The sequence below is a fragment of the Gramella sp. AN32 genome (assembly GCF_023718305.1).
Taxonomy (GTDB): domain Bacteria; phylum Bacteroidota; class Bacteroidia; order Flavobacteriales; family Flavobacteriaceae; genus Christiangramia; species Christiangramia antarctica.
The window spans coordinates 1-57,671 of record NZ_QEYO01000022.1; the positions used below are offsets into that span (position 1 = coordinate 1).

Annotated in this window: 59 protein-coding genes (1 of these 59 running past the window's edge); 25 read left to right on the forward strand and 34 right to left on the reverse strand. The window is 38.1% G+C overall.

The window, feature by feature from the left end; all coding sequences use genetic code 11:
• Positions 1-234 (forward strand): hypothetical protein (locus DHD80_RS17605; RefSeq protein WP_251742779.1); only part of this gene is annotated, 234 nt, incomplete at its 5' end.
• Between the two features lie 166 nt (positions 235-400).
• Here DHD80_RS17605 and prfA read toward each other — a convergent pair.
• Both prfA and DHD80_RS17615 read right to left on the reverse strand, forming a co-directional pair.
• Positions 401-1,477 carry a peptide chain release factor 1 gene (prfA, locus tag DHD80_RS17610; protein WP_251742780.1) on the reverse strand — a complete coding sequence of 359 codons (1,077 nt, stop codon included), beginning with the start codon at positions 1,475-1,477 and terminating at the stop codon, positions 401-403.
• Between the two features lie 246 nt (positions 1,478-1,723).
• A complete protein-coding gene (locus tag DHD80_RS17615; protein WP_251742781.1) occupies positions 1,724-2,425 on the reverse strand; it encodes a hypothetical protein in 702 nt (233 codons plus the stop codon).
• A gap of 345 nt (positions 2,426-2,770) precedes the next feature.
• Here DHD80_RS17615 and DHD80_RS17620 point away from each other — a divergent pair, with 345 nt between their 5' ends.
• The gene (locus DHD80_RS17620) at positions 2,771-3,415 is read left to right on the forward strand and encodes an ATP-binding cassette domain-containing protein (protein ID WP_251742782.1); all 645 of its coding nucleotides are present in this window, start codon (positions 2,771-2,773) and stop codon (positions 3,413-3,415) included.
• On the opposite strand, the gene DHD80_RS17625 is transcribed toward DHD80_RS17620, so the two are convergent.
• The 3 genes from DHD80_RS17625 to DHD80_RS17635 all read right to left on the reverse strand — a co-directional run bounded on the left by DHD80_RS17625 (position 3,412) and on the right by DHD80_RS17635 (position 8,275).
• Positions 3,412-4,590, reverse strand: a complete 1,179-nt coding sequence (locus DHD80_RS17625; protein WP_251742783.1) for an AIR synthase related protein — start codon at positions 4,588-4,590, stop codon at positions 3,412-3,414. The two genes, DHD80_RS17620 and DHD80_RS17625, sit on opposite strands and share 4 nt — an antisense overlap.
• A gap of 117 nt (positions 4,591-4,707) precedes the next feature.
• Entirely contained in the window at positions 4,708-6,894 is a 2,187-nt protein-coding gene (locus tag DHD80_RS17630; protein ID WP_251742784.1) for a glutamine synthetase III, read from the reverse strand.
• Between the two features lie 433 nt (positions 6,895-7,327).
• Positions 7,328-8,275: a calcium/sodium antiporter gene (locus tag DHD80_RS17635; protein ID WP_251742785.1), complete on the reverse strand. Its 948-nt coding sequence runs from the start codon at positions 8,273-8,275 to the stop codon at positions 7,328-7,330.
• A gap of 126 nt (positions 8,276-8,401) precedes the next feature.
• Here DHD80_RS17635 and DHD80_RS17640 point away from each other — a divergent pair, with 126 nt between their 5' ends.
• The 3 genes from DHD80_RS17640 to DHD80_RS17650 all read left to right on the forward strand — a co-directional run bounded on the left by DHD80_RS17640 (position 8,402) and on the right by DHD80_RS17650 (position 10,880).
• A complete protein-coding gene (locus tag DHD80_RS17640) occupies positions 8,402-8,764 on the forward strand; it encodes a BlaI/MecI/CopY family transcriptional regulator (protein ID WP_251742786.1) in 363 nt (120 codons plus the stop codon).
• Positions 8,761-10,638, forward strand: a complete 1,878-nt coding sequence (locus DHD80_RS17645) for a M56 family metallopeptidase (RefSeq protein ID WP_251742787.1) — start codon at positions 8,761-8,763, stop codon at positions 10,636-10,638. Before DHD80_RS17640 ends, DHD80_RS17645 begins: the two co-directional genes overlap by 4 nt.
• Positions 10,639-10,724: 86 nt before the next feature.
• Positions 10,725-10,880 (forward strand): SsrA-binding protein, encoded by a 156-nt coding sequence (locus DHD80_RS17650; protein WP_251742788.1) that lies wholly within the window; start codon positions 10,725-10,727, stop codon positions 10,878-10,880.
• Here the strand turns inward: DHD80_RS17650 and DHD80_RS17655 are convergent.
• Positions 10,877-11,389: an adenine phosphoribosyltransferase gene (locus DHD80_RS17655; protein WP_251742789.1), complete on the reverse strand. Its 513-nt coding sequence runs from the start codon at positions 11,387-11,389 to the stop codon at positions 10,877-10,879. The two genes, DHD80_RS17650 and DHD80_RS17655, sit on opposite strands and share 4 nt — an antisense overlap.
• A gap of 2 nt (positions 11,390-11,391) precedes the next feature.
• On the reverse strand, positions 11,392-12,045 hold the full coding sequence (locus DHD80_RS17660; RefSeq protein ID WP_251742790.1) for a DUF2461 domain-containing protein: 654 nt from the start codon (positions 12,043-12,045) through the stop codon (positions 11,392-11,394).
• A gap of 210 nt (positions 12,046-12,255) precedes the next feature.
• On the opposite strand from DHD80_RS17660, the gene DHD80_RS17665 reads away from it, so the two are divergent.
• Positions 12,256-12,603 (forward strand): hypothetical protein, encoded by a 348-nt coding sequence (locus tag DHD80_RS17665; protein WP_251742791.1) that lies wholly within the window; start codon positions 12,256-12,258, stop codon positions 12,601-12,603.
• An 8-nt stretch (positions 12,604-12,611) separates the two neighbouring features.
• Here the strand turns inward: DHD80_RS17665 and DHD80_RS17670 are convergent, their stop codons facing one another.
• From DHD80_RS17670 to DHD80_RS17735, 14 genes are all read right to left on the reverse strand, one after another.
• Positions 12,612-16,190 (reverse strand): VCBS repeat-containing protein, encoded by a 3,579-nt coding sequence (locus tag DHD80_RS17670; protein ID WP_251742792.1) that lies wholly within the window; start codon positions 16,188-16,190, stop codon positions 12,612-12,614.
• A 132-nt stretch (positions 16,191-16,322) separates the two neighbouring features.
• Positions 16,323-17,030, reverse strand: coding sequence for a sulfite exporter TauE/SafE family protein (locus DHD80_RS17675; RefSeq protein ID WP_251742793.1), 708 nt, complete (start codon positions 17,028-17,030; stop codon positions 16,323-16,325).
• A gap of 3 nt (positions 17,031-17,033) precedes the next feature.
• The gene (locus tag DHD80_RS17680) at positions 17,034-17,483 is read right to left on the reverse strand and encodes a FixH family protein (protein ID WP_251742794.1); all 450 of its coding nucleotides are present in this window, start codon (positions 17,481-17,483) and stop codon (positions 17,034-17,036) included.
• A gap of 171 nt (positions 17,484-17,654) precedes the next feature.
• Positions 17,655-19,073: a cytochrome c oxidase accessory protein CcoG gene (gene ccoG, locus DHD80_RS17685; RefSeq protein ID WP_251742795.1), complete on the reverse strand. Its 1,419-nt coding sequence runs from the start codon at positions 19,071-19,073 to the stop codon at positions 17,655-17,657.
• A 115-nt stretch (positions 19,074-19,188) separates the two neighbouring features.
• Positions 19,189-20,145: a cbb3-type cytochrome c oxidase N-terminal domain-containing protein gene (locus DHD80_RS17690; RefSeq protein WP_251742796.1), complete on the reverse strand. Its 957-nt coding sequence runs from the start codon at positions 20,143-20,145 to the stop codon at positions 19,189-19,191.
• A complete protein-coding gene (locus tag DHD80_RS17695) occupies positions 20,142-20,354 on the reverse strand; it encodes a CcoQ/FixQ family Cbb3-type cytochrome c oxidase assembly chaperone (protein WP_251742797.1) in 213 nt (70 codons plus the stop codon). Before DHD80_RS17695 ends, DHD80_RS17690 begins: the two co-directional genes overlap by 4 nt.
• A gap of 10 nt (positions 20,355-20,364) precedes the next feature.
• The gene (ccoN, locus tag DHD80_RS17700; RefSeq protein ID WP_251742798.1) at positions 20,365-22,560 is read right to left on the reverse strand and encodes a cytochrome-c oxidase, cbb3-type subunit I; all 2,196 of its coding nucleotides are present in this window, start codon (positions 22,558-22,560) and stop codon (positions 20,365-20,367) included.
• A gap of 2 nt (positions 22,561-22,562) precedes the next feature.
• The gene (gene ccoS / locus DHD80_RS17705; RefSeq protein ID WP_251742799.1) at positions 22,563-22,754 is read right to left on the reverse strand and encodes a cbb3-type cytochrome oxidase assembly protein CcoS; all 192 of its coding nucleotides are present in this window, start codon (positions 22,752-22,754) and stop codon (positions 22,563-22,565) included.
• A gap of 78 nt (positions 22,755-22,832) precedes the next feature.
• Positions 22,833-25,238 carry a heavy metal translocating P-type ATPase metal-binding domain-containing protein gene (locus DHD80_RS17710; RefSeq protein WP_251742800.1) on the reverse strand — a complete coding sequence of 802 codons (2,406 nt, stop codon included), beginning with the start codon at positions 25,236-25,238 and terminating at the stop codon, positions 22,833-22,835.
• A 274-nt stretch (positions 25,239-25,512) separates the two neighbouring features.
• The gene (locus DHD80_RS17715) at positions 25,513-25,695 is read right to left on the reverse strand and encodes a hypothetical protein (protein ID WP_251742801.1); all 183 of its coding nucleotides are present in this window, start codon (positions 25,693-25,695) and stop codon (positions 25,513-25,515) included.
• 26 nt (positions 25,696-25,721) lie between these two features.
• Complete coding sequence (locus tag DHD80_RS17720; protein ID WP_251742802.1) at positions 25,722-26,489, reverse strand: universal stress protein; 768 nt, start codon at positions 26,487-26,489, stop codon at positions 25,722-25,724.
• Positions 26,490-26,579: 90 nt separating this feature from the next.
• Entirely contained in the window at positions 26,580-27,623 is a 1,044-nt protein-coding gene (locus DHD80_RS17725; RefSeq protein WP_251742803.1) for a response regulator, read from the reverse strand.
• A gap of 26 nt (positions 27,624-27,649) precedes the next feature.
• Positions 27,650-28,900 (reverse strand): PAS domain-containing sensor histidine kinase, encoded by a 1,251-nt coding sequence (locus DHD80_RS17730; RefSeq protein WP_251742804.1) that lies wholly within the window; start codon positions 28,898-28,900, stop codon positions 27,650-27,652.
• Between the two features lie 68 nt (positions 28,901-28,968).
• Positions 28,969-29,193 (reverse strand): hypothetical protein, encoded by a 225-nt coding sequence (locus DHD80_RS17735; protein WP_251742805.1) that lies wholly within the window; start codon positions 29,191-29,193, stop codon positions 28,969-28,971.
• 142 nt (positions 29,194-29,335) lie between these two features.
• Between DHD80_RS17735 and DHD80_RS17740 the strand changes: the two genes are divergently transcribed.
• Entirely contained in the window at positions 29,336-30,169 is an 834-nt protein-coding gene (locus DHD80_RS17740) for a universal stress protein (RefSeq protein ID WP_251742806.1), read from the forward strand.
• A 91-nt stretch (positions 30,170-30,260) separates the two neighbouring features.
• On the opposite strand, the gene hemN is transcribed toward DHD80_RS17740, so the two are convergent.
• Complete coding sequence (gene hemN, locus DHD80_RS17745) at positions 30,261-31,625, reverse strand: oxygen-independent coproporphyrinogen III oxidase (RefSeq protein WP_251742807.1); 1,365 nt, start codon at positions 31,623-31,625, stop codon at positions 30,261-30,263.
• 315 nt (positions 31,626-31,940) lie between these two features.
• On the opposite strand from hemN, the gene DHD80_RS17750 reads away from it, so the two are divergent.
• From DHD80_RS17750 to DHD80_RS17795, 10 genes are all read left to right on the forward strand, one after another.
• Complete coding sequence (locus DHD80_RS17750; RefSeq protein WP_251742808.1) at positions 31,941-32,441, forward strand: cytochrome c; 501 nt, start codon at positions 31,941-31,943, stop codon at positions 32,439-32,441.
• 23 nt (positions 32,442-32,464) lie between these two features.
• Positions 32,465-33,043 carry a fasciclin domain-containing protein gene (locus DHD80_RS17755; RefSeq protein WP_251742809.1) on the forward strand — a complete coding sequence of 193 codons (579 nt, stop codon included), beginning with the start codon at positions 32,465-32,467 and terminating at the stop codon, positions 33,041-33,043.
• A gap of 22 nt (positions 33,044-33,065) precedes the next feature.
• Entirely contained in the window at positions 33,066-35,030 is a 1,965-nt protein-coding gene (nosZ, locus tag DHD80_RS17760) for a Sec-dependent nitrous-oxide reductase (protein WP_251742810.1), read from the forward strand.
• Between the two features lie 115 nt (positions 35,031-35,145).
• Positions 35,146-35,769, forward strand: coding sequence for a hypothetical protein (locus DHD80_RS17765; RefSeq protein WP_251742811.1), 624 nt, complete (start codon positions 35,146-35,148; stop codon positions 35,767-35,769).
• Entirely contained in the window at positions 35,766-36,221 is a 456-nt protein-coding gene (locus tag DHD80_RS17770; RefSeq protein WP_251742812.1) for a nitrous oxide reductase accessory protein NosL, read from the forward strand. Before DHD80_RS17765 ends, DHD80_RS17770 begins: the two co-directional genes overlap by 4 nt.
• A gap of 103 nt (positions 36,222-36,324) precedes the next feature.
• Positions 36,325-36,795: a pyridoxamine 5'-phosphate oxidase family protein gene (locus DHD80_RS17775; protein WP_251742813.1), complete on the forward strand. Its 471-nt coding sequence runs from the start codon at positions 36,325-36,327 to the stop codon at positions 36,793-36,795.
• 58 nt (positions 36,796-36,853) lie between these two features.
• Entirely contained in the window at positions 36,854-37,147 is a 294-nt protein-coding gene (locus DHD80_RS17780) for a hypothetical protein (protein WP_251742814.1), read from the forward strand.
• Between the two features lie 133 nt (positions 37,148-37,280).
• Positions 37,281-38,531: a nitrous oxide reductase family maturation protein NosD gene (locus DHD80_RS17785; RefSeq protein ID WP_251742815.1), complete on the forward strand. Its 1,251-nt coding sequence runs from the start codon at positions 37,281-37,283 to the stop codon at positions 38,529-38,531.
• Positions 38,518-39,228: an ABC transporter ATP-binding protein gene (locus tag DHD80_RS17790; RefSeq protein ID WP_251742816.1), complete on the forward strand. Its 711-nt coding sequence runs from the start codon at positions 38,518-38,520 to the stop codon at positions 39,226-39,228. The genes DHD80_RS17785 and DHD80_RS17790 overlap by 14 nt, the downstream gene beginning before the upstream one ends.
• Positions 39,221-40,003: an ABC transporter permease gene (locus DHD80_RS17795; RefSeq protein ID WP_251742817.1), complete on the forward strand. Its 783-nt coding sequence runs from the start codon at positions 39,221-39,223 to the stop codon at positions 40,001-40,003. The genes DHD80_RS17790 and DHD80_RS17795 overlap by 8 nt, the downstream gene beginning before the upstream one ends.
• Before the next feature lie 401 nt (positions 40,004-40,404).
• On the opposite strand, the gene recN is transcribed toward DHD80_RS17795, so the two are convergent.
• The 6 genes from recN to dapA form a co-directional block, all read right to left on the reverse strand.
• Positions 40,405-42,057 carry a DNA repair protein RecN gene (recN, locus tag DHD80_RS17800; protein ID WP_251742818.1) on the reverse strand — a complete coding sequence of 551 codons (1,653 nt, stop codon included), beginning with the start codon at positions 42,055-42,057 and terminating at the stop codon, positions 40,405-40,407.
• Between the two features lie 57 nt (positions 42,058-42,114).
• Positions 42,115-43,002 (reverse strand): DUF4835 family protein, encoded by an 888-nt coding sequence (locus DHD80_RS17805; RefSeq protein WP_251742819.1) that lies wholly within the window; start codon positions 43,000-43,002, stop codon positions 42,115-42,117.
• Complete coding sequence (gene coaBC / locus DHD80_RS17810; RefSeq protein ID WP_251742820.1) at positions 42,995-44,203, reverse strand: bifunctional phosphopantothenoylcysteine decarboxylase/phosphopantothenate--cysteine ligase CoaBC; 1,209 nt, start codon at positions 44,201-44,203, stop codon at positions 42,995-42,997. The genes DHD80_RS17805 and coaBC overlap by 8 nt, the downstream gene beginning before the upstream one ends.
• Before the next feature lie 8 nt (positions 44,204-44,211).
• Positions 44,212-44,538, reverse strand: coding sequence for a DNA-directed RNA polymerase subunit omega (locus tag DHD80_RS17815; RefSeq protein WP_251742857.1), 327 nt, complete (start codon positions 44,536-44,538; stop codon positions 44,212-44,214).
• Positions 44,539-44,549: 11 nt separating this feature from the next.
• Positions 44,550-45,359 carry an outer membrane protein assembly factor BamD gene (gene bamD / locus DHD80_RS17820; RefSeq protein ID WP_251742821.1) on the reverse strand — a complete coding sequence of 270 codons (810 nt, stop codon included), beginning with the start codon at positions 45,357-45,359 and terminating at the stop codon, positions 44,550-44,552.
• A gap of 136 nt (positions 45,360-45,495) precedes the next feature.
• Positions 45,496-46,371, reverse strand: coding sequence for a 4-hydroxy-tetrahydrodipicolinate synthase (gene dapA / locus DHD80_RS17825; RefSeq protein ID WP_251742822.1), 876 nt, complete (start codon positions 46,369-46,371; stop codon positions 45,496-45,498).
• A 266-nt stretch (positions 46,372-46,637) separates the two neighbouring features.
• Here dapA and DHD80_RS17830 point away from each other — a divergent pair, with 266 nt between their 5' ends.
• The 7 genes from DHD80_RS17830 (at position 46,638) to DHD80_RS17860 (ending at position 51,511) form a co-directional block, all read left to right on the forward strand.
• On the forward strand, positions 46,638-47,396 hold the full coding sequence (locus DHD80_RS17830) for a 5'-nucleotidase C-terminal domain-containing protein (RefSeq protein ID WP_251742823.1): 759 nt from the start codon (positions 46,638-46,640) through the stop codon (positions 47,394-47,396).
• 3 nt (positions 47,397-47,399) lie between these two features.
• Entirely contained in the window at positions 47,400-48,311 is a 912-nt protein-coding gene (locus DHD80_RS17835; RefSeq protein ID WP_251742824.1) for a metallophosphatase, read from the forward strand.
• Between the two features lie 172 nt (positions 48,312-48,483).
• Positions 48,484-48,939, forward strand: a complete 456-nt coding sequence (locus DHD80_RS17840) for a hypothetical protein (protein WP_251742825.1) — start codon at positions 48,484-48,486, stop codon at positions 48,937-48,939.
• 40 nt (positions 48,940-48,979) lie between these two features.
• Positions 48,980-49,528, forward strand: coding sequence for a hypothetical protein (locus DHD80_RS17845; RefSeq protein WP_251742826.1), 549 nt, complete (start codon positions 48,980-48,982; stop codon positions 49,526-49,528).
• Positions 49,529-49,882: 354 nt separating this feature from the next.
• Positions 49,883-50,098 carry a hypothetical protein gene (locus tag DHD80_RS17850; protein ID WP_251742827.1) on the forward strand — a complete coding sequence of 72 codons (216 nt, stop codon included), beginning with the start codon at positions 49,883-49,885 and terminating at the stop codon, positions 50,096-50,098.
• Positions 50,061-50,690, forward strand: a complete 630-nt coding sequence (locus DHD80_RS17855) for a hypothetical protein (protein WP_251742828.1) — start codon at positions 50,061-50,063, stop codon at positions 50,688-50,690. Before DHD80_RS17850 ends, DHD80_RS17855 begins: the two co-directional genes overlap by 38 nt.
• Before the next feature lie 200 nt (positions 50,691-50,890).
• The gene (locus DHD80_RS17860; protein WP_251742829.1) at positions 50,891-51,511 is read left to right on the forward strand and encodes a hypothetical protein; all 621 of its coding nucleotides are present in this window, start codon (positions 50,891-50,893) and stop codon (positions 51,509-51,511) included.
• 77 nt (positions 51,512-51,588) lie between these two features.
• Here DHD80_RS17860 and DHD80_RS17865 read toward each other — a convergent pair whose 3' ends face one another.
• From DHD80_RS17865 to DHD80_RS17890, 6 genes are all read right to left on the reverse strand, one after another.
• On the reverse strand, positions 51,589-52,260 hold the full coding sequence (locus tag DHD80_RS17865; protein WP_251742830.1) for a M15 family metallopeptidase: 672 nt from the start codon (positions 52,258-52,260) through the stop codon (positions 51,589-51,591).
• The gene (gene ligA / locus DHD80_RS17870; RefSeq protein WP_251742831.1) at positions 52,257-54,254 is read right to left on the reverse strand and encodes an NAD-dependent DNA ligase LigA; all 1,998 of its coding nucleotides are present in this window, start codon (positions 54,252-54,254) and stop codon (positions 52,257-52,259) included. Before ligA ends, DHD80_RS17865 begins: the two co-directional genes overlap by 4 nt.
• Positions 54,255-54,260: 6 nt before the next feature.
• The gene (locus DHD80_RS17875) at positions 54,261-54,932 is read right to left on the reverse strand and encodes a VOC family protein (RefSeq protein WP_251742832.1); all 672 of its coding nucleotides are present in this window, start codon (positions 54,930-54,932) and stop codon (positions 54,261-54,263) included.
• Between the two features lie 2 nt (positions 54,933-54,934).
• Entirely contained in the window at positions 54,935-55,525 is a 591-nt protein-coding gene (locus DHD80_RS17880; RefSeq protein WP_251742833.1) for a TIGR00730 family Rossman fold protein, read from the reverse strand.
• Positions 55,512-56,393 carry a peptide chain release factor N(5)-glutamine methyltransferase gene (gene prmC, locus DHD80_RS17885; RefSeq protein ID WP_251742834.1) on the reverse strand — a complete coding sequence of 294 codons (882 nt, stop codon included), beginning with the start codon at positions 56,391-56,393 and terminating at the stop codon, positions 55,512-55,514. Before prmC ends, DHD80_RS17880 begins: the two co-directional genes overlap by 14 nt.
• Before the next feature lie 163 nt (positions 56,394-56,556).
• On the reverse strand, positions 56,557-57,042 hold the full coding sequence (locus DHD80_RS17890; RefSeq protein WP_251742835.1) for a GNAT family N-acetyltransferase: 486 nt from the start codon (positions 57,040-57,042) through the stop codon (positions 56,557-56,559).
• Positions 57,043-57,070: 28 nt separating this feature from the next.
• Between DHD80_RS17890 and ribD the strand changes: the two genes are divergently transcribed.
• A protein-coding gene (ribD, locus tag DHD80_RS17895; protein WP_251742836.1) for a bifunctional diaminohydroxyphosphoribosylaminopyrimidine deaminase/5-amino-6-(5-phosphoribosylamino)uracil reductase RibD crosses the window boundary here: on the forward strand, positions 57,071-57,671 show its 5' portion. The gene runs 443 nt beyond the window's last position; only the first 601 of its 1,044 coding nucleotides appear in the window; the start codon lies at positions 57,071-57,073; the stop codon falls past the right edge of the window.

Genomic DNA, 57,671 nt, shown 5'->3' on the forward strand with positions numbered 1-57,671 from the left:
ATCAGTTATCAGTTATCAGTTATCAGTTATCAGTTATCAGTTATCAGTTATCAGTTATCAGTTATCAGTTATCAGTTATCAGTTATCAGTTATCAGTTATCAGTTATCAGTTATCAGTTATCAGAAAATAAAAATTTAAAAAATACCCTACAAAGATTTTTGAATACTTTTCAACTTAAAACTTTCAACTCTGAATTTGGAATTTTGAACCTTGAATCCAGTACGTCATTGTGAGCGAAGCGAAGCAATCTCTTCTTCCCTTCAATCATGAGACTGCTTCAGTCGCTATGCTCCTTCGCAGTGACGTATGATTTAACTTTTTCACTCCAGCCTCCAGCCTCCAGCCTCCAGCAACTTCCAACTTCCAACTTCCAACTTCCAACTTCAACTTCTCATGAGTTTAAAGAATATCTGAATTCTCCTTCAGTTTTTCAGTGTTTTCAGCTAATTGGAGTTCATCGATAATCTTCTGAATATCCCCATTGATAATATTGGAAAGATCGTAAAGGGTCAAATTGATTCGGTGATCTGTCACCCGGCTCTGCGCATAATTGTAGGTTCTAATCTTCGCGCTACGGTCTCCACTGGAAACCATGGAATTTCGCTTGGCGGCATCTGCTTCCATCTTTTTGGCAAGTTCCTGTTCGTACAATCTTGAACGTAACACGCGAAACGCTTTTTCTTTATTCTTATGCTGCGATTTTTGATCCTGACACTGAGCTACCAAACCCGTAGGCACATGCGTTAAACGTACAGCAGAATAGGTGGTATTCACCGACTGGCCTCCAGGACCCGACGAACAGAAATAATCGATACGTACGTCTTTTGGATCGATTTCCACATCAAACTCTTCCGCTTCCGGTAAAACCATCACCGTTGCTGCGGAAGTATGCACCCGTCCCTGAGTTTCTGTTTGGGGTACCCGCTGCACACGGTGAACTCCTGCTTCAAATTTCATTGTGCCATAAACATCTTCTCCGGAAACTTCAAAAATCATCTCTTTGAAACCTCCACTGGTTCCCTCACTAAAATCTACGATGTTATGCTTCCAACCTCTGCCTTCCACATATTTAGTATACATTCGATAAAGGTCCCCGGCAAATATACTGGCTTCATCGCCACCGGTTCCCGCACGAATTTCCATCACCACGTTTTTAGCATCTTCAGGATCTTTTGGAATAAGCATCACCCTAATTTTTTCTTCCAGTTCAGGAATTTGTGACTTAGCTTCGTCCAGTTGCATCTTGGCCATTTCGGTCATTTCAGGATCACTTCCATCTGCAATAATTTCTTCAGCTTCATGCATATTTTCCGTAAGCTGAATATATTTCTCGCGCTCATTCATTAAAGCCCGTAAATCTTTGTATTCTTTATTTAACTCAATATATCTTTTCTGATCTGAAATCACATCCGGCTGGATGATCAAATCGTTCACCTCATCAAAACGCTGTTTAATGATATTAAGCCTGTCTATCATATATAATTGCTGAATTTAGGATAGCAAATTTACGATAATTTGTTAGAAATTCAGGAGAAACCTTTAAAGCGACTCCATTTCTGGGACAGCTTGATGGTCCCTGGTTGAGGAAGCAAATACTACCAAGGCGGAAAGGGCTAAAATATAGAAAACCTAGCAGTATAATAAAACTCGATGAAATTAAGGTAATAGGCAATAAAGGAGGTGATATAAGAAAAAACCAGAAAGAGTACAGTATATATAGGATTATTTTATAAAGGCGAAAGTTTGATTTTCAGTATGTTCATTTCCTTTTTTGATAGATAAAAATAAAACCAGGCACATCATCCCGATAATATTAAAAAATCTATCAGCATAACTGAAAAATTCGAATTGCAGGTAGTATGAAATGTAGTAGAGCAAATCTGAGAATATCAATCCTAAGCTCGCACATAAATAATAAAATGATTTAAGATTTAAATATCTGCTGTGATAAGAAAGAGCAACTATCGCCAGGATAAAAATCATCAATACGTAGGCATAGAATAAAATAGTAAAGAAAAGATATTCCGTGGCCTCCGGAACCATTTCCACAAGATGGGCAACCATATAAAGATTTATTGCAATTACCAGGGTGGTGGTGATCACCTGGAATTTTCCAAATTTTATCTTTTTAAGTTCACTTCCAACATGCCTCATCAAGACTCCATAGGCGAAAATCCTTGAAATATAAGCCAGGGTTTTAAATAATGGATCTTCGTAAAATATGAGCGCAAGGTCACAAATAAGCAATAACGAAAAGACCAGCACCGGTCTAGTTTTCGGTTTAATATTAATTGTATAAATTAGGAAGAATATTAAAGTAGATGCAAATCTGGCGAACCTGCTCATAGATTCGTCAAAAAAATACATCAGGACAAAATTGAGCAGCACCAGAAATATTCCTAAAACCAGTAAGGAATTTTTCATGTAAGTAGGTAATAATTAGATTTAAGGGATCGAAATATATGTACTTCTTTTGAGATTTATACGAATTAACAGCAGACTCGGATTTCTTTTCTATAGAAAATTAGGGCTCACTTCCGTGCTCCTCTCCATTTTTCTTTCATTTTTACATTATCCCCTCGAAGCTATAGTGTTCATTAAACTCATTCTGCTAGCGCTGTATTTTGCCTATTTATTATTTATGGTAAAAGATGATTACTTTCTTTTCTATAGAAATTTCCGCCTAAGCCCGCGTAAACTATTTTTTCTGGTTTTTTTTATAGATCTACTCGTTAGCATTATAATTTTTAAACTATTCAAACAGTTTATATGAAATTTGAACTGGACAACGTAGAACTTTACTTTGGGCAAAAACAGGTTCTTTACAGCATTTATTTTAAAGCTGAAACAGGTAAAATCACCGGGTTACTAGGACCGAATGGTAGCGGGAAATCCAGTTTAATGCGTGTTTTTTTCGGAAATTTAAACTGTCATAATAAATTGGTAAGAATTAATGATCAGGGTACACTGAAGCCATTGTACAAGAAACATCGGGTTAAGCTATTACCTCAACATGACTTTCTTCCCAATAATATCAATTTCAAGAAAATATTTAATTTTTTCGAGGTGGAGTGGAGTTATTTTGTTCAGACTTTTCCAAGTTTCGAAAAATACAGTTCAGAAAAAATCGGGAAACTTTCAGGAGGAGAAAAAAGGTTAATTTCGGTATGGCTCATTTTAAAATCACCTGCGGAATTGGTCCTTCTTGACGAACCTTTTACGCACCTTTCCCCACTTTATATTGAAATTATTAAAAAAGAAATGACTGCGGAAAAAGAAAATAAAGGGATCGTTATCTCAGATCATATGTATCACGATATTGTTGAAATCTCAGATGATCTCTATTTTCTAAAAAACGGAAATATCAAAAAGATTGCCGATAAAGAAGCATTAAAGGGTTTAGGTTATTGCTAATACTCGAAGATACCGTACTCGCTCTTGATGGTGAGTTTCTTTTCTTCTGAAGCCTCAACTTTGCCAACAATTTGGGCATCAATATTAAAATCTTTCGCAATAACAATAATCTTTTCGGCTATTTCTGGGGCGACATAAAACTCCATACGATGGCCCATATTAAAAACCTGGTACATTTCTTTCCAATCTGTTTTACTTTCCTCCTGAATTAATTTAAAGAGTGGCGGAGTTTCAAATAAATTATCCTTTATAATATGAAGGTTATCAATGAAATGGAGAATTTTAGTTTGGGCACCACCGCTGCAGTGCACCATACCATTTATATTTTTATTCCCAATTTCATCCAACACCTTTTTCACGACTGGCGCATAGGTTCTGGTGGGAGATAACACCAGTTTTCCTGCGTCCAGCGGGCTGCCTTCGACTTTATCAGTTAATTTTTTGGTCCCTGAATAAACAAGAGCATCAGGTATGGAAGCATCGAAGCTTTCCGGAAATTTATCCGCTAAAATTTTTGAAAAAACATCGTGACGAGCAGAGGTCAACCCATTACTCCCCATCCCTCCGTTATACTCTTTTTCATAAGTAGCCTGGCCGAAAGAAGCCAAACCCACGATTACATTTCCAGGTTGGATATTGGCATTATCAATCACTTTGGCTTTTTCCATCCGGGCAGTAACCGTGGAATCCACAATAATCGTCCTTACAAGGTCTCCAACATCTGCGGTTTCTCCACCGGTAGAATGGATTTCTACACCAAAATCTTTCAGCTCTGCAATTAATTCTTCGGTTCCATTAATAATTGCTGAAATTACTTCTCCCGGGATTAGATTTTTATTCCTGCCAATGGTGGAAGAAAGTAAAATAGTATCGGTCGCGCCCACACAAAGCAGGTCATCGATATTCATGATCAAAGCATCCTGGGCAATTCCTTTCCAAACTGAAATATCCCCGGTTTCTTTCCAGTACATATAGGCAAGGGAAGATTTGGTGCCCGCCCCATCAGCATGCATGACCAGGCAATGATCTTCACTCCCGGTTAAATGATCAGGAACTATTTTGCAAAATGCTTTCGGGAACAAACCTTTGTCCACATTTTTGATCGCTTTGTGAACGTCTTCTTTCCCGGCAGATACTCCGCGACCGGCATATCTTTTACTTATTTCCTGGCTCATCTGAATTATTTAGAATTTTCAAAGATAAATAGTTTAAATAGTTCTATTCAATTATTGCTGGATTTTAAACAAAAAAGCCGCGCTTTTGGGCGCGGCTTTCCTTCAGAGTTTAGAAAATTATTTCGTAAACAATAACTCTCTATATTTTGTTAAAGGCCAAAGTTCATCATCTACTAATAATTCCAGTTTATCACAGTGATAACGTATTTCTTCAAAATAAGGTTTTACCTCATCACAGTACGAAATCGCATGCTTCTCTACATCTTCTATCTTATTGGCTTTTTTACGGGCCTCGATCATAGCATTCACTTTGCTATTAATGGTAGCGATATGTTCAGAAATACTTTCAATAATTTCCATTTGTTCTTTCGCCTGTTTCTTGAAATCCTTTCCGTAGATCTCTTTAAGTCCGGTGACGTTCCTTATAAGAATGTTCTGGTACCTAACCGCTGTTGGGATTACATGATTCCTGGCAATATCCCCCAGGATCCTACCTTCTATCTGAATTCTTTTAGAATATTCTTCCAGTTCAATTTCATGACGGGCTTCAATCTCCACTTTATTCATCACATCCAATTCCTCAAAAAGTGCAATTGTTCTTTTGGACACTCTATCCCTTAAAGCCAGCGGGGTAGTTTTATTATTGCTTAAACCACGTTTTTTTGCTTCTTTTTCCCAGGCTTCACCATAACCGTCACCTTCAAAACGAACTTTCTTGGATTTCTTGATGTATTCCCTCAGGACATTAAAGATGGCATCATCTTTCTTCATTTTCTTGTCCTTGATAAGCTTATCTACCTCAACTTTGAAATCTTTCAGTTGTTTTGCGACAATACTGTTTAGTACGGTCATGGCATTGGCACAATTCGCAATAGATCCAACCGCACGGAACTCAAATTTGTTTCCGGTAAAGGCAAAGGGAGAAGTCCTGTTCCTATCTGTATTATCCAATAGGATTTCAGGAATTTTTCCCACTACGTTCAGTTTAAGGTCTGTTTTTTCCTGTGGCGAAAGTTTGCCATTGGTCACTTTTTCAAGCTCGTCCAGTACGGCAGTGAGTTGTGTACCTATAAATACTGAAATAATTGCCGGAGGCGCTTCATTGGCACCAAGACGGTGGTCATTGGAAGCACTGGCAATAGAAGCTCGCATTAATTCCTCATAATCATAAACCGCCTTTATCGTATTGATAAAAAAGGTTAAGAACTGAAGGTTCTTCATTGGTGTAGAACCTGGAGAAAGTAAATTTACTCCCGTATCTGTCGCCAAAGACCAGTTATTATGTTTTCCACTACCGTTAATTCCGGCAAATGGTTTTTCATGCATTAATACTGAAAGATGATGTCTCTCCCCCACTTTTTTCATCACATCCATAATTAGGGAGTTGTGATCTACTGCCAGGTTTGCCTCTTCGAAAATAGGGGCAAGTTCAAACTGGTTTGGAGCTACCTCATTATGTCGTGTTTTAACCGGAATACCCAGTCTCATACATTCTATTTCCAAATCCATCATAAAAGCGATGGCCCTTGAAGGAATAGAACCAAAATAATGATCATCCAATTGCTGGCCTTTTGGCGGGGAATGGCCAAGTAAGGTTCTTCCAGTCAATAAAATATCAGGCCTTGATGCCACTAAAGACGAATCGATAAGGAAATATTCCTGTTCCCATCCCAGGGTAGCATTTACCTTTTTTACATTTTTATCAAAATATTTTACTACCGCAGTGGCCGACTGATCTATAGCCTGCAATGCCCGTAATAAAGGGGTTTTGTTATCTAGTGCTTCACCTGTATATGAAACAAATACCGTAGGGATACAAAGGGTAGTCCCCCATATAAAAGCGGGGGATGTTGGATCCCATGCCGTATAGCCCCTTGCTTCAAATGTATTTCTTATCCCTCCATTTGGAAAACTGGAAGCATCTGGTTCTTGTTGTACCAGGGCTCCCCCCCCAAACTTTTCAATAGCATTTCCCTGGCTTGTAGGCTCAAAAAAAGCATCATGCTTTTCGGCAGTAGCACCAGTCAAAGGCTGAAACCAGTGGGTATAGTGTGTCGCCCCTTTAGAGATTGCCCATTCTTTCATTCCAGATGAAATATGTTCAGCTACATTGCGATCTATTTTCTTTCCCGTAAGCATGGCCTCCATAACACTTTTTTGCGCCTCTTTGGTAAGGAACTGTTGCATTATAGATTCGTTGAAAACATGTGAAGAGAAAATTTCAGATCTTCTTCCAGGCTCAATCACCTTTACAGGTTCCCTGTTTAAAGCTTCTTTTAAGGCTTGAAATCTAAGTGTTGACATTTTTTGTTTCTATTGGTTATTAAAAATGAACTTCAAAATTATATATTTTTTATTAGACGCCTAATATATAATGTTAAATGTTTTATGCCCATTAAATTTAGGGGTGTATTATTTAAAATTTTGATGGAATTTTATTTAGACCCCTTATTCTGAAAGGGGATGCTTGAAATATTCATTTTTTGAAAATTATATAATTTAATACGGTTTTATTTAAAATATGAAAATAAAAAGCCCGGAAGAATCTATTATATGTAATTAGAAGTTTCCCTTCTCCATAAAAAAATTAAAAGGAATTAAAATAAACGTATTAAAAAAAAAATTGTTTAAAATTCACGTTTTTCGGCGTAATGAAGGATATTATTAGATTTTTTTTACTAAAATTAGTGGAATGCAGGGCGGAATAAATGAAATGTAGGAGAAATCAGGCATTTTTTTAGTTCATAAAGGCAAGACTTACAAAAATACAATACCCTGCAACCAGTATAAAACCTTTATATCTGCTAATTTCATATCGCTTCGGAATAAAAGCCAGGGGCAGGATTATAAATGACACACCCAGCATCCATAGAATATCATTGGTTAAGAGCTTTTCTGAATCTACAATAATTGGTTGGATTAAAGAGGTGAGTCCTAAAACTGAAGCGATATTGAAGATATTTGAACCTATCAAATTCCCAAGTGAAATTGCCTTTTCTTTTTTAATGGCAGCGATCAAAGAGGCGGCTAATTCGGGTACGCTTGTTCCCACAGCGATCATCGTTACTGAAATTACCCTTTCACTTACACCCATTTGTGTCGCAAGATTTACGGCACCGGTCACCAGTAATTCTGAGCCAAAATAAAGTGCCAACATTCCTATAATCAACCAGACGATCATTTTAAAATTCGATACGACGGCCAGCGAATCATCGACTTCTTCAGTTGAAATGATATTATCTCTTCTGGATCGTCTAATTAAAAAGAATAGATATAAGCCCAGGCCCACCAATAAAATAATACCTTCAAGCCGGGTTAGAACTCTGTCATTATTTAAAAAGTAATAGAGCAATATGGAAAAAACCATCATTACCGGCCAGTTGATCTTATAAAAATCACGATCTATTAACAGCGGACTTACCATTGCCGTTATTCCTAATACTAAGGCGATATTAGCAATATTTGAACCTATGACATTTCCCAAAGAGATATCTGAAAATCCTGTAAGCGCCGCCTGTAGACTTACCAAAAGTTCCGGAGCCGAAGTAGCAAAAGAAACCACAGTTAACCCGATTACCATTTTGGAAATATTTAATTTGAGTGATAAGGCCACCGATGATCTAACTAGAAACTCTCCTCCTACTACCAATAAAATAAATCCTAAAATCAGGTAAACAACACTCATAGTCTAAATTTTCACGAAGATAAATTAATAGATTTGGAAAGAAGAAAAAAGAAAATAACTATAATTATAGTTTTACAACTATTTTCTTCGTTATATTTGAAATAATTAATTGCTTATAAATTCAAGATGGAAAAACTAACAAATAAAGAAGAAGAGATCTTACGGGTTTTATGGGATCTAAAAAAAGCTTTTGTAAAGGAAATCCTTGAAAAAGTGAAAGATCAAAACCTGCATTATAATACAGTTTCCACCATGGTGCGAAATCTTGAAGAAAAGGGGTATGTTGCCTATAAGGCCTTTGGAAAAACCCACCAATACTATCCACTAGTTTCTAAGGAAGAATACAGGAAACAATTTATGAATCTGGCGACCAAAAAATTCTTTGATAATTCATTTAAAAGTGTTGTTTCCTATTTTGCAAAGGAGGAAAAGGTAAGTGCTAAAGAGCTTCGGGAAATTTTGGAAATCATTGAAAAAAAGAAAAAATGATGGAAAGTTTTTTGATCTATATCGCGAAAAGCGCCGCTGTGATTCCGCTTTTTTATATTGGGTATATCGTATTACTCAGGCGGGATAATAACTTTTATCTAAACCGAAAATTTCTCTTATCCGGAATTTTCACATCAGCCATACTTCCGGCTATATACTTTACCAGAAAAGTGATCGTGGAAATTCCTGTAATCATTTCTCCTTCTGCTCCATTAAATATGACCGAAACACCTGTTCATACTGAAGATCCAGTCAACTGGTTAACAATTTTTGGATATGCTTTTTTGGTGGTTTCAGCAGTATTTCTATTTAGATTCTTACTGCAGCTTCAATCGGTATTTAAAATGATCTTGCGGAATAAAGTGGAGAAAACCGATGGTCTCTCCTACATTAATTTAAAAGGGGATAATTTACCCTTTTCATTCTTTAAGTTTATTGCTTTCAATCCTGAAAATCATTCAGAAAAAGATCTTCAACTTATCATTCAGCATGAGAAAATTCACGCCCGGCAATACCATTCCGTAGATATTTTACTGGCCAATTTCGCTACTTGTCTGCTCTGGTGGAACCCTTTTATATGGCTTTATAAAAAGGAAATAGAACACAATCTGGAATTTATCGCCGATAGTGAAGCGGTAAAAGATATTTCTAAAATTGAAGATTATCAGCGAGCGCTGGTAAAAGTTTCCGTCGCCGATCTAAGGCCCGCACTTACCAATCATTTTTATCAATCATTTATTAAAAAACGAATCATTATGCTGAACACAAAAAACAAAAGAAAAAACACATCCTGGAAGATCATACTACTGGCACCCTGTATTTTAGCTTTTATGCTGATGTTTAATGTAAAAACAGAAGCACAGGTAAAAAGTCAAACTTTAGAAAATTCGCCGGAAGTTACTGGTCAGGTCCCCACCACTTCTATCACTGTCACCTCGCAAACTTCTGAAAAATCTTTAAAAAGGTTATCAAAACTCATTCTTAATGATGGGGTGGATTTGAATTTTAAAGATGTTGTTTATGAAAATGGTAAAATTATAGCAATCAAATCGAATTTCGCAGATCCAGTAAGGGGTGTTACCGGTAGCTATAACCAGGCAAACGATAACGGCATACAATCTTTTAAATTTTACAAAGATGAAAATGGACAAATGGGATATAAAACTTTAGATGAGGCTAAATTAAAAACCACGGGCACTGGGCACACTTCCACGAAACAGGGCGATCAAAACTCGAAAAGTTCCACGACCCAAGAAAACAGTGTTACCACAAGTAGCATGACTTTTTCCACAAATGAAAAGGACGAAATACAGAAAACCCTTTCCGAAGAAAAGATTTTTGAAAATCTGGGGAATATCAATGCCAGCCAAAATGATTCTTTGGTAAGAGTAGGACCACATAAGGACAATCCAGAACCTTTATTTGTGATTGATGGTGAAATCCAGAAAGATAAACCAGATATGGATAAAATAAATGAAGATAATATTGCGCGAATCAATGTTAAAAAAGGAGAAGAAGCGCTGGAAAAATATGGAGAAAAAGGCAGAAATGGCGTGGTAGAAATTTACACCAAAGAATATAGCGGCGAACTGGAACCCTTGGGCAAACCTCAGTTTATTGTATGGAGCCTGCGTACGGCGAAATCTGAAAAAGATCTGCATGAGTTTAAAACAAAAGTTGAAAATGAGCTGGGAGTAAAATTGCAATTTTCCGAAATTAAAAATAATGCGGCGGGCAATATTTCACAGATCAAAGTTACCGCTTCTAAAGGCAAGACCAGTGCGACCTCAACCTTTAGCAATGACCAAGGCTTAAGTACCATTGGAGTTAGTGTGGACGCTGAAGGAAAAATCTCTATTATGAACAAAAGCTAACCAGCAAAACTTCTGGTCCAACACAGCCGAATATGAAATTCCATGTTCGGCTGTATTTTTTTATATTTGAGGTATAAGGAGCTATCATGAAAAAGAAGTTTTTTAAAACCCTGGCCAGTCTCAACAAGAAAATACTGCCCAGTTATTCTAAGCAAGAAGATTTCGATCTGGCAAAAGCAAATAAACTTCAAATGGCGCTTATTGGGTGGAAGATTTGGGTGACCAAAAATTCTTTGGATTAATAATGTAATAAAGAATTAACCTGATAATTTTTTAAATTCTCTTCTCCCTTCAGAAAATCCAGCCCCACCAGGAAATTACACTGGACTATTATTCCGCCGCACTTTTCGATAAGTTTACAGGTCGCTGCAGCAGTTCCCCCGGTTGCCAGGACATCATCGTGCAGAAGCACCCGCTCTCCTTCCCTAATTGCATCTTCATGAATTTCCAGTTCATCTTCTCCATATTCCAAACTGTAAATTTCATTAAAAGTTCTATAAGGAAGTTTTCCTTTTTTTCTAACCGGAACAAAACCGGCATTGAGTTTTTGAGCCAAAAGGGTTGCAAAGAAAAAACCTCTGGATTCGATACCAACAACTTTTTGAATATTTTGGTCTGGCAACTGTTTCAGAAATAAATTTACTGCGGTTTGCATTGCTTCTGCATTGGCCAATAAAGGCGTTATGTCTTTGTACATTATTCCTTTGCTGGGAAAATCTGGAATATCCCGGATAAAATCTTTCAGCTCCATATTTATACGCTTACGGCGTTATTTAAATACCTTCTAAAAGGTAACATTTCCCTGTAGACTCTCAGGACAGTATCATCAAATTCGCTACTTACGACTTCTTTTTGGGCTAGCTTATGTGATACCGCAAAACTCTTATTTACTAAAAGGTCTATATGTTTATGATCTATAGAATAGCCTTTGGGCGAAGTTTTTAATTTTTCATCTTCCATAAGTGCACCAAACATTTCTTTAAAAGAAGGCTTATCAACGATCTTTTTAAATTCTTCACCATTATAATCTATAGCCGCGCGAATGCTATCCAGGTATTTTTTTTGTGGTTTATAAAATCCTCCGGCAAGAAAACACTCATTGATTCCCAGATGTACATAAAAATCTCCTGTAGCTTTTTCGATATCCAATCCGGCGCCAAAATGATCTTTATAAATGGGTTTATTAGGGTGATAGAGTAGATTATTATTTATCCTGTTGATAGATTTACGTCCCGGGTTGGGCGAATATTCCGAATCAATCTGGGAAAGCCTGATGTTCATTTCATCCAGCCAGGCGATAAAATTATCCCTAACCGAGAAATACCATTTCCGGTTCTCATCCATCCATTCCTTATGATTATTCTTATTTAATTCGGTGAGAAAATCGAACAGCTCCCTAAAATTCATTTTTTGTTTTAAAGTTAGGAACTATGCATCAGGTAGAAAATTTTTAGTGGGATTTTCCGTTTTATCATCATAGAATGGAAATTTTCTGAATAATACAATTTATTATGCTTGCTGATAATCAATTATTTAAGTTCAAAATAAATCGAAAAACATTATAATTTTAATTTTCAATCGTCTATATTTAAAGTCCTACCAAACATTTCATTTAAGATGAATTATCAAAAGATCGGGGAAATTATCCATTTTCCCAAAAGCAAAGGAAAGCCTTTGCAAGGGAAAAGAGGGATTCGGTTTAATTACTACTTGTCCAGTAAAAACCTGGGTAGCTTTGTAGATCTGGATGTGACCACGAAGTTATTCTATCAGGAGAAAATTTATGTTCGCAATGCGGTTTACCGCGTACGCTTAGGTGAAATTGAAAAGTGTGTAAGGGAAAATATCCTGAAACATATGAAATCTTTGGGAATGGATGAAAATAATATTCCGGCGTCACTTCTCCACTTTTCAATGTCCAGTGATCATATTAGTTATTCGCCTTCAAGGAAGCTGCAGGCATAAAATATTTATTAATCTCTATTATCAACCAGTCCGGAATTTTCGTGGTTAATTATTCTGGATTGGTTTTTTGTATTGTAGATTTCAATAGATATAAATTCCTGCGGCAAAATCATTTTTCTGAAATCCTGGGTTAGATACCCGGAACCATAATAGAATTCCACTTTATAGGATTTTTCCGAAGTAGTAATAATCGCATAATTTTCATCATCAAAAATTTCAATATAATCTTCTTCTTTTTCTAAACTAAATTTTTGCATTCGCCCATCGTTGTTCGCTGCTAAAATATTTAGTTTATTGCCTATCTTAATTTTAGCAATCCCCCGCGCATCACCGGGAATTGAAATTCCAGATTTAATCATATCAGCACAATTAAACCTGCCTGCTCCATCCCCAATTAAGGTCACCCCAAAAGAACCATCCATAAAACCTCCCAACACCTCAGAATCCCTTCTGTTTCCGGCTAATACAACATCCAGGATATCGTCACCATTCACATCTAAAGTAGTAATTCCATAAACCGGCGCCACCTGAGTGCAAACCGGGAATGCATGAAATTTAAATTTGCCTTTCCCCTGATTTTCAATCCAGCCAGAACTTAATTCGGTTACATTTAATTTTAAGGCTCCTTTTTTTTCTTCAGGAGTTAGTACATCTTTAAATTCAGCTTTTGCATAATCTTTATACAAATAAAAACGCTTTTTCATATTCGGAATCTGATTTATCAGCGCGTCTCTGGTCGCTAAAGGATAACTTTTTCCGTTGAGGTAATACCCAATAAGCGGATCTATTTGACCGTTATCATCAAAATCTTTAGCCATCATCGTTAAAGGCTCTTGAGCTGAAACATCAAAAGAAACATTCCTACCCATATTGCCGGCGAGATAATCTATATCCCCGTCGCGGTCCACATCCATTCCCTGCAAACTATTCCAAAATCCGGTGATCTTTTGCATTCCCGAAGTAGCCGTGATATTTTCGAATTTCCCTCCGGTATTCTTCAGGAAATTTATTTCCATCCATTCCCCGGTCACTATAAGATCCATTTTTTGATCATTATCAAAATCTGTCCATAATGCTGAAGTTATCATCCCGCTTTGCAATAAGAATGGCGCTACTTTTTGGGTAACATCGGTGAAAATTCCGTTAGTGTTCTGAAGGATGTAACTTCTCTCACTTAGCGGATAGGTGTTCGGTTTGATCCTCGTTCCCACAAAAAGATCAAGGTCACCGTCATTATCATAATCGGCAGCGGTGACGGCAGCTGTACTGGTTAGTACGGGCGGTTGATTTTCAGCTAATTCAAAATCCCCATTTTCGGTTTGAAAATAAAGGAGGTCCCGGTAAACCTCCTGCCCTAAAAATTTATTATTTCCACCGGTAGCAATATAGATATCCTTCTTACCGTCCCCATTAAAATCTGCAATTAGGGCACCCAGATTTTCAGTATTAAATGAAGAAGGCAAAGCTTTGCTTTTTTTAAAGCTTCCATTTCTATTTTGATAATAAATATAAGTGGAGTCGGCAATTGCTGAAGTCATTAAAAAATCATCAAGACCATCACCATCAACATCTGAAACTGCGATCGCCGGGCCTTCCCTTGAAAGCATTTTCAGTAAAAGGGGTTCTCCGCGATAATCAACAAAAAGGTCTTCTTTATGCTGAATCCCCTTTAGATCTACTGTGGTTTCAGTAAAAAAAGTAGCTTCAGCTTTTAATGAATTTTCAGAATATTCCAGGGCATTTTTATAATCGAAGCTAATCTTCTGGTTGGCAGCAACTTTAGTTTTAAAATCTACTTTCCCATCAGGCCATTCAATTGAAATACTATCAATTGTTTTCGTTTTTCCAAGTCCTGCATGTAACACATAATCTACGGAAGAAATATATCCTCTCACCGGGAATTGTTCCAGTCTTTGAAACTGATCCTTGGTGAAAATGCTAATTTTCGAACCAATTCCATTCTTATTTTTTTCGGGTCCGGATAATTCAATTTTTATATAATTAGCGTTGTCTGGAAATTTATCTGAAGTTAGGTTTTGGTACAGAAAGGCTACGCCATTCGTATTATTTGTGACCAAATCCAAATCTCCATCATTATCCAGATCACTATAAATAGCACCGTTTGAAATACTCGCGGGCTCATTGTTCCAGATTTTAGTAGCATCAGAAAAAATGAGGCCCCCTTCATTCTTGTAGAAGTAATTAGGCAGTTTAATTTCGGGAAGATCAGACATTAGTTCAAAAGCCTGTTTTTCCCTGTTTTTGTTGTCTCCGGGAGCTGCACTGGTAATATTTGTATTTACGGTATAATCCAGATCTGTGATATCGCGGCCATAACCATTGGTGATAAAGAGGTCTTTCAAGCCATCATTATCAAAATCGGCCATTAAAGGGGCCCAGCTCCAATCGGTTTTTTCAATTCCAGCCAAACGGCCAACCTCAGCAAAACTCCCTTGCCCCGTTCTCACCTGTAAACTATTTCGAACATATTGAGGAAAATAATCGAGCTGAAAACGCATTAACTGATTGTTGTAATTCGCCGCTGGAGTCATTTTTTTGTTATGCTCGTTATCTTCCGGCAACATATCCATTTCTACAAGGTCCAATAGCCCGTCATTATTAAAGTCGGCAATATCAATCCCCATCCCGTTGTGTGAAGTTTGGGTGAAATATGTGGCAAGGCTTTCTGTAAATGTCCCGTCACCATTATTCACCCAAAGCAAATCATTGGTAATAAAATCGTTGGAGCAATAAATATCTGGCCAGCCATCATTATTTACATCCATAATCCCAATTCCCAATCCGTAACCTTCAATAGTAATCCCGGCTTCTTCAGAAACATTGGTAAAACCTTTGTCCCCATCATTTCGGTAAAGTTTATCGGTACTTATCCCGTTCCCTTTTAATTTTCGCTTGCGTATCGAATTATGGGTGAAATTTTCAATCCCATTCGTGAGCACATAAAGATCAAGGTCCCCATCTTTGTCATAATCGAAAAATTCACCCTGAGTGGAATAACCTGTATCGGCAATGCCAAATTCCTTTGCCTTCTCCACAAACGTATTATCTCCCTGATTGATAAATAAGAGATTTGCCCCTTTTTCCGTATAATTTTTATCGGCTACGGAAACATAAATATCCAGGTATCCATCATTATTAATATCTACCATACTCACGCCTGTGGCCCATCTGGAAGTGGTAACCCCCGCACTTTCAGTGATATTTTCAAACTTAAGATCGCCTTTATTTAAATATAATTGCGAGGAAACATTATTACCGGCAAAGAAAAGGTCGGGAAGCCCGTCATTATTGATGTCACCAACCCCAACCCCGGCGCCGTTATACATATAAATACTATTGACGGGATTAAATTCCATCGTTTCCTCCAGTTTGTTATTAAAACTAATCCCGGTAGAATCTGGGGGTAAAATTTGGAACCTGTAATCCTGCGCTTGCTTTTCTGAAATTTTAGTATCCTCCTTTTGCTTACAAGAAGAAACTGCAAACAAAAACAATAGGGCAATTATATTGAGGCGGAAATAATTAGGAAAGGATGGAATTTCGCAACCAAATTGGAAATTTAGCATGTTCAATTAATTAAATCTTTAAGTGATAAATCTGCATTGAAATGTACAAAAATTAATGAATTTTTAACAATTGAATCAGTGAAGGTTTTTATGAATTTTATTTGGAAGTAGCAGTGTACAATATTCTGTCCTTCACTCTACGTGACATTCAATTTTAGAAGAGACCTTCTCAGATTGCTGTTTTGGTGATATATAAGGAATACCCAGCCCCAAGCCGCGTAGAATAAACAATACCGCTATGATGCCTAAAAATACAGGTATCGTTTTTCTTATATGCTGCCTGATTTTCCCGGATAAAAAATTCCCGAACCAGATGGCAGCGGTCATTAAAGGAATGGTGCCCAGACCAAAAATAAGCATATATAAACCTCCGTAAAGAGTCGCACCCCCTGCGATTGCCCCCATTATCGCCATATAAACCAGGCCACAAGGCAAGAAACCATTGAGGAACCCAACGGTTAAAAAGACATCTGGGCTTTTCTTTTTCAGCTCATTTCCAAGACCTCTTTTTACCTTTGAAATAATTTTAAAAACCGGTTTTGAGAAATTATATTTATTGAAAGTTTTCACGGGCAGAAATAGGATCAACAACATCAAAATTCCTATAAAAATGGAGAGTTGTTGCTGAAAACCAAAAAGAGAAAAACTTTTTCCCAACAATCCGAACGCAAGGCCTATAATACTATATGCGGAAAGCCTTCCGAAGTGATAAAGAAAAATTTGAAGGCTTTTCCTGAAATTATTCTCCCGATCCACCGGTAATAAAAATGCGATTGGCCCGCACATTCCCACACAATGAAAACTACCCAAAAGTCCGAATATGAAGGCTGATAATAACATTTTTTAGTGTAGGATCTCTTTTTTGAATAAGTATTCCTTCCCTCTAATTTTCCAGTTCACACTCAAATTCCAACGGCCATCAATCATTTTTTCATTGGGAAGTATAATTTCGTGCGAGGTTAAATCCTTCAGCGGGATTTCAAAATCCAGCATTTTGTTGGAAGGCCGGTATAAATTAATGTTACCCACAATCTCCGCTAGATTGATAGATTCTGGCAGCACTACGATCCAGTTTCCACGTTGGTTCAAAACCGAAACATTCTCTTTCATAGCAAGCGCATTTTCTTCCGCATCTATATCCTGCTGGTAGTGCAACTCGGCTTTGTAATAATCTTCCACTACGAGGTCGTGGTCGTACTCTTTTGAGGTCATCATCGTCACTACAAAATACATGATGAAGCTGATGAAAGCTGCCATTCCTATTACAATTCCTGTTCCCCAGTTAATTTTCATGTTTTTTCAAGTTTAAAAGGTTAAAGGTTAGAAAGTGGAGAGTTAATTTTATAGTTCTCTGTTTTTCCTATTTTCCTATTCTCTGTTTTCTGTTTTCTGTTTTCTGTTTTCTAATTTCACTTCCCACTTTGAACTTTGAACCTGGAACTTTCCAACCTCGATCCTCTCACTTCAATTATAGCTATGCGGTCCTATGAAATTGGTATGGACAGTTTCAATTAATACATCACCACTGTAGACCTCAATTTCAAGTTTATCTTTTTCATCTTTGAGGGCACTGCCGTTAATTTCTACAAATAGGGTTCCTTCGGCCAGGCCGCGTGCGGGAACTTTAATATCTCCTTTAACCGTTTCAATACTTCCTTTATGGGAAACTAATTCAAAATGCACATTTTCATAATCTTTAGAAGTTTTATTGAGCAATTTATAGGTGTATACATTGCTAATAATATTTCCATCCTTATGTTCGTACAACTGCCCCGGCAATCTCAATATATTGGCTTCAATATCACTTCTTAAAAACAACATCCCAGTTAGTATTCCGGTTAAAATAAAAAGCACGGCTGTATAGCCTTTTAGACGTGCGGTAAATTTGAACCTGGTCTTTTTCTCTATATTTTCCTCACTTGCATAGCGAATCAATCCTTTGGGCAGATCTACTGCCTCCATGATATCGTTGCAAGCATCAATACATGCTGTACAGTTGACGCACTCCAACTGGGTTCCATTCCTAATATCTATTCCGGTAGGACAAACATTTACGCACTGAAAACAATCAATACAATCACCTTTCCCGCTAGCTGCGCGATCTTCGTTTTTTTTAAATTTTCCACGACCCTTTTCTTTTTCCCCCCGCTTATAATCATAAGCCACCACAATAGATTTATTATCCAGCAATACACCCTGCAGCCTTCCGTAAGGACATGCTATAATGCACACCTGTTCCCGGAACCAGGCGAATACAAAGTAAAAAACTCCGGTAAAAATCAGTAAGGAGATGAGCGTGCTAAAATGGGCCATGGGACCGTCCTGTATATAAAGAACTAAGCGGTCGCTACCAATAAGGTAAGCCAGGAATACATTGGCGATTAAAAAGGAAACAACAAAGAAAATAGCCCATTTCGTGCCCTTTTTCCTGATTTTTTCTGCGTTCCATGCCTGTTTGCTTAACCTGATCTGTTTTCCCCGGTCTCCTTCAATCCAATATTCTATCCTTCTAAAAACCATTTCCATAAAAATAGTCTGAGGGCAAATCCAACCGCAGAAAATCCGACCAAAAGCCACCGTAAAAAGGGCGATAAAAATAACCCCGATCAGCATAATAATCACGAAAAGGTAGAAATCCTGTGGCCAGAACGGAAAACTAAAAATATTAAAACGGCGCTCCAGCACGTTAAACATTAAAAACTGGTTACCGTTAATTTTAATAAATGGCGCGAACACCAGAAAGGCAAGTAACAGATAACTTACATATTTTCGGTATTTATATAAGGGTCCTGAAGGTTTCTTGGGATACACCCAGGAACGTTTTCCCTCCTCGGTTACCGTACCAATACTGTCCCTAAACCTTTCGTTCCCCTGCTTTTCCAAACTAAATAATTTCTAACTAATATTATTTTAAAATTTCTTTCCCTTACCTCCCCTCCGGGGAGGTCGGAACTGCTTTTCAGCAGTTCCGGGTGGGGCTTCAGTTCTGGGGGGCTTATTATTCCTCTTCATACCCCATATTAATTTCCACGGAAGTGGAATCTTTCATTTCCACCTCTACATTCTCCACCTTTGCATCAGGATCTACATACAGCTCGCCTTCAGGATCTTTAGGATCTGCTGGTGTTGTGCCATGAAGGCTCAACACATAACTTGCCACCTGAGCGATTTCATCTGGTTTCAGATCGGTTTTCCAGGCGACCATCCCTTTGCCGGGACGTCCCCCTTCCGTAATAGTATTAAACACATTCTTGATGCCGCCTCCCAAAATCCAGTACGAATCGGTAAGGTTGGGGCCAATCCCCCCACCGGCATCGGCTTTATGGCAGGCCACGCAATTCGCTGTAAAAACTGCTTTCCCTGCTTCAATATCGGCCTCCCCTGTTAGAAGTTCTACCGTATTTGCAGTAAGCAGGCCTTTAGCGTTCTTTTTGTATTCTTCCACAGCTTCTTTAGCTTCAGCAACTTCCATCAAATATTCTTCCTTCTGGCTGGTACCATCAAATACATGGTATTTTAGCATATACCCAAAAGCGAAAATTATACTGGCATAAAAACCGTACAGCCACCATGGCGGAAGGTTATTGTCCAATTCCCTAATCCCGTCATAATTATGATCCAGGATAATTTCATCTTCAGCTTCAATGGGTTTTTTATCCAGTAATTTTTTATACTTCTTTTTCCACCAGTGAAATTGTTTTTGCTTTTTAATCGCTACCGCATTGTCATAACGTGCCTGGGCATCGGGAGTGAGCGATTTATAAAGAACACGCTGAAGGGAGTGTACCGAAACTTCTATCGCCACCGCAATTACTAAAATGATAGCAATAATAAGCCAAAGAACAGGGTAAGCTAAAAATGCCGATTCTTCTCCTGTTTCCAAAGTTACTTCTGCCAGGATCACCGCCAGGGCAACTAGTCCTAATATTCTTAATATGGAAAATACCTTTTTCATGATTCGCTGGTTTTTTGGTCTGAAAAATTATCTTCACCTTCTTCAATTTCCAGCGGAAGATTGCTCACTTTATTGATATAATCTTTTTTCGCGGTAAATACCCACCAAAATAAGGCGGTAAAAAAAATGAAAAATATTAGCAGCGAGATAATTGGATAAATAGATACCCCCTCGATACTTTCCAATGGTCCTTTTACAAATTTCAACATGGTTTTTTATTTAATTGGTGGATACTTCCTGTAAATCTTTCGCTTTAATATCAGTACCTAGACGTTGCAGGTAAGCGATGAGGGCAACAATTTCACGTTCGCGCATTTGAGTGAATTCGAGATTGTTTTCTTCTGCGTATTTTTTATCGGCTTCATAAGTGGTAGCGAAATCTGGATCGGCATATAGGTTTTTCTCAATTTTTATCCCCTGTTCCAGCATTAATTTTTCGGCATTGGAGATTTCCTCATCGGTATATGGCACCCCCAGTGTTTGCATCGCCCTCATTTTATCTTTGGTGTCGCTTTTGTCCAGTTCATCCTGAATCAGCCATTTATAAGATGGCATGATAGAACCTGAAGAGGTGCTTTGCGGATCATACATATGGTTTAAATGCCAGTTATCTGAATATTTCTGCCCAACCCTATGTAGATCTGGACCGGTACGCTTACTTCCCCAGAGGAATGGATAATCGTATACATATTCACCTGCTTTGGAATATTCGCCGTAACGTTCTACCTCGCTCCTAAAAGGCCTAACCATCTGCGAATGACAGGAAACACAACCTTCACGTATATAAATATCCCGACCTTCCAATTCCAGCGGGGTATAAGGCTTTACACTGGAAATTACAGGAATATATTCATCTACCATTAAAGAAGGGATAATTTGAACCGCACCTCCAATTAAAATGGCTATGGTGGCGAAAATGGTCAATTTTACAGGCCTTCTTTCTAACCAACTGTGATAAGCTTCCCCACGGGTGCGTTTTTTGGTAAGGGGGGCAAGTGCTGCCGCTTCTGCCAGTTCATCTTCTACCTTGCTGCCCTGCCTGGCGGTTTTAACGATATTATATAACATTACAATTGCACCGGCGATATAAATACTACCCCCAATAGCCCGCATCCAGTACATGGGAATAATTTCAGTAACCGTTTCCAGGAAGTTTCCGTAAGTAAGGGTGCCATCGGGATTGAATTGTTTCCACATGGATGCCTGCACAAAACCAGCCACATACATAGGTAAAGCATACATAATAATCCCTAAAGTGCCCATCCAAAAATGCACATTCGCGAGCTTCACAGACCATAATTGTGTTTTAAACAATCTCGGCACCAGCCAGTACACCATTCCGAAGGTTAGAAACCCGTTCCAGGCGAGGGCTCCCACATGAACATGGGCAATGATCCAGTCACTGAAGTGCGCGATGGCGTTGACATTTTTTAGTGAAAGCATAGGGCCTTCGAAGGTTGCCATACCATATCCGGTGATCGCAACCACCATAAATTTTAACACAGGATCTACACGCACTTTGTCCCAGGCGCCACGAAGCGTCAACAATCCGTTGATCATCCCACCCCAGGATGGAAACAACAGCATTACCGAAAAGGCTACCCCAAGGTTTTGTGCCCAGTCTGGCAAGGAAGTATATAATAAATGATGGGGACCTGCCCAGATATAGATAAAAATAAGCGACCAAAAATGTACAATGGAAAGCCGGTAAGAATACACCGGTCTGTTCGCGGCTTTGGGCACAAAATAATACATTAGGCCCAGGAACGGAGTAGTAAGGAAAAATGCTACCGCATTGTGGCCGTACCACCATTGTACCAGTGCATCCTGAACCCCTGAATACACCGAGTAGCTTTTAAATGCACTCACCGGAATTTCAATATTATTGAAAATATGTAACACGGCTACCGTAACAAAAGTGGCCAGATAAAACCAGATTGCCACATACAAATGACGTTGCCGCCTTTTGATCATCGTGCCAATTAAATTTACCCCGAAGGCGACCCATACCAGCGCGATAGCAATATCTATAGGCCATTCCAGTTCGGCGTATTCTTTAGAAGAAGTAAAACCAAGAGGTAATGTAATGGCCGCAGCTACAATAATTACCTGCCAGCCCCAAAAGTTGAAATTACTAAGTGCATCGCTCCACATCCTCGCTTTCAGCAGCCGCTGTGTAGAATAATAAACCCCGGCGAAAATCGCATTCCCTACAAATGCAAAAATCACCGCATTGGTATGCAATGGCCTGAGTCTTCCGAAACTAAGCCACGATATACCTTCGGTTAAGCCGGGGAATATAAATAGTAAGGCGAGCAGTAACCCAACGCTCATGCCTATAATGCCCCAAAACATTGTAGCGTTAATAAACTTCTTTACGATCTTGTTATCGTAATAAAATTGCTGTACTTCCATAGTCAGTGAGATTTCTCTTTAGAATCAGATTTTTCTTTTGAATCGGGTTTTACAAGTTCATCATCAAACAGCATTCTTACCGAAGGTGTGTACATATCATCATATTGGCCCTTTTTTACTGAAATTATAAAAGCGATAAAAAAGATGATCGCTACAACAACACTAATAGCCAGTAACATGTAGATAATGCTCATTTTCTTTTAAATATGGGTGTAAAAATATTCCGAGAGCCTCTGCTAAAAAATGACAATTATCAGGTTTGGGAGCTTCTTTTAATTTTTGAGTTTTTTTGAGAGTAATTGTGTGGCAAATGTGGTAAAGAGCACAATGCTAATAGAACTTAAAGGCATAAGGATCGCTGCCACTACAGGCATTAGATTTCCCGAAACGGCAAAAGCAAGTCCTATTACATTATAGCATAGGGATAATAGAAAACTGAGTTTAATAATTTTAATGGCCCCTCGTGAAAGATCAAAAAACTTTCCAAGATCCTTAAATCTTTTGGCGTCCAGAATACCATCACAGGCAGGGGAAAAAACATTGATATCTTCAGAAATTACAATGCCTACATCACTTTGTGCCAGGGCTCCGGCATCATTCAAGCCATCACCAACCATCATTACTTTATGCTTCTGCTTTTGCAGATCTTTAATAAACTGAAGCTTGTTCCCCGGTTTTTGATTAAAATACATTTTTGTCCCTTCGGGAATTATTCGACTTAACCTTGATCGTTCCCCGTCATTGTCACCTGAAAGTATGATCAATTGCTTATCTTTTGAAAGTTCCCGGAATAATTCAGAAAGCCCCTCCCTATAAGAATTATGAAAACTGAAACATCCTTTATACTGGTTATTGGAACTAATATGTACTGAGGTTTTTTCAGCTTTTTTATCTGATTGAATTTCCTGAACTAAATTTTCAGATTGATTTACAAAGGTTGCAGACCCAATCATGAGTTTAAGTTCCTTATAGGCGGTTTCTAACCCAAGCCCGGTACGCTCGGTAAAATGATCGGGAGTTGAAATATTGTTTTTATCAAGAATATTATAAAGCGACCTGCTTAACGGATGGTTAGAGGCGCGAAGGCTCCCGCCTAACAATTGCTTCTCATTTTCGTTAAGCTCCACACCTTCATATTCAATACGGCTTCGATCATTTGCGGTAATGGTCCCGGTTTTATCGAAAACTACCGTATCTATGTGAGCGGTTTGTTCTATAATATTGACATTCTTTAGATAAAGTTGATTTTTACCAAATATCCGTAGCATGTTTCCCAGGGTAAACGGTGCCGCGAGGGCAATTGCACAGGGGCACGCGATGATAAGAACAGCGGTAAACACATTCCCGGCCCTCGAAGGATCATAGAACATCCAGAATATTGCGGAAAGGATTGCGATACTTAAAACAGCATACGTAAAACGTCTACTTATTTGATTGGTAAGCGTCTGAAAAACCGAGTTTTTATCTTTACTAAAAACCTCATCACTCCACAATTGGGTGAGGTAACTTTGCTTTACAGGTTTTAAAGCCTCGATTTCAATAATCCCACCCTGCTGTCTCCCCCCGGCGAAAAGCTTATCACCACTAATTTTAGAAACAGGTTCTGCTTCCCCGGTAACAAAACTGTAATCGATGCTGGCATTTCCTTTAATAAGGATGGCATCCATCGGAATTAATTCTTCATTCCTAATGATGATCCTCTCCCCTTTTTGGATCTTATATACCTGGATTTGTTCTTCCCTGGGCTTTCCTTCTTCGGGAAAAATTCGGGTTACAGCTATGGGAAAATAGGATTTATAATCCCTTTCAAACGAAAGGAACGAATAGGTTTTCTGCTGAAAAAATTTACCCAGTAACAGGAAAAAAATGAGCCCGCTAAGGCTGTCAAAAAATCCTGTGCCCAGATCCAGGACAATTTCCGCAGTACTTCTTAAAAAAAGTACAGTTATTCCCAGCGCAATAGGCACATCGATATTTAGGATTCCGGAACGCAGCCCTTTATAGGCAGAAATGAAATAATCTTTACCCGAATAAAATACCACGGGCAGCGAAAAACTGAACATTAGCCAGCGGAATACATGTTTGAATTGCTCCAGCCAGAATTCATTGATCTCGAAATATTCAGGAAAAGAAAGGAACATGATATTGCCAAACGCGAATCCGGCCACCCCGAGTTTGTAAATAAGGCTCCGGTCTTCATGAACTTCTTTTTCCTCATAGTTATCCAGGGAAATATTTGGCTCATAACCAATCCGTGCTAATAGCAGCACCAGGTTCTTTAGGTTTATTTCTTCCGAAGAAAAACTTAATCTGATCTTTTTTTTCGGAAAATCTACCTGGGAACTTTTTATTCCTTTATGAATTTTATGAAGGTTTTCAAGGATCCAAATACAGGAACTACAATGGATAGAAGGAATGGTAAAAGATACAATTTGAGTATTCCCATGATCAAACTCGAGCAGTTTCCCTAAGATCTCGGTATTTTCTAAATAATCATATTTCCCTTCATTAATCTTAGGTGAAATCCCGGGTGCTTTCTCCAGGTCGTAATAATAAGAAAGATCATTACTATCTAATATTTCAAAAACGGTTTTACAACCTGTACAGCAAAAGGTCTTTTCTTTATATTGTATGATCTCGTCCAGACAATCTTCGCCGCAATGATAGCAATGTTCCATTTCTTATAATAAATGTTCAGGTTGCAAAACTGGAAAATTGATGGGTCTGGAAATATGACGGTAGTCAGGGAATGCTTTTTTTCTAAACTAGCAAGTTTTTCGATACTTCAGAAATTTTGAAAATTTTCTAAATCTTGATTTTATTATTACTTGTTCGTAAAGTGTCCTAAAGGAATAAAAGACGTCATCCCGAGCGAAGCGGGATCACATACTAGTAAGACCTTAAACTATGATGTTTTATGATTCTGAATAAAATTACGATCATTGTTAAGTCCTAACTCCATTTCTTGATGTGATTTCTCCTACCGTCGAAATGACCTAAAAACATCAACCAGCTATCTTCTTCGCTGCTTGAAGTCCCCGAATTGGAACCTAATGCTATCCCGAAGAACCACGAATCATTTTGAAAGTACAGGTGAAGAAAACGAACGTCGATCAGGTTAAAATGACTAATCATCTTATTTTTCTGAATTACGAAGGGGACTAGCCATGGTATACAAAGATGGGGATCTCTATGTTCATATGGGCAGTAAAGCCATATTCGGTATGGAGCAGCCGGTCGCAGATACTAAGGTTTTTCCCGATTATGAAAATAATATCAAATTGCTTCTGGATGTCCCGAAACAAGGCTTTGGTAAATAAGACAGGGGTTTTAGAAGGCTTGTTATCACTTGTTAAATTTGGATATTCCACCGCGCCATTCTTTATTTCTAAAAGGGTGAAATCTGAAGAATTTAAGTAATTCAAATTATCAAGTACCCGCTCCTTTTCCTCCGTAGACAAGATCGCGTGATCTATAGGAAAAATTACTTTTTGAAGATTTTTATAAGTACACCCGCCGGGAACCGCGATAATATTGCATTTTATCTTTCTTACCACATCATAAGCATGGTCACCTAAAATTGGGTGCGAACGCGTATCCTGGCTTACAGCTCCAATAAATATCAGGTCTATTTTTTTCTCTACCAGCGTATTCCTCACAGCCCTGATAAGACTTTCAGAAGAAAGTATCGTACGGAATATATGCTGTTTATTGCCTGTGTAGTCACGAAGTGTTTTTACGGCCGTTTGAAGTTCATCTAATGTAGCTACCAATTCATTTTCAAGAAGATTGCTGGCTGATTTATGAAAATTGAAATTATGGATATTTAGTAAATAGAAATTTACTGCATTTTCCTGAAGAAAATCAATTGCATATTTTCCTGCATTCACAGAAGTTTCTGAAAAATCGGTCAGAATTAAAACATTCATGGATTATCACTTAATACAGCGAAATTAGATGAAGTCTCCAACCCAAAAAATGATCAATATCAGTTCTGCCTAATTAATCGAACTTCAATGTTACTTAATTTGCTTCAATGCTTGAGAATCGAGCAATTTTATATTACGCCCTTCAATTTCTATAAGTCCCTCTTTTTTAAAATCTGACAATGTTCTTATAAGACTTTCAGGTGCCATTCCGGCCACGCCCGCAAGATCTGCCCGTGATATCCTTATGCTTTTTAACGGATGCTTTTTGATCCTTTCCGCAAATAACAAGATGGTATTGGCTGTTTTCTTTCTTACCGATCCATAAGCCATATCCATTAACTGCTGTTTCAATTCTGAAAGGTTATTATCAAGGACCTCTACCAGCTGCATGGTGATCTTCGGGTTTCCGTTAAGGATCTTATGAAATTCTTCCCTGGAAACCGCAAATAACTGGGTGTCTTCCAATGCGGTAGCATAATCTTCATAAGCCGATTGCGGATCATGGGCGTGATTGCCAAAAAAATCATCCTCCTTATATAGCTCGGTAATAAGTTCCTTGCCCTGGTTATCTATTCTATGAACCTTTACCACGCCCCTTTTTATGAGATAAAAATAATTGGCGTGCTTATCTTTTTCATAAATCGTATCCCCCTTTTTAAAAAGCTGAAGCTCCTGTTTGCCAAATATCGCTCTAAGATCTTCGAGGTCTTTTAACTTTTCTTCTTCTGGTAAGGAAGGTTCTTCTTTTTTATAGGAATTAAGAATTGCCACCCGGGCCAGCCTGCTTTCAATGGCACTTAATAACTCGTCTTCTTCAAAAGGTTTGGTTAAATAATCATCGGCTCCAAGATCCATTCCTTTACGAATGTCCTTATGTTCAGTCTTTGCTGAAAGAAAAATAAAAGGGATATTAAGGGTCTCCGGATTTTTACTCAAGGCTTCCAAAACACCATAGCCGTCAACTTCAGGCATCATGATATCGCAAACAATGATATCAGGAACCTCCTGTTTGGCCTTTTCTATGCCCAATTTACCGTTAGAAGCGGTGAGCACCTCATAATTGGAAAGTTCAAGTAATTCTGCAGTATTCTCTCTTACTGTTACATCATCTTCAATGAGCAATAATTTCTTCATAAGGCTGCTTAAAATACGTTTTCTATTTATGATTTCTTTGTAGGGATCCTTATCTTAAAGGTGGTTCCTTTATTTTCTATACTTTCAAATTCAATCGTTCCGCCAAGATTTTCAAGGTGTGTTTTCGCGATATTTAATCCAATGCCGGTTCCCTGATCCAGCAAGGCATTTTCTGCCCTAAAATATCTTTCGAAAATATGTTTCTGATCATTTTCAGGAATTCCCCTTCCCTGGTCCCGTACTTCAAATGCCATAAAATCTTCTTCAAAATCAATCTCGAAATTGATCAAGGTATTTTCAGGAGAATATTTTATGGCATTCCCAAGTAAATTGGAAAGGATCAATTCAAGGATCTTTTCATCCATATAAAGCTCAACGTCCTCAATATCCCTAGGGTAAGATATTTCCTGACCATCTTTAAGGGTGATATTCGCGTTATAAATAACTTCATTTATTAGCCGCTTCAAACTGAAATTTGAAAATTTATACTGTCCTTTTCCACTATCAAGACGTTCTATAGAAAGGAAATCATTTAAAATATTGTTCAGGTAATGAACCTTGTTCCTTATGGTTATAAGGTGTTTTTCCCTTTTCTCCTGCTGCGCTTCTTTAGTATATTTTTCAGCCAAGGTCGCTGAAGTTAATATACCGCTTAAAGGGGTTTTAAATTCATGGGAAACAAGGGATAAAAACTTTGTTTTTAGGTCGCTGAGCTCTTTCTCTTTCTGCAGCGCATCTTTTATTTTCTTCTCTGCTTCTTTTCTCTTTTTTATTTCCTCTTCAAGGTCCAGGTTGAGGTTCTGTAATTTTTCCACACTCTCCTGCAACTCCTGCGTCCTTACCTCTATCTTACCTTCCAGCTGGGTATTGAGTTCTTTGATTTGCCTTTGGGTCTCTTTCCTAACGCTAATATCTATCACCAGGGACATCACGTAATCCTCCCCATTCATCTGAAACGGATTTAAACCTGCCTCGACTGGAAATAGTATACCGTCCTTTTTAACGCCATAAAGGTCCCGGCCATGACCCATTTGCCTTTTTTCACTGGTATCGAGAAAGTTATTGAAATGACGGTGGTGACGGTGGTGGTAATCCTTTGGAATGAGAATATCCAGGTGCTTATTTACGAGTTGTCCCTGTTGGTAACCAAACATTTCTTCGGCTGCAGCATTCGCCATTACAATGATCTGTTTGGAATTTACCACGATAATCCCTTCAGAAGCCGCCTGAAATAATAGGTTAAAAACATCTTTATTATCAAGAAAAGTGTCCTGCAAACTTAGTTTTTGTTTATAATCAATAAAGGTAAAATCTTTTTTACAAACTGCCTTATTATAACAGGATTTTACTCTTCAGAACCAATTGAATGATCCTCATAAAAATCATTAAAGGTTTTAGTTGTGGTGTAATTATCGGTAAGAATTTTATAGACCGTAAAAATCAGAAGTAGCTGCCCAATACACATAAGATAAAACAGAAAACCAAATGGAAATCCAAGTGCTGATAAAACAGTTAACAGTACCAAAATCAAGGTTGTTAATGCCAGAAGAATAAAACCTAAGCTTTTCATTTTTACTTTTAAAATACTGTTTTTCAAATAGATTACCTCATAAATAATCGCCAAATAAAACTTTCTGAAAATTAATATTTCTGACTCTAGTCATGTTTTTTGACCTAAAGAATAGATAAATTTGATTATAAATATCTATATCATGAAAACTATTCTTGTTCCCGTAGATTTTTCAAACCATTCGGAATATGCCCTGGAAGTTGCTGCCAGCATTGCAAAAAAACAGAATGCTGAAATCGTGGTAGTTCATATGATGGGTTTACCGGACTCTTTTCTAACCAAGAATGAGAAGCAGGAAGTGTTTAATGCCATCTATTTTATGAAACTTACCCAACAGCGCTTTGAAAAATTCCTGAAAAAGGATTATCTGGAAGGGATAGACGTACTCCAGGCGGTGAAAACCCACAAAGTTTTTTCCGAAATAAACGAGGTTGCAAGTGAATATGGAGCTGATCTTATTGTAATGGGATCACACGGGACCACTGGAGTAGAAGAAGTTTTTTTGGGCTCGAATACTGAAAAAGTAATTCGCACAGCAGATATTCCGGTATTGGTTATTAAAAAAAGAACTAAAAATTTTAATATTACTAAAGCAGTTTTTGTGACCGATTTCAGCCTGGAAACGCTCCATCCCTATAAAAGTGCAAGAAATTTCTTTCGCCTTTTTAATATTCAACCACAGATACTGTTCATCAATATCCCCGAAAAATTCATGAGTACTCAGGAAATGACAATGAAAGCCAGCAATTTCCTCATCGATATAGGAATGGGTGATAAAAAAATTAAAGATAATATTGTTTTCTATACAGATTATACTGCTGAAAATGGAATATTAAATTATTGTAAGGAAGCTCAAATTGATGCCATTGCAATTCCCACTCATGGACGAAAAGGTTTTAATCATTTCTTTTACGGAAGCATGGGAGAAGATATCGCGAACCACGCGCATATTCCTGTGGTAACTTTTAAAATCTAAACCGACTATTTCAAATCAAAAGAAACTTTATTCCCCTTTCCCAGTGAACCTGAGATGGGAAGTATAGACTATCAAATTAATGGTAGCCTGGCTAAATTGTCATGGAGAATAATTGAGTTTCAGGCTTATTTCTCTGTAAGCGCATGTCAAAAGCCATGCATATATTTCGCACGAAAGGTCTTCCTTTTTCAGTAATCTTAAGAAAATTAGTGTTTATTTCCACAAGGCCGTCATTCTGCATTTCTTTTAAACTGATGAGAACATCCGGTAAATTCTTGAAAAATTGATTGCCGGTGTACCAGGAAGTTTTCAAACTGCACATTAGGTTGAGGATATGTTTTCGAATGACAAGATCTTCTTCATTTAAAATATGGCCGCGATATACCGGCAAAATTTCATTTTGGATTAAATTCTGATATTCTTCCACATTCTTCACATTCTGGGCAAAACCATACCAGCTATCACTGATGGCCGAAACACCCAACCCAATCATGGCTTGAGTTTTTGAAGCGGTGTAGCCCATGAAATTACGATGTAATGTCCTGTCTTCAAGGGCTTCGTAAAGGCTATCTGTTTTAAGGGCGAAATGGTCCATCCCAATTTCCACATAACCGGCCTCCAACAACATTTTTTTTCCAGTTTCATATTGCACGTGTTTTTCATCAGCGGTGGGAAGATCTCCCTCTTTAAAGCCCCGCTGGCCATTCCCTTTGATCCAGGGCACATGGGCATAACTGTAAAAAGCAATACGATCTGGCATCAATTCTTTGGTACGCTCAATAGTATGCATAATATGCTCTTTGGTTTGAAATGGTAAGCCGAAAATAATATCGTGCCCCACAGAAGTGAATCCATTTTCCCGGGCGCCTTCGGTAACATTTTTCACATTCTCAAAAGGCTGTACACGATGTATAGCTTTCTGTACTTTTTCGTTATAATCCTGAACCCCATAGCTCACCCTGGTAAATCCAAATGAAGAAAAGAGGCGTAAGTGTTCCAAACTGGTATTATTGGGATGGCCTTCGAAACTTAATTCCGCGTTTTCAGCTTTAATGGCATTTTTAAAAATACCATTAAGCAATAATTTTAAATTTTCAGCGGAAAAAAATGTGGGTGTACCTCCTCCTAAATGGAGCTCCTTTATTACAGGTTTTTCTTCAAAAAGCCTACAATATATTTCCCATTCCTTTAGAACAGAATTAAGGTAGGGAACCTCCACTGAATGGTTTTTAGTGATACGCTTATTACAACCGCAAAAAGTACACAAACTCTCACAAAAAGGCAGGTGAATATAAATACTGATCCCTTCGGAATGATTGCTTTCCTTAAAACTTCTTTGCAGGCTGCTTTTCCATTCATCCCCAGTAAATCTGGCTTCGTCCCAGTAAGGCACGGTAGGATAACTGGTATAGCGCGGCCCGGCCACATTATATTTAGAAATTAAATTTTGTTCCATCCTTAATGACTTTTTGAACATCAAAAATAAAGGCTTGAATAAGTTCAAAATATGATGCCGGTCAGTTTAATTGAATTTTCAATTAAGACCGTCAGGGAATTATATGAAACCAGGCCCACGCCTCCCCTTTTTAAAATTTAAATACTTTCTATAAAAAATAAGAGGTTCAATAAATTCCCTGATTTGTATGAAGTGTTTTAGAAATATAAAAATTCTACCTATTCAAAAAGGACAATTTTATCCGCAATATGATTATCGTCATATTTTGTCCGCTTGTTTACTTCTAATTTTGAGTCATAACTAATCTTTATTACTATGAAATATATATTTAAAAGTCTCTTTTTCCTCGGATTGGCTCTATTGGTGAGTTGTGGCGGGAAAGAAGACAAAAAGGAAAAAGAAGAAATCCAATTGGGCAATTACCAAAAAAATGAGGTAAAAGAGCCAGACGCCAGTCCTCCCCAAGCCAGCCTTATTGATATGTCCAATAAAGGTATTGGCCCTGTTAAGAATTTGGAACTTCCTGAAAATATAGACCAGGGAATGGTAACCAAAGGAAAAGCAATTTTTGATTCCAAATGCCTTGCCTGTCATAAACCCCATAAAAAATTTATTGGTCCAGCTCCAGCCGGTGTTTTGGATAGAAGATCTCCGGAGTGGGTGATGAATATGATGTTAAATCCCAATGAAATGATCCTTAAAGATCCTATAGCCCAACAATTGCTCATTGAGCATAACGGTTCGCCCATGGCCAACCAAAATTTAAGCGAGGAAGAAGCACGCCAAATTTTGGAATACTTCAGGACACTAAAATAATGTTCAACTAAACGTAACCAATTATGAAAACTACATTCCAAACATTATTTCTTCTGGCCGCGATCATAATCGTTGCCGGTTGTCGGGAAACTCGGGAAAACAATGTGGATGACGATGTTTCAAATTCTGAAGTATCTCCTTCCAATTCCTCAGATAGGCAGGGCCAGGCTTTTATTAAAGATGATGAAGCCAAGCCTACGGCGTTGGACATAGCCATTAACAGCGAAGATCATACTACCCTGGTAGCCGCTGTAAAAGCCGCCCAATTGGAAAACGTATTGGTAAATCCCGGCCCGCTCACGGTATTTGCACCCACAAACGCCGCTTTTAACGAACTTCCCGAGGGTACAGTAGAAGATTTGCTCAAGCCTGAAAACAAACAGAAACTCGCATTTATCCTTAAGCACCATGTAACCCCGGGCAATTATGATAAAGAATTCCTGAAAAAGTTTAAAAAACTGGGCCAGGCCAGTGACCAAAGTATTCCTGTGGAAGTAAAAGACGATGAAGTATACGTGGGCGGTGCAAAAATACTGGCAAGTGTGCCCGCGGGAAATGGGATTGTACACGTAGTAGATAAAGTAATCCTACCCGAAAATTAAAAATCAACCAAACTTTAATATCATGAAAAAATCAATAAAAATTATAGCATCGCTGCTGCTGGCAACTGGTTTGTTTAGTTGTAACAACAGCGAACAAAAAAATGAAGGCAATCGAGGGGCTTTGGCTTCCAACGCAGCTGAGAAAGTCTATGTGGCACCCGGCGAACATGATGAATTTTACGCCTTTCTTTCGGGCGGGTACAGCGGTAACCTTACGGTATATGGCTTGCCTTCGGGAAGGATGTTCAAAGAAATCCCTGTTTTTTCACAATTTCCAACCAGTGGATATGGCTATTCTGAAGAAACAAAACCCATGCTCAATACTTCCCACGGGTTTATCCCCTGGGATGACCTCCACCATCCGGATATTTCCCAAACCAATGGGAAACTGGATGGAAGATGGATTTTTGTAAACGGGAACAATACCCCACGAATTGCAAAAATTGACCTTAAAACTTTTGAAACCACCGAAATTATTGAAGTGCCAAATTCAGCGGGAAACCATAGTTCCTCCTTTGTCACCGAAAATACCGAATATGTAGTGGCGGGAACAAGGTTCTCTGTACCCATCCCACAGGAAGACATTGCAATTAAGGAATACAAAGGAAAATTTAAAGGCAGTTTATCTTTTATAAGTGTAGATCCTGAAGAAGGGCATATGGAGATTAAATTCCAGTTAATAATGCCAGGTTTCGATTATGACCTCTCCCACCCCGGCCGCGGAAAATCCCATGGGTGGTTCTTTTTTACTACTTATAATACCGAAGAGGCCAATAGTCTTTTGGAAGTAAACGCTTCCCAAAATGACAAGGACTTTATTGCCGCGGTAAACTGGAAAAAGATTGAAGAATATGTGAACAACGGCGGTGGAAAAAAAATGCCTGCCAACTATGCGCACAATATATATGACGATAAAACCCATACCGCGACTTCTACCATGAAAAAAGAAGTGCTCGTGGTAGATCCACTCGAAGTTCCGGGAGCGGTATTTTTCCTTCCAACCCCAAAATCACCTCATGGTGTAGATGTGAACCCCAGCGGGGATTATATTATTGGGAATGGAAAACTTTCCGCCGACCTCACCGTACATTCTTTTGATAAAATGATCGATGCGATTGAAAATAAAAAGTATGATGGTGAAGCCTACGGAATACCCATTCTAAATTTTGAGGATATTCTCGCCGGCACGGTGAAACAAGCCGGTTTAGGGCCATTACACACAGAATTTGATGATAATGGAAATGGGTACACCACCTTCTTTATTTCTTCGGAACTGGTAAAATGGAATGTAGAAACCCGCGAAGTAATAGACCGTCAACCCAACTATTATTCTGTAGGCCATGTGATGATCCCTGGTGGAAACTCAAGGGAACCTTTTGGAAAATATGCCATTGCCCTGAACAAGATCACCAAAGACCGTTATTTACCCACCGGACCGGAATTGGAACACTCGGCACAGCTATTTGACATTTCAGGAGAAAAGATGGAGCTTTTACTGGATTTCCCTACCCACGGTGAACCTCACTATGCCGCCGGGATCCCCGCGGAAATTATCAAAGAAAACTCCCAAAAGATCTATAAGCTGGCAGAGAACGAGAATGAGTACGCGACCCTTTCCCCTGCTGACGCCAGGGTAGAGCGCGATGGCAACAAAGTACATATTTACATGACCACGATCCGTAGCCACTTTACCCCAGATAATATCGAAGGGATTAAAGTAGGTGATAAAGTCTATTTCCACGTGACCAACCACGAGCAGGATTTTGATGTACCACACGGTTTCGCCATGATTGGCGCTAACAATGCGGAACTGCTTATTATGCCCGGGCAGACCAAAACCTTGCTCTGGGAACCCAAACAAGTGGGGGTATGGCCATTTTACTGTACAGATTTCTGTTCGGCATTGCACCAGGAAATGCAGGGATATATAAGGGTATCCCCACAAAGCTCCAATATTGAGCTTAGCTGGTCGCTGGGTGAAGATTGATTTTAGTTAGTTGAAAGACATATTTCTGTTATGCAGAAGTGTCTATTAAGAGACGGGAGTTGGTTTGTCTCTCCCGTCTTTTCTATACCTACACCAATATTAAATTATTGTAACCATGAAAAAAGCTGGATTAATAATGATCATTGGTTCTTTACTGTTATTGGGCCTCTTTAAATTTCCCCTTTGGAATATTATGCTGGGAGCCCCCCAGTACCCCGATCCTATGGGAATGAATATTTACATCACCGGAATCCAGGGTGTACAGGAATTTGATATTCAAAATATCGACGGGCTCAACCATTATATCGGGATGCAGAAAATCCCAAAACCTGAAGCCATGTGGGAATTTGAAGTTTTTCCACTTGTAATTGGCGGCATGGCTGCACTAGGGGTTCTTTTAGGAATTTTAGGTTTCTTCGGAAAATTAAATTACTGGTGGTTCCTTAGCTGGGTACTATTGATGACACTGCTTGGTATTATGGGAATGTACGATTTTAATGCCTGGCTCACCGATTATGGCACCAATCTGGATCCCAAGGCGATCATGAAAATGACCAATCTCGATGGTTCGCCCATGACCTATAAACCGCCATTGTTTGGCCACCAGAAAATGCTGAATTTTGATGTGGATTCTTATCCGGCTTTAGGCGCCTATCTTATGTTTGCGGGAATGCTGCTTACCCTATTGGCATTTTTTGTTGGAAAAAACGAATGGATAAAAAAATACAAATACTTATGAAAGCCCTGATTTTTTCCGCAATTATCACGCTACTTTTTATTTCGTGTGAAGTAAGCCCGCAGCCCATAAATTATGGAAAGGAAGCCTGTGAATATTGTAAAATGACCGTTGTTGATAAACATCATGCAAGCCAACTGGTAAATACAAAGGGTAAGGCTTATAATTTTGACGCGATAGAATGCATGATAAATTATTCTGAAGAAAATAAAGAAACAGTTTATCAACTCTATATGATCAATGATTTTAAAAAACCGGGCACCCTAATAAACGCTAAAACCGCTACCTATTTAATCAGTCCTGAAATATCAAGCCCCATGGGGGCAAACCTATCAGCTTTTAAAAGCTTGAAAACTGCTGAAAATGCTCAAAAGGAATTTCAGGGAGCACTATTTTCCTGGGAGAGCCTTTTAAACTATATGTTGGTCACGGAAATTAACAGTGGAATTAATTAAGCTTTTCTGTAATACCATGACTAGCGTTTGCAATCGTGGCTTGGAGATAGGGCTTGATGGCAATTAATAATTTAAGGTTTGTAAATCGTAAATAATTAAAATTATGGAAGCAAAAAAAAATTCATCCATCATAAAAGATCTGGCACATAAGGAATGTATGGATCTTCTTAGTAGCAATTATATTGGTCATTTGGCATTTATTTCAGGGCAAAACCCTTATACGGTCCCCATTACCTATTACTATGATCAGGCTGCAAAAAGCATTATTAGTTATTCAGACGAAGGACATAAAATAGAAGCTCTCAGACAAAACCCCACGGTTTCATTAGGTGTGTATAAAATAAAATCGATAGAAAATTGGAATTCAGTATTGGTACATGGCACCTTTCAGGAGCTTCATGCTAGTACGGCCAAACAAGCCCTGCACCAGTTCACTGAAGGGGTCAGAAAAGTGATTGGGCACAAAGCCCGCAACTTTATTGAAAATTTTTCAAGTAAAAATTACTCAGGGGGGATGGCTATAGTTTATAAAATCAACATTCTAAGCATCCAAGGAAAACACAGAGGCCACTAATTGGTCCAACGCTTCAAAAGAAACTATACTATTCAAGCATTTTTAAAACACATCGGGCATGTACAAAGTTGAAAACCTCATTAAGGATCAATCATTCAATAAACTAAAAGTTGAAAAAATTAAAACTAGCGAAGCTTTAGATATTTTATCCATCAGTCTGGAAAAAGGTATGGTTTTTCCCGAACACAATGCCCCCAGGGACGCTCACTTAATCATGTTGGAAGGAAAAATACGCTTTCATATCATGCACGAAGTATATACCTTATCCAGATACCAGCATTTTAATTTCGAAAAAGATCAACCGCATTGGGTAGAGGCTATTGAAAATTCCAAGTTTTTGATCGTCCGGTAACTTTATCGTTTCATAGACCTCACAGGTCTTTGAGACCTGTGAGGTCTTAAAAATCCTTCCAATTTATAAAGTATCAAAACCTGTCGGTCGTCATAGGTTGAAAATATAGCAGCTTGTAATTTCGTCCTGTATAATGAAAAACCTGTTTTACATAGCATTTATTTTTCTGCAGCTTTCGCTTTCGCCATCCTTCGCACAAAACCTGGAGGTATGCGCCTCCTGTGAATTTACTTCCATCACAGGAGCCGTAGAAATAGCAAAGGATTTTGATACTATTTTGGTAAAAAAAGGCACTTATAAGGAATATAATATCGGGATCACCAAACCCATAACTATTATTGCCGAGGGCAATCCAGTGATAGACGGAGAAAATAAAGGGGAGATCATCACCATCCAGGCTGATAATGTGACTATAGATGGGCTACACATTATAAACGTAGGAACTAGCTATACCACAGATTTTGCCGCGGTACGCGTGGTTAAAAGTGAAAATTTCCTGCTTCAGAATTTAACACTGGAGCGGCTCTTCTTCGGGATTTATTTGGAAAAAGCCAATAACGGCAAAATCCTAAACAATACAATAATTGGGGATGCGGTGGAAGAATTCAGTTCTGGAAATGGGATTCAGCTTTGGCACTGCAAGAATGTGGAAGTTCGGGGAAATAAAGTTAAAAAAGTAAGGGACGGGATATATTTAGAATTTTCAGATGAAATCACTATCAGCAATAATATTAGTTCAAACAACCTCCGCTATGGCCTGCATTTTATGTTTTCAAACCATGACACCTATGTAAACAACCTTTTTGAAAACAATGGTGCGGGCGTGGCAGTGATGTTTTCTAAGTTCATTAAAATGGAAGGCAATACTTTCAGAAAAAACTGGGGAACTGCTTCTTTTGGCTTGTTGCTGAAGGAAATAAACGATTCTGAAATAATTAATAACGTCTTTGAAGAAAATACCGTGGGCATCAATGTTGAAGGTTCCAATCGGGTAAATTATTTCCACAACGATTTTAAAAATAATGGTTGGGCGCTAAAAGTGCGCGGGGCCTGTTATAATAACATTTTTAAGGAGAACAATTTTCTCTATAATTCCTTTGATGTTTCATACAATAGCAGGCTCAACGATAATAAATTTGAAGGCAATTACTGGAGCAACTATACCGGTTACGATTTAAACCGAAATGGGATTGGTGATGTACCCTACCGGCCGGTGAAACTATTTTCATATATCGTGAACCGCACCCCGGAAACCATCATTTTATTACGCAGTCTATTTATCGATATTATTGATTTTTCTGAAAAGGTCTCCCCCATTTTCACACCAGATAATCTTGTAGACAAAAATCCAATGCTAAAACCTATACACCATGGTACAAATTGAATATTTACATAAAAAATTCGGCACCAATCACGTGCTAAGCGGCATTGACCTGGAAATCGAACAAGGTGGAATATTTGCCGTTTTAGGACCCAATGGTTCAGGAAAAACAACTTTAATAAAAAGCATTTTAGGGATGGTTATCCCTGATTCCGGAAATATCAAAATATCGGGGGAAATAGTTAGGAACCAGTGGAAATATCGTAATGAAATCAATTACCTGCCGCAAATTGCCAATTTTCCGGGGAATTTAAAGGTAAAGGAACTCATTAATATGATTAAGGACCTGCGCGCAGGAAAAAAAGCTGAAGACCAGCATTTAATCGAGCTCTTCCGTTTAGCGCCTTTTATGAACAAGAAATTAAGCAACCTTTCCGGCGGCACCAAACAAAAAGTGAATTTGGTGCTTACATTTATGTTCGATAGTCCGTTGATTATCCTGGACGAACCTACATCGGGATTAGATCCCATCTCTTACCTCCGCTTAAAAGAGCTCATAAAAGCTGAAAAAGTCAAAGAAAAAACCATCCTTATCACTTCCCATATTATGGGTTTTGTGGAAGAAATCGCTGATGAGATTGTATTTCTCCTGGAAGGGAAAATTTATTTTAAAGGCAGTATTCGTGAGTTAAAGGCCAAAACCGAACAGCCCGACTTTGAACATGCCATTGCCTCCATTTTAACTACAAGTGATGTTTAAAATATTAAAATACAGTTTTTTTGACCTGGTGCGTAGCCGCTGGAGCTACGTATATTTTCTCTTTTACCTGTTATTGGGGATCGTACTCTTGTTTCTAAACAACGACCTTTCCAAAGCCGTAATAACATTAATGAATGTGATCATTATCCTGGTACCATTAATCGGGACTATTTTTGGGGTTATGTATTATTATAATTCCCGGGAATTTACCGAACTCTTGCTCGCCCAACCGGTAAAACGGAGTTCCATCTTTTTAGGGCAGTATTTTGGGGTGGCCTTTTCACTGGCTATGAGTTTGGTAATTGGCCTGGGGCTGCCCTTTGTTTTCTACGGAATTTTTAACAGCAGCGCGATTTGGGACTTTTCGTTATTATTGATTACCGGGGCACTCCTTACTTTTATTTTTACCGCGCTGGCATTTGTGATTGCTTTGGCCAATGAAAACAAGATCAAAGGTTTTGGTTATGCAATTTTGCTATGGCTCTTTATGGCGGTGATCTATGACGGACTGTTCCTTATGTCCTTGATTTATTTTGAAGATTACCCCCTGGATAAATTTTCCCTCGCCGCCACTATGTTAAACCCCGTGGACCTTTCGCGGGTACTCATTTTATTGAAACTGGATATTTCGGCACTTTTGGGATATACCGGCGCTGTTTTTCAAAAGTTCTTTGGTACAAACCTTGGCTTGATACTTTCTACTGGCATGTTGGTACTGTGGGTATTGATCCCGACCGGAATAATTTACAGGATGGCCAAACGCAAGGACTTTTAAAATTGAGGGCATTTTTCCTGTCTTCGGCCTTCAACTTTAAAACCTTGAACCTTGAATCTTGAACTCTAGAAAATCATTTGCGAGCGAAGCGAAGCAATCTCTACTTTTCCTTCAATCATGGGACTGCTTCAGTCGCTATGCTCCTTCGCAGTGACCGTATCTTCTTACTTTGAACTTTTCTACTTCCAACAACCAGCCTCCAGTCTCCAGTCTCCAACTTTCAACTTTCAACCTAGAATTTTGAATCTTGAACTTTAAACTCTGCAAAGTCATTGCGAGCAAAGTGAAGCAATCTCCACTTTTCCTTGAATCATGAGACTGCTTCAGTCGCTATGCTCCTTCGCAGTGACGGTATCTTTTTACTTTGAAATTTTCACTTTTAGCTTTTAGCTTTTAGCTAATTAATTCAACAAAGCCTTCGCATGTGCACGAGCCGATTCACTTTTAGCATTTCCACCAAGCATTAAAGCCAGCTCCTCAATTCTTGCATCTTCATGAAGTTCCACGATCTTAGTTTGCGTAGCCACATCACTATCTTCCTTGAAAATTTTGAAGTGAGTGGCGCCTTTTCCGGCAATCTGCGGTAGATGCGTAATGGCAATAACCTGCATACTGGCACCCATTTTTTGCAATATTTCGCCCATTTTTTGCGCAATTTCGCCACTTACCCCGGTATCGATCTCATCAAAAATAATGGTAGGCAAGTTGCTTTGAGCGGCCAGGATACTTTTTACCGCCAGCATGATCCTGGAAAGTTCCCCGCCAGATGCCGCCTTTTTAATTTCTTTAAAACTTCCGCCTTTGTTCGCGGCAAGCAACCATTCGAGTTTATCTTTTCCATTGCTAAGAAATTCTTTTTCTGAATTTAAAACAATATCCAGCCTGGCATTCGGCATTCCAAGATCTTTAAGGATTAATTCCGTTTGCTCTATAAAAGTGGGAATGATTTTTTTTCTGTTTTCATGCAAAAGTTTTGAAACATCTTCCAAAACTAAAACCTGTTTCGTAATCTCTTTTTCCGCTTCTTTTAGTTCCGCTTCAGCATTTTCGGTCACTGAAATTTTTTGCTGAAGTTCATTCAGAATAATAAGAAGTTCTTCTACATTTTCAGCATTATGTTTTTTCTGAAGGTTATAAAGAACTTTTAATCTTTGATTGATGAATTCCAATTCTTCAGGATTGGCTTCCACTTTTTCCAGAGCCATAGTCAGTTCATCTTCAAGATCACCCAACTCAATAATAACGCTTTCCAGACGCGCATTTAAATTTTCATAATTTGAAGAGAATTTGACCAGTCGCTGTAAGTGTACTTTCGTATTTTTCAGGCTTTCTAAACTCCCAATTTCTTCCTGCTGTAATAAATTTATAGCCTCACTAAGATTCTCAGTAAGTTCTTCTACATTGTTCAAAGCCTCAAAACGTTCCTCCAAATCCTCCTGCATTCCTGGAGTTAATTTTGCATCTTCCAGTTCCTTCAGTAAAAATAAATTATAATCATATTCCCTTGCCGCGTTGGCCTGTTGATCCTTCAAAATATCCAACCTCTTCAACAGGTTACGATAAGTTTTTAATTCATTTTTGTATTCCAGGATAACCGACTCGTTTTTTGCGATCGTATCAATCACATTAAACTGATAATCGATATTTCCTAAACTTAGGGTTTCATGCTGACTATGGATATCAATCAAAGAGCTTCCCAATTTTTGCAATGCTGAAATCTTGACCGGAGTATCATTGATAAAAGCCCGGGATTTTCCTGATGGCAATATTTCCCGACGAATGATACTCTGGTTTTCATAATCCAGATTTTCCTTCCCAAAAAAGGATTGCAGGTTATAATTAGAAATTTGAAAGCTGCCCTCGATCACACATTTTTTACTGGTATCACGAATGGAACTAAAGTCGGCACGATCTCCTAACAAAAGTCCTAAAGCGCCAAGCATAATAGATTTTCCCGCTCCGGTCTCCCCGGTAATAATGGTAAACCCATTAGAAAGACCAATATTGATGTCTTCAATTAAAGCGTAATTCTTAATAGTAAGGGAAGTAAGCAAATGCTAAAAAATTTGCCCTAAATATAAGGGAGAAAAAATTCGTAATCAACCAAAAATCTACTGAATAGCCCGCCAATTTTTAGAATACCGTGGCGCAATATTATTCAGCGTCTCAATAAGTTCATTTTTATTGATGGGGGGCCCCGATGAATAAATTTGCCCAACCTCATCAGCTTTAGCATCAAAAAACACCCTCAACAATAAACTATTGTTCCTGCGACGGTTCATGACCTCCAGTTTTTCCATAGTTTCAGCAATCGCTGTTTTGCCGGCTACGATATCTTCATGCATCACATCCAGACCTAGACGATGATAATCATATAACGCTTCACGATATTCAGCATAGGTGTTGGCCAGAAGATCTGTATTTAAGCGATATCGGGATCGCTGTCCATCAGAACCTTTCCAACCCTGACTATTTCCCTGCTGCGCGGTGGTAACGATCCTGTTTGCTTCTTCAAAATAGGGTGTACCGCCCATGGGTGAAAAGGTATCGGCATCCATTCCCAAAATCGTATAGATATAAAAAGAAATTACCGAGACGAGGTTATTGGTATATGTATTCTGACTATAATTTAACGGCTGATATTCCCGGTAACTAAATGCTAACTGCTCATCGCTGAAGTTGAAAACCGGAGTGATCAAAGAGGTTCCATAAACAGGTCTGGAAGATTGAATCTGGATGGAACCATTGAAATTCTCACCTTCAAATTTTGAAATAGTGATAAACATGCTGCATTGTATGCGCTCGTGATCTTTCACCGGTGTACCTGTCCAGCTGGTTTGGTTTACAAATTCGTTAAGTGCCCGCTGCAGGGTTTTAAAAACCGAAAGATTGGCCTGCCCGGTTTGTTCAGCGTTGAGAATAATCTCACAATTGATTTGTTGCGCTGTAGAAACCTGGATACAAAATGCAAACAATAAAACGCTAAGTATTTTACGCATTTAGCAAAGGAATTAATTCATTTATAATATCGGCGGCAACTTCAGTTTTAGATTTTAGATCAAATTCTTTAATGGAACCTGGATAAATAATGGAGATCTTATTCGTATCCTTTTTAAATCCTGCACCTTTATCCTTCAGGGAATTTAATACAATAAAATCAAGGTTTTTAGCTTCTAATTTTTTTCGTGCGTTCTCTACCCCATTTTCGGTTTCAAGGGCAAAGCCAATCACTATCTGATCTTTTTTTCTTTTACCCAAAGTAGCCAAAATATCCGGATTCTTAACCAGTTCAATCGTTAGATGAGTATCAGCTTTTTTAATTTTTTCTGAAGCAACTGAAGCAGGACGATAATCGGCTACCGCTGCTGCAGCAATAAATACATCAACCTCATCGAAATAATTTTCAGCTTCCCGCAACATTTCCTGAGCTGTATTTACCTGAATAATTTTCAGGTTTTCATGTTCCAGTGCCATAGAAGTAGGACCTGAAATTAGAACTACTTCAGCCCCTAATTGAAGTGCAGTTTTAGCAATTTCATAACCCATTTTTCCACTGGAATGATTCCCAATAAAACGAACAGGATCAATGGCCTCGTATGTGGGACCTGCGGTAATCAGGAATTTCTTATGCTTTAGAGGAAGTTTAGCGAAAAGATCATCTTCGATAAACTTTACTATTTCTTCCGGCTCTGCCATTCTACCTTCTCCATGCAATCCACTGGCCAGTTCACCTGTTCCCGCGGGTATTATTATATTTCCGTAGGATTTAAGGGTAGCAAAACTGTTTTTTGTGGATGGATGCTGAAACATATCCAGATCCATCGCCGGAGCAAAATATACGGGACATTTTGCCGAAAGATAGGTCGCCAATAATAAATTATCGCTGGTACCCGCTGCCATTTTGGAAAGTGTATTGGCCGTCGCGGGGGCTATTAACATAAAATCGGCCCAAAGGCCGAATTCTACGTGGTTGTTCCAGGTCGCATTCTCATCTTCTTCATTAGTAAAAGAAGAATACACTTCATTTTTAGAAAGTGTTGAAAGCGTAAGTGGTGTTATAAAATCTTTTGCCGCAGGTGTCATAATTACCTTGACCTCTGCGCCAGATTTTATAAAAAGACGTACCAGACCAGCAGTTTTATATGCAGCAATACCGGCGGTAATGCCCAATAAAACTTTTTTGCCTTTTAGTACAGACATATTATTTTCTAATCTTCAGAATCTATGGTGTTGCGATAATAGATCTTATCCTCCAGCCATTCCTGAGTAGCCAGAGCTTGTGGCTTGGGTAATCTCTCGTAAAATTTTGAAACTTCGATTTGCTCTTTATTTTCAAATATCTCATCTAAAGAATCGTTGTAAGTAGCAAATTCATCAAGCTTTTCTAATAATTCTTTTTTTATTTCAGAATTAATTTGAGTCGCTCTTTTTGAAATAATTGAAATCGCCTCGTAAATATTCCCGGTGGGTTCATCAATTTCGTTCTTGTTGATCGTAGTGGTGTTAACCGGTGCATCAATTTTTTTAAAATCCATCATACCTAGTATTAAAAATTCTGTAACCTTGTGTCTATATCTGCAGAATAATCTGCGGTTTGGGCTGAATATTCTCCTTCCGGATAATATTTGTTATATGTACTGTATAATTCCTTTGCTTCGTTCAATCGTGTTTCCATTAAATACGGAACGCTATTGATGGCAAGCAAATAAGCTGATTCTGCACGATAATAATAAGCTGCCTCTCTAAAGGGCGAGCCGGGATAATCTGCCAGGAAATTATTAAATGCAGCAATTGCCGCTTTATAATATTCCGTATGGTGATATTGCTTGGCAATCTCGTAGGCTTTTTTCTCCAGTTTTATACGGAGTTCTGTCGCCATGGTATTGGCCAGTTCCGCATTTTCACCTTCAGGATAGGTATTCAAATAAGTTTGCAATTCTTCAATTGCCTTGTCGGTATCCGTTTGATCCAAATTGAATCTTGGAGAACGGTAATAGTAACTGGCGGCTTCTTTAAACTTGGCTTCTTCAGCCTTATCACTATCAGGATATAATTGGTTAAATCTTTCAAACTCAAAAGGAGAAAGAAAATAATCGCCTAATAGAAAATAGGTATCAGCAAGCAGGAATACCACTCTCTGTCCCTGCGGTTTTCCACGAAATTCAGGTATTATCTGCTCAAATAACCTAAGTGCTTTACGCAGTTTAGATTTGTCTTCTTCAGCTTTTCCTTCCGTATAAAGCTTTTCGGCCATTTGATATTTGACCGCAGAATCTTTACTTTTAAGTACATCCTGATATTCGCCGCAAGACAGCATCATCAGGGCCACACTCAAAATTAAAATACCTTTTTTCATGATTCGTAAAAACATCTGGCAAAAATACATTTTTTGTTACTATAAAAAAAACTTTCCTATTCCCATCCAATAACCCATATTTAAAGGATTTATTGCTGAAAAGAGCAAAGTTTAATTTTAAAAGTTTTGCTGAAAATTAAAATAGGGAAACGAAATCGGAAATTTTTTGTTGTAAATCTTCAGTTGCTTCCACTAAAGGAAGCCTTACGTAGTTTTCTGAAATTTCCTTTTTTGCCAGTAAAGATTTTATGCCTGCAGGATTTCCTTCAGCAAAGATCAAATCTATAGAAGGTGCAATTTTGTAGTGAAGTTTGTAGGCTTTTTCCACATTTCCATGCAAACCTTCCTGCACCATTTCTGAAAATTCTTTGGGAAATCCCTGGCCAATCACTGAGATCACTCCTTTCCCGCCCGCAAGGATCATAGGCAAAGTCACCATATCATCTCCGGAAATTACCAGGAAATCTTTTGGAACCATACTTATAAGTCGCATGGCCTGCACCACATCTCCGGCTGCTTCTTTCACCCCAATTACATTTTTGCAATGCCTGGCAATTCTATTGATCGTATCTGGCAAAATATTAGACGAAGTTCTCCCGGGGACATTATACACAATGACCGGAAGTGGCGAGGCTTTGGAAATCTCTACAAAATGCCTGAAAATCCCTTCCTGGGTGGGTTTATTATAATATGGGGAAACTGAAAGGATCGCTTGAAAACCCTCAACATTTGAATTTTTTAATTCTTCAACCAACGCGCCGGTGTTATTCCCTCCAATACCCAAAACCAATGGTAACCTGCCGCGATTGGCCTTTACTACCTCCGCTTTTACCAGTTCCTTCTCTTTTTGAGACAGTGTGGCACTCTCCGCAGTGGTCCCTAAAGCCACTAAATAATTTATTCCGTTCTCCACCTGATAATCAACCAGCCTGTGAAGTGCTTCCACATCTACCGAAAGATCTTTTTTAAAAGGTGTAATTAGCGCGACTCCTGTACCAACAAAGGATTTCATTCAATATAATTTTTAAATTTTTCGGAAAACAAATTCCGGATATGCCCAAAATCTTAGAACTCATAGAATTTAGGGTTCCAGATTGATGGGCAAATGTAAATATTTCCATGAAAATTGAAAGCGAATCTATCTAGCTTACAGTTAGACCTTATCTTAATTTAACAGGTTTATTTTATTTGTGAAATACTGCACGGCGGAATTATAGTCTGAATAAATCAGGAATTATTTTTAGATGCGGTTTATATTTGAAAATATAATTCCTCTCCATGACCTATTATAGAATAATTTTCTGCTTCCTCCTGTTTCTGGGAACAGTTTCATGTAAACAAACCAAACTTGCTAACCTAAGTTCAAAAACGGAAAGGATTGCGATAGACGCATCGCTTGAAGAAGATACTGAAATCAAGGCATTTATTGAACCTTATAAGAATCATTTAGATGCCATGCTGGATAGCGTAGTCGCTTACAATCCTTCAACTTTAGATAAAAATGACGGAGATTTGAATACAGCTTTGGGAAATTTAATGGCTGATGCGGTTTTGGAACTTGCCAATCCTGTTTTTAAATCCAGAACCGGGGAAAATATCGATTTTGTATTGCTGAATCATGGCGGGATCCGCTCGCAGTTACCAAAAGGAAATATTTCTGCGCGATCTGCTTACAATTTAATGCCCTTTGAAAATGAGGTCGTGGTGGTGGAACTAACCGGAAAAAAGGTCAGGGCAATGATTCAATATCTGGGGAAAGCAAAAAGGGCGCATCCGGTTAGCGGGATCAATTTAAAAGCCGATTCAAAATTTAAGATTTACAGTGCCACCGTGGCGGGGAAAAGTATCGATGAAAACCGAAATTATTTTGTAGCTACTTCAGATTATTTGCAACAGGGTGGAGATAATATGAACTTTTTCAGCAATCCGGTGAATAGCTACCAGATCGATTATAAAATTAGAAAGGTGTTGATCGATTATTTTAATAAAATCGACACCATAAAGGCCAAAATTGATAACCGGTATACAAAAGACTAAACGATGAAAAGAAGGGATTTTATTCAAAATACGGCGGCTGCTACAGCTTTTGTGGGATTGGGCGGTTTATCCAGTTTATCTTTTAAACCGACATACGAAAAGCACATTACCATCCTGCACACCAACGATGTACACAGCCATATCGAAGCTTTTGGCCCTGAAGATGGACGTAATGCGAATATGGGAGGTGTGGCCAGAAGGGCAACTTTGATCGAAAAAATTAGGAAAGAGAATCCAAATACACTGCTTCTCGATGCGGGAGATATTTTTCAGGGAACGCCTTATTTCAACTTTTATGGCGGTGAAGTGGAATTTAAATTGATGAGCAAACTGAAATATGATGCCTCTACCCTGGGCAACCATGATTTCGATAATGGCCTTGACGGACTACATGCCCAGTTACCGCATGCTAACTTCGATTTTATTTGTTCTAATTATGATTTTTCCAATACGATCATGGAGGGCAAAACCAAAGCCTATCGAATTATCCAAAAAGACGGGGTGAAAATTGGAATTTTCGGGCTGGGGGTTGAATTGCAGGGCCTGGTGAATAAGCAGCTCTATAAAGAAACTAAATATCTGGATCCGATAGAGATTGCTACAGATATGAGTTCTACCCTTAAAAATGATGAAAAGTGTGACCTGGTGATCTGCCTTTCACATCTGGGTTATAAATATGATAATCTCAAGATTTCGGATATCAAGATTGCTGAAAGCACACAAAATATCGATTTGATCATTGGTGGTCACACGCATACTTTTTTAGAAAAACCCACTACAGTTAAAAATAAAGCAGGGAAAAATGTATTGGTGAATCAGGTGGGTTGTTATGGCTTGTATTTGGGTAGGATTGATTTCTTTTTGGATTCTAATAAAAATGTAACTTCGAAAAGCAACAAGCTTGCTATTCGATAATTCTATTTAAAAGCTAACGGTCATGCTGAGCGCAGTCGAAGCATGGCAATTAAACTATAATCTCTACTCCGCGAAGCTTACAAACTTCGCAACACGGAATTACTAAATAAGTTAAATTAAATTATAAAAAATTTCATATTTTTAAAAATTACTAACCAAGATACGTTAAAATATGAAAATCTATCAATTTCTAATTCTCTTACTATTTATAAGTTGTGCAGTTGATGAAATAGAGGAACAGGAGAAAGAGCAATCAATTGTTGTTGAAACTATTAAATTTGAAAATTTTCAGAATAGGAAAGAATTAAAATTAATATCAAATGAGCTGAAAAGCCTTAATGATGACTTATTAAATAAAAATTTTGAAAATAAGAATCAAGAGTTAGCCAACCTTTCATTGGATCTTGATAACATTAAATATGTTAAAACAATTCTAACCCATACTTATAATATTCCTGTTTCATCTAATAATAAGAATGTTATATATAATATAGGAATAAGATTTAATAGTGAAAATTCTGAATACAACTCCTATTTTATTAAATATAAGTTTTCAAGAGCGGATTTAAAGAACAATAATACTGAAAAAATCAATACCAGAAATCCAACCTTTAAATTTAAATCTTGAAGAAATTCTATATCATATAGTTGAAAAGCAATCAAAAGACATGGAACTAGTTTGCTTTCCTGATTGGGACTATATATGCGAAGAACTAGGTTGGGGAAGTACGGGTTGGGACATTAATATGGAATCAACACCGACTGATTATGAAAGGGATTGTAATTTTGTTTACCAAGGTCAAGAGTGTTACTTAAGAGATAGTGGAGGTGGAGGTGAAACGACCACATCTACAGGTACTAATACTGATACTGGTGGAAGTACAACCACGAATACGGGGGGATTCACAGCTGCAACATCCGACGATGATGTAATAGAATTTAAAGAATTTACCTCGCAGCTTCCATACGATTTAAGAAGTTATTATATGGACTCAAATAATTCTAGATTGAAGAATAGTATTTATCAGTATTTGATAAGTAAAAAAGAAGGTTATGATTTTACTATTGGATCGAAAAATTTTGCAGAAGAAGCTATCCGTACCCATAAAGATGGAGGACAAATAGATCTTATTAGGGAAATATTGAAAGATAGTAGTTTTATAAATACCAAAGCAGATTGTGTCTTAAAAGAATTGATTTCATCTGGCAACAATTGATTCCGTAAAACAACCGAAGCTTTTACTGGCTCAAAAAGTAACTACAGATTAAAGTTTACTACAAGTAATGATATAAATACGGCAATTGCTAGAACTCCAGTACCAAATAATAGTGAAGATGTTATAACGATTAGATTTTATTCCAGAAATTCTTCTACAGAAAATTCAATTTTACTTGCGAAGACTATTTTACACGAAGCAATTCATGCAGAACTACACAGAATAATACTTACTGGGAATGCTTCGCCTAATTCTTTACCACCAGACTTATATTCGTGGTTCAAGAAATTATGGAATCAGTATGAAAGTTATGGTGGTACAAATTATGCTGCAACCAATTCTGAACACTATTTCATGGCAAATAGATTTATTAATCCTATTTCAATTGGATTATGGGAATATGATAAAAAATCTCAAAACTCTATAAATTATAAAGGTTTTGCATGGCAAGGTTTAGAAGATTGGGGTGTACCTGCTTATATATCTCAAACCGAATTAGATGAATTGAAGGCATTAACCAATATAGTTACACATGATAGTTACTCGAGCGATTGCAATGGCAGGTTTTAAAAAACTCTCAATTGGATTAATTTTTCTATTAGGTATTTGTAGTCCAAATGAAAAAAAAACAAATAAAATTTTTCAGGATACTTTTGAAGATATTATTGAGCAGACAACGTTTGATCAAAGATTACACAAAATCCCTACACCAGAAGAATATCAAAAGGGAAAAAAATTTGAATTTTTAGACAAGAGACCTGATAGTCTTCCCAAACTAAGAGTTCTGGTAAATCCGAATGCAGTTTCTTTCGATTTTAATAATCTAGATTTAATTCCCGATAGTCATTCCTTTGTTTTTGAAATTGAAAATTTTAAAGAGAAGCTTTATATTAATTTGCGAGAGATGCCTGCTGAATCTGAAAAATATATTATTTCAGTTTCAGAAAACTTCGATCAAACTATAAATGATTACTCCAATCATCCGGAAATTGATCGTTATGTAAGTTTTAGTAAAATTTTAATGAACAAAACCTCTGATAAGGCTCTACTTTACGTGAGTAATGATCATTCTCGTTATGCTGGTATGACCTTCTATGTAGTATTAGACAAAAACGGAAAAAAGTGGACCATATCTGATGTTATCGGAGTCGCAGGATCTTAATGGCATTAGAATTTATACGTTTAAAAAAAATTCTAATTGTTTGTTCGTAGTGTATCCTAAACTAAAAAAAGACGTCATTCTGAACTTGTTTCAGAATCTCATTTCAAATCTAGGTCATATTGAGACCGTGAAATAAATTCAGCGTGACAAAAAGATTTTAGGATAGAAAACGGATATACACAAATCTATTTATTGAAATCATGCTTAATTTAAAAATAGTGATTTTCGGGTATTTTATTTTATGTATGACTACGAATTGTTCCGCTCAGAATAAAGTAGAAAAAGAGATACATGAAGTACTTTCAATAGCAATTCAGGATGTTCTGGCTAGTGAAACAGATACCACAAACATTCTCTATCCGCCACCGTTTCCCGGAATCACTCAAAAAGATAGTATCAAAGCACGTAATACGTTTCTTAAAATAAAGAATCCAAAGAATTATGTGTTAGCCATAGATCCTATTTTAAGACCTCTGAAAATCAAATATTCTACGAAATTTCAAGAACACTCTCAAATTTTAAAAGACCTTGAAAGCTTTGAAAATACCCAGAAAATTAATTTTAATGCATTAGAATTAAGTAAAACATATAATATAATTGAATATCCTGTAGATTACGAAAATCTCACCTATTCATTTGGGGAAGATTTTAGTTTATTACTATCCTTTTCAAGAGTAGCTTTTGATAAAAATCTATCAAAGGCCGCGTTACTTGTTTCTGGTATAGTAGAAAAAAATTCAGGAGAAACCATTTTAATGCTTTTTGAAAAGCGTGATGGAAAATGGAAAATAATATTTAGTCAAAGTCTTGGAATATCTTAAAATTCTCTGCTCTGCGAAGTTTGCAACTTCGCAGCTTTATACGCTAAGTACAGTCGAAGCATGGCAATTTAACTATATCACATCACCGGGAAATCAAAATACTGGTAAGGAAAAGGTTCCGCATTAAAAGTATAGTGCCACCATTCTTCAGAATAGGATCTAAAACCATATTTCCGCATAATATCCTTTAAAAACTGCCGGTTCTTTTTTTGTTCTTCGGAAATTTTCGCGGTATCATGATGGGAAATTTCACCGAAGAAATCGTAGGGACTTCCCATATCCACTTCGGTACAATCAGATACTTTTACAAGCGTGAGATCTACCGTTCCCCCGCGTGAATGTCCGGACTTTGAGGCGATATATCCCAATTCAAACAACCTGCTCTTAGGAACTTCAGGGTAGAATTGCTGCTTCGTCAAGGTATCTCCTGGTTTTCGTGCCCATTGTACAAAATCATTCACCGCCCGTTGTGGCCGGTACGCATCAAATATTTTCAGCATTAGATCCTGCCGGATCAATTCCTGCTGTACTTTCGCCAGGGCTTCCGCAGCAGGCCTGGCTAAAATGGCAGTTTTCGCTTCGTAACCTTCAATAGGCCTGCCTATAAAATTATGTGTTCCGGCGTAGCGAATTTCATAAATGATATCCGGTATTTTTTCATTTATATGCACAAATTCTGAAGGCATTTCCTGGCCAAAAGAATTTCCCACTCCGAAAAAGCTTATAATAAACAGAAAGAATATTTTCATTTTGCCAGCATCTCTAAAAATTCATCCTCGCTTAAAATGCTAGTGCCAAGTTTTTCCGCTTTGGCCAGTTTACTGGGTCCCATATTCTCGCCGGCAACGAGGTAATTGGTTTTGGAAGAAATGGAACTGGAAACTTTCCCGCCATTATCCTCGATCATTTTTTTAAGGTCATTCCTGGATATTTTCTCAAAAACCCCGGAAATAACGAAAGAATTTCCTGAAAGAAGATCGGTTTGGTTGGCCATTTTTTCCGCGGAAATTTCCATTTGTACGCCCTGCTCCTTCAGTTTTTGCACATTCTCACAATTGGCTTCCACCTGAAAAAATTCTTTGACGCTCCAGGCAATGCGTTCCCCTATTTCATCTAAATTCACCAGCTCTTCTTCCGAAGCCTGCATTAGAGCATCGATACTTTTAAAATGTTTGGCCAGTTTTTTCGCCACCGTTTCACCAACATAGCGAATCCCCAAAGCAAACAAAACCCGTTCAAAAGGAATTTCTTTAGACTTCTGAATTCCATTGATCAAATTATCTGCAGATTTTTCGGCCATTCTTTCCAAAGGCAAGATATCTTCTTTTTTAAGCTGATAAAGATCAGCGTAATTTTCTATAAGTCCGGCGTTTACCAGTAAAGCAACCGTCTCACCGCCCAAACCTTCGATATCCATCGCTTTTCGCGAAATAAAATGCTGGATCCTACCCACAATTTGCGGGGGGCAGCCGTTTGTATTCAAACAATAATGCTGGGCTTCCCCTTCTTTTCTCACCAGTTGTGTCCCGCATTCAGGACATTCAGTGGCATATGCGGTGGGTTGGGAATCCTGTGCCCGTTTGGTAAAATCTACCCCCACGATTTTCGGAATAATTTCCCCTCCTTTTTCAACAAAAACGGTATCTTTTTCCCGAATATCCAGTTTTGCGATCTGGTCTGCATTATGCAAGGAGGCACGTTTTACCACCGTTCCGGCCAGTTGAACGGGTTCCAGATTGGCCACAGGCGTGATCGCGCCGGTCCTGCCTACCTGATAGGTGATCTTATGTAAAACCGTACTTTCCTGTTCCGCTTTAAATTTATAAGCCATGGCCCAACGTGGAGATTTGGCGGTATGCCCTAATTCCTCCTGTTGCCGGATGCTGTTTACTTTCACCACTACCCCATCAGTTTCGTAAGGCAAATCATGGCGATGTTTGTCCCAGTAATTTACATAATCCAGAACCTCATCTGTAGACTTTTTCAGTTCAGATTCCGCAGGTACTTTAAAGCCCCATTTTCGAGCTTTTTGTAAGGCTTCAAACTGAGTTTCAATTCCAAGGTGGTTCCCCGCCAGATTGTATAAAAAACATTCCAAAGGTCTTTTTGCCACTTCCGCGCTATCCTGAAGTTTTAAACTTCCGGAAGCCGTATTCCTGGGGTTGGCATATGGTTCTTCTCCAATTTCCACCCTTTCCGCATTCATTTGGGTAAAGCCTTCCAAAGGCAAAATAATCTCTCCCCGTATATAAAACTTCTCCGGAAAATCACCCTTCAGCTTTAAGGGGATACTGCGAATGGTTTTAATATTATGGGTCACATCATCTCCCTGAAAACCATCTCCACGGGTCACCGCATTTTTTAAAACGCCATTTTCATAAAAAAGGCTTATAGAAGCCCCGTCATACTTAAGTTCGCAAACATATTCCACCTTCCCGTCAACAATTTTTTGAATGCGTTTTTCCCACTCTTCCAGTTCTTCTTTTGAGTAAGAATTGGAAAGTGAATACATTCTGAATTCATGCGGAACGGTTTTAAAATTTTTCGTGATTTCACCACCAACGCGTTTACTTGGTGAATTTTCATCATCAAATTCCGGATGTTTCGCCTCCAGTGCCTGAAGTTCCTTCAGCTTCATATCAAAATCATAATCGCTGATCTCAGATGTATCCAACACATAATAATTGTAGTTATGCTGCTGTAATTCTTCCCGAAGCTCTTTTATCTTTTCTTCTATACTCATTAAACTTTATGCTTTGGTAATTGAAAGCTCATCATTTTTATAGCTTATGCTGAAATTTTCATTTTTATGCTCCATTTCCATTTCAAAATCTGAAGTATAGGCTTTGTCTTCATTGGGAAACCAGTCTTTCTTATTTTTATCAATGCAAATGATGAGTCCTGAAGCATCTCCAATGGCGCAGAACCGCTCCATATCCCCATCAAATAAATTCAGGAAACATTCAGATCTTAAATCCTTGAATTTTGCTGAAATATCACTGGTGGCCATTCCAATTTCGGCGATTCCCACAATAGACTGGGCATTAAAAACCCCGGAATCTGAGCTGTTCAAATCGATTCTCGAAATTAGCTCCACAATATTTTCATCTTTATCATAAAAGTAAACGGACTTTGCTTTCCAGTTATCAAAATCGATAATTTCCTTTCCATGATGTTTAATAGGCGCCAGGTGACTTTTTAACCATTCCGAAGCCCAGTCTTCCTGACCATCCGGGATATGAAAAGCAAAATGATAGGGTCGGGCTTTGGTACTTTTTTCAAACCTGAGCACAGAATAGCCCAGCTGTAATTCAAAACTGGTCTCATCGTAAGAGGTGAGTTCGAAATCTAATTCATCTTTATAAAACCTAAGCTGTTCCTTTATATTCTGACTGAAAATTTTAAGCTGAGTGATTTTCATCCTTAAGTCTGGTTTTTATTCATCCATTGCGGAACCGGTTTCGCTTCATAATTTTCCATTTGCTGAAGTAATTCTTCAAAAGTTGGGGCCACCAGTAAAATTTCCAGATTATCCTGTTTCAGAAAACCATCTGAAGCCATTTTATTCAGCATGGCGAGAAGATGATCATAAAAACCATCGATATTTAAAATCCCGATAGGTTTTCTATGCAAACCCAATTGTGCCCAGGTAAGGATCTCAAAAAGTTCTTCAAAAGTTCCGAATCCTCCCGGCAGTGCCACAAAGCCATCACTCAATTCATGCATTTTTATTTTGCGCTCATGCATGTTTATGGTGGTGATCAATTCATCAAGGCCGGTATGTACCACTTCTTTCGTCTTTAGAAAATCTGGAATGACGCCGGTTACCTCACCTACATTTTCCAGCACCCCGCGCGCAACTTCACCCATCAAACCCAATTTACTCCCGCCATAAATGAGCCTGATATTTCTTTGGGCCATCATTTTTCCCAGGTTATAGGCTACTTTCCCTATTTTTGGATCATTTCCCGGACTGCTCGCACAAAAAACGGCTAAACTTTCAATATGATTCATCTTTTAAAGTGGCTTTTATCATTCGGTGATTCCCAAAAATATCCTTTTTAAGTTGCGTTTCAAAACCAAATTCCTGAATTAAATTTTCCGTTTCAGTTCCCAGATATTGATTGACCTCAAAATATAAAACCCCATTCTTCTTCAAAGCATTTTTCGCGAGCTTAGTTATTTTACGATAGAAGATCAATGCATCATCATCACCAACATACAAAGCCGACTTTGGTTCATATTTTAAAACATTTTCGCTCATCTCATTTTTTTCCAGTTCCCGTACATAAGGAGGATTCGAAACGATAATGTCGAATTTTTCGGCTAAAGTTTCGGTTTCCAAAATATTTTGAAGTTTAAAAGCTACATCAACTGCATTTAAACGGGCATTTTCACGGGCAACTTCCAGGGCGTTTTCAGAAATATCCATCGCGCTTAGTTCAGCTGAAGCTAATTTTTTTGCCAGGGCGATTGGGATACAGCCGCTCCCCGTACCTATATCTAAAACTGAAAGTTTTTTTTCTGAATTTTTAAAATCCTGAAGGATCCACTCCACGAGTTCTTCCGTTTCGGGGCGTGGAATTAAAACCGCGTCATTCACTTTAAACTTTAATCCGAAGAATTCAGTTTCGCCTAGAATATATTGAATAGGAACGGACTTCTTTAATTGATTTAAAGCGTTTTCAAACAGTGCATTTTCAGCTTCAGAAATTTTAAAATTTGGATTTAATGCGATATCTAACCTTGATTTTTTCAGGTAACTTTCAGTAAGTAGAAAGAAAAAAGAATCGATTTCCGTAGTTGGAAAAATTAGTTCAAGATTAGATTGAAATTTTTGGCGAAAATCCCTTAACATAAATGTATATCTGTTTTTTGCCATAATATTTATCTCGTCACCCTGAATTTATTTGACTCCGTCGAATCTTCGATTTCAGGGGGTATATTCTGGTAATGATTTACAGTATTATAAGATTCTGAAACAAGTTCAGAATGACGTCACTTATCCCTTTATAAAACTTTACGGACAATCAATAACATAACTATTAAAGGTTTTTGATCATAAAAACCGTGCAGTTGTAGTGTCCCGTTTTCCCCATTTGTTTTTCTATCGTTTCAAAACCGTTCTTCGCATACAATTTTCGGGCATTTTCCATATATGGAAGGGTTTCGATATAGCATTTTTTAAAGCCTTCTTTTTTAGCGAATTTAAGGCAATCACTAATCATTTTCGCTCCTATTCCCCTACCCCGTGCCTGGGGTAAAAAATACATTTTCTGCAACTCGCAAATTTCCTCTTCCAGACCGGTTAATGGAGCAATCCCGGAGCCACCAATAATTTCGTTATTTTCCTCTACGATATAATAGATTTTGCGGTCGTTTTTATATTCTGAAGTCATATCGTCCAGCGATTTATCTTCATAGGCGGTACCTATTTTTGGAACCCCCATTTCCACTAAAACCGCTCTAATTAGTGTTTTGACCTGTGCATTATCTTTTGGTTGAATTGGCCTAATTGTCCATGTGTTCATTCTAAGTAATAAATTCTATTTTTGTGCTGTGAAGATACACGAAAAATACATTAAACGCTGTATTCAGCTGGCTGAAGGCGGACTGGGAACCACCTATCCAAACCCTCTGGTGGGCAGCGTCATAGTTCATAATAATAAAATAATTGGGGAAGGCTGGCATCGAAAAGCCGGGGAAACACATGCAGAAGTAAACGCTATCAATTCTGTGAAAGATTTTCAACTTCTTCCAGAATCTACTATTTATGTGAGCCTGGAACCCTGCAGTCATTTTGGTAAAACCCCGCCCTGTAGTGATCTCATTGTTGAAAGGGGCATAAAAAGGGTAGTTATTGGCACCATGGATCCTTTTGCAAAAGTCGCAGGGAAAGGCATCAAAAAGCTGATGGAAGCCGGGTGCGAAGTAATGGTGGGTGTATTAGAAGAGGAATGCAAAGCCTTAAACAAACGTTTTTTTACGTTTCATAAAAAGCAGCGCCCCTATATCATCCTAAAATGGGCCGAGACAGCAAACGGGTTCATTGCTCCTCAATACCAAGACCAACGCCGGCCGGTTTGGATCACCAACCCATATTCCAAACAACTGGTACATAAATGGCGAACTGAAGAACAGGCGATTCTTGTGGGGACAA

What these genes read in the sequence shown, in the direction of transcription:
- DHD80_RS17815 (WP_251742857.1), bottom strand. Translation starts at nt 44,538, where the DNA reads ATGGATTTTAAAAAAATTGATGCACCGGTTAACACCACTACGATCAAC.
- DHD80_RS17850 (WP_251742827.1), top strand. Translation starts at nt 49,883, where the DNA reads ATGGCAAATAGATTTATTAATCCTATTTCAATTGGATTATGGGAATAT.
- DHD80_RS17765 (WP_251742811.1), top strand. Translation starts at nt 35,146, where the DNA reads ATGAAAAAAGCTGGATTAATAATGATCATTGGTTCTTTACTGTTATTG.
- DHD80_RS17720 (WP_251742802.1), bottom strand. Translation starts at nt 26,489, where the DNA reads ATGAATGTTTTAATTCTGACCGATTTTTCAGAAACTTCTGTGAATGCA.
- DHD80_RS17890 (WP_251742835.1), bottom strand. Translation starts at nt 57,042, where the DNA reads ATGAACACATGGACAATTAGGCCAATTCAACCAAAAGATAATGCACAG.
- nosZ (WP_251742810.1), top strand. Translation starts at nt 33,066, where the DNA reads ATGAAAAAATCAATAAAAATTATAGCATCGCTGCTGCTGGCAACTGGT.
- DHD80_RS17790 (WP_251742816.1), top strand. Translation starts at nt 38,518, where the DNA reads ATGGTACAAATTGAATATTTACATAAAAAATTCGGCACCAATCACGTG.
- DHD80_RS17835 (WP_251742824.1), top strand. Translation starts at nt 47,400, where the DNA reads ATGAAAAGAAGGGATTTTATTCAAAATACGGCGGCTGCTACAGCTTTT.
- ccoN (WP_251742798.1), bottom strand. Translation starts at nt 22,560, where the DNA reads ATGGAAGTACAGCAATTTTATTACGATAACAAGATCGTAAAGAAGTTT.
- prmC (WP_251742834.1), bottom strand. Translation starts at nt 56,393, where the DNA reads ATGGCAAAAAACAGATATACATTTATGTTAAGGGATTTTCGCCAAAAA.
- coaBC (WP_251742820.1), bottom strand. Translation starts at nt 44,203, where the DNA reads ATGTCTGTACTAAAAGGCAAAAAAGTTTTATTGGGCATTACCGCCGGT.
- DHD80_RS17655 (WP_251742789.1), bottom strand. Translation starts at nt 11,389, where the DNA reads ATGGAGCTGAAAGATTTTATCCGGGATATTCCAGATTTTCCCAGCAAA.
- DHD80_RS17855 (WP_251742828.1), top strand. Translation starts at nt 50,061, where the DNA reads ATGATAGTTACTCGAGCGATTGCAATGGCAGGTTTTAAAAAACTCTCA.
- DHD80_RS17665 (WP_251742791.1), top strand. Translation starts at nt 12,256, where the DNA reads ATGAATTATCAAAAGATCGGGGAAATTATCCATTTTCCCAAAAGCAAA.
- DHD80_RS17780 (WP_251742814.1), top strand. Translation starts at nt 36,854, where the DNA reads ATGTACAAAGTTGAAAACCTCATTAAGGATCAATCATTCAATAAACTA.
- DHD80_RS17860 (WP_251742829.1), top strand. Translation starts at nt 50,891, where the DNA reads ATGCTTAATTTAAAAATAGTGATTTTCGGGTATTTTATTTTATGTATG.
- DHD80_RS17675 (WP_251742793.1), bottom strand. Translation starts at nt 17,030, where the DNA reads ATGTTATTATCAGCCTTCATATTCGGACTTTTGGGTAGTTTTCATTGT.
- DHD80_RS17735 (WP_251742805.1), bottom strand. Translation starts at nt 29,193, where the DNA reads ATGAAAAGCTTAGGTTTTATTCTTCTGGCATTAACAACCTTGATTTTG.
- DHD80_RS17630 (WP_251742784.1), bottom strand. Translation starts at nt 6,894, where the DNA reads ATGTCAACACTTAGATTTCAAGCCTTAAAAGAAGCTTTAAACAGGGAA.
- DHD80_RS17865 (WP_251742830.1), bottom strand. Translation starts at nt 52,260, where the DNA reads ATGAAAATATTCTTTCTGTTTATTATAAGCTTTTTCGGAGTGGGAAAT.
- DHD80_RS17695 (WP_251742797.1), bottom strand. Translation starts at nt 20,354, where the DNA reads ATGTTGAAATTTGTAAAAGGACCATTGGAAAGTATCGAGGGGGTATCT.
- DHD80_RS17805 (WP_251742819.1), bottom strand. Translation starts at nt 43,002, where the DNA reads ATGCGTAAAATACTTAGCGTTTTATTGTTTGCATTTTGTATCCAGGTT.
- prfA (WP_251742780.1), bottom strand. Translation starts at nt 1,477, where the DNA reads ATGATAGACAGGCTTAATATCATTAAACAGCGTTTTGATGAGGTGAAC.
- DHD80_RS17635 (WP_251742785.1), bottom strand. Translation starts at nt 8,275, where the DNA reads ATGAGTGTTGTTTACCTGATTTTAGGATTTATTTTATTGGTAGTAGGA.
- DHD80_RS17620 (WP_251742782.1), top strand. Translation starts at nt 2,771, where the DNA reads ATGAAATTTGAACTGGACAACGTAGAACTTTACTTTGGGCAAAAACAG.
- DHD80_RS17875 (WP_251742832.1), bottom strand. Translation starts at nt 54,932, where the DNA reads ATGAAAATCACTCAGCTTAAAATTTTCAGTCAGAATATAAAGGAACAG.
- hemN (WP_251742807.1), bottom strand. Translation starts at nt 31,625, where the DNA reads ATGGAACAAAATTTAATTTCTAAATATAATGTGGCCGGGCCGCGCTAT.
- DHD80_RS17710 (WP_251742800.1), bottom strand. Translation starts at nt 25,238, where the DNA reads ATGGAACATTGCTATCATTGCGGCGAAGATTGTCTGGACGAGATCATA.
- DHD80_RS17625 (WP_251742783.1), bottom strand. Translation starts at nt 4,590, where the DNA reads ATGAGCCAGGAAATAAGTAAAAGATATGCCGGTCGCGGAGTATCTGCC.
- DHD80_RS17755 (WP_251742809.1), top strand. Translation starts at nt 32,465, where the DNA reads ATGAAAACTACATTCCAAACATTATTTCTTCTGGCCGCGATCATAATC.
- DHD80_RS17845 (WP_251742826.1), top strand. Translation starts at nt 48,980, where the DNA reads ATGGAACTAGTTTGCTTTCCTGATTGGGACTATATATGCGAAGAACTA.
- DHD80_RS17715 (WP_251742801.1), bottom strand. Translation starts at nt 25,695, where the DNA reads ATGATTAGTCATTTTAACCTGATCGACGTTCGTTTTCTTCACCTGTAC.
- DHD80_RS17785 (WP_251742815.1), top strand. Translation starts at nt 37,281, where the DNA reads ATGAAAAACCTGTTTTACATAGCATTTATTTTTCTGCAGCTTTCGCTT.
- DHD80_RS17645 (WP_251742787.1), top strand. Translation starts at nt 8,761, where the DNA reads ATGATGGAAAGTTTTTTGATCTATATCGCGAAAAGCGCCGCTGTGATT.
- dapA (WP_251742822.1), bottom strand. Translation starts at nt 46,371, where the DNA reads ATGAAATCCTTTGTTGGTACAGGAGTCGCGCTAATTACACCTTTTAAA.
- DHD80_RS17660 (WP_251742790.1), bottom strand. Translation starts at nt 12,045, where the DNA reads ATGAATTTTAGGGAGCTGTTCGATTTTCTCACCGAATTAAATAAGAAT.
- DHD80_RS17880 (WP_251742833.1), bottom strand. Translation starts at nt 55,525, where the DNA reads ATGAATCATATTGAAAGTTTAGCCGTTTTTTGTGCGAGCAGTCCGGGA.
- DHD80_RS17725 (WP_251742803.1), bottom strand. Translation starts at nt 27,623, where the DNA reads ATGAAGAAATTATTGCTCATTGAAGATGATGTAACAGTAAGAGAGAAT.
- ccoS (WP_251742799.1), bottom strand. Translation starts at nt 22,754, where the DNA reads ATGAGCATTATCTACATGTTACTGGCTATTAGTGTTGTTGTAGCGATC.
- ligA (WP_251742831.1), bottom strand. Translation starts at nt 54,254, where the DNA reads ATGAGTATAGAAGAAAAGATAAAAGAGCTTCGGGAAGAATTACAGCAG.
- DHD80_RS17690 (WP_251742796.1), bottom strand. Translation starts at nt 20,145, where the DNA reads ATGAAAAAGGTATTTTCCATATTAAGAATATTAGGACTAGTTGCCCTG.
- DHD80_RS17650 (WP_251742788.1), top strand. Translation starts at nt 10,725, where the DNA reads ATGAAAAAGAAGTTTTTTAAAACCCTGGCCAGTCTCAACAAGAAAATA.
- DHD80_RS17770 (WP_251742812.1), top strand. Translation starts at nt 35,766, where the DNA reads ATGAAAGCCCTGATTTTTTCCGCAATTATCACGCTACTTTTTATTTCG.
- DHD80_RS17830 (WP_251742823.1), top strand. Translation starts at nt 46,638, where the DNA reads ATGACCTATTATAGAATAATTTTCTGCTTCCTCCTGTTTCTGGGAACA.
- DHD80_RS17775 (WP_251742813.1), top strand. Translation starts at nt 36,325, where the DNA reads ATGGAAGCAAAAAAAAATTCATCCATCATAAAAGATCTGGCACATAAG.
- DHD80_RS17640 (WP_251742786.1), top strand. Translation starts at nt 8,402, where the DNA reads ATGGAAAAACTAACAAATAAAGAAGAAGAGATCTTACGGGTTTTATGG.
- DHD80_RS17740 (WP_251742806.1), top strand. Translation starts at nt 29,336, where the DNA reads ATGAAAACTATTCTTGTTCCCGTAGATTTTTCAAACCATTCGGAATAT.
- DHD80_RS17670 (WP_251742792.1), bottom strand. Translation starts at nt 16,190, where the DNA reads ATGCTAAATTTCCAATTTGGTTGCGAAATTCCATCCTTTCCTAATTAT.
- DHD80_RS17750 (WP_251742808.1), top strand. Translation starts at nt 31,941, where the DNA reads ATGAAATATATATTTAAAAGTCTCTTTTTCCTCGGATTGGCTCTATTG.
- DHD80_RS17615 (WP_251742781.1), bottom strand. Translation starts at nt 2,425, where the DNA reads ATGAAAAATTCCTTACTGGTTTTAGGAATATTTCTGGTGCTGCTCAAT.
- DHD80_RS17795 (WP_251742817.1), top strand. Translation starts at nt 39,221, where the DNA reads ATGTTTAAAATATTAAAATACAGTTTTTTTGACCTGGTGCGTAGCCGC.
- bamD (WP_251742821.1), bottom strand. Translation starts at nt 45,359, where the DNA reads ATGAAAAAAGGTATTTTAATTTTGAGTGTGGCCCTGATGATGCTGTCT.
- DHD80_RS17680 (WP_251742794.1), bottom strand. Translation starts at nt 17,483, where the DNA reads ATGAAAATTAACTGGGGAACAGGAATTGTAATAGGAATGGCAGCTTTC.
- DHD80_RS17840 (WP_251742825.1), top strand. Translation starts at nt 48,484, where the DNA reads ATGAAAATCTATCAATTTCTAATTCTCTTACTATTTATAAGTTGTGCA.